At 38.1% G+C, this 57,671-nt stretch carries 50 protein-coding genes, 1 tRNA gene and 1 other annotated feature (2 of these 52 running past the window's edge); of the genes, 15 read left to right on the top strand and 36 right to left on the bottom strand.

Going from position 1 to position 57,671, the window contains the following annotated elements:
- The 10 genes from CLO1100_RS19485 to CLO1100_RS19530 all read right to left on the bottom strand — a co-directional run.
- Positions 1-439 carry the 5' portion of a methionine ABC transporter permease gene (locus CLO1100_RS19485; RefSeq protein WP_014315484.1) on the bottom strand. It extends 221 nt beyond the left edge of the window, so 439 of the gene's 660 nt are visible here — the first part of the coding sequence; its start codon is at positions 437-439; its stop codon lies off the left edge, out of view.
- Positions 424-1,461, bottom strand: coding sequence for a methionine ABC transporter ATP-binding protein (locus CLO1100_RS19490; RefSeq protein WP_014315485.1), 1,038 nt, complete (start codon positions 1,459-1,461; stop codon positions 424-426). The genes CLO1100_RS19485 and CLO1100_RS19490 overlap by 16 nt, the downstream gene beginning before the upstream one ends.
- Before the next feature lie 28 nt (positions 1,462-1,489).
- Positions 1,490-2,371, bottom strand: a complete 882-nt coding sequence (locus tag CLO1100_RS19495) for a MetQ/NlpA family ABC transporter substrate-binding protein (protein WP_014315486.1) — start codon at positions 2,369-2,371, stop codon at positions 1,490-1,492.
- 23 nt (positions 2,372-2,394) lie between these two features.
- Positions 2,395-3,273: a thiamine pyrophosphate-dependent enzyme gene (locus CLO1100_RS19500; protein WP_014315487.1), complete on the bottom strand. Its 879-nt coding sequence runs from the start codon at positions 3,271-3,273 to the stop codon at positions 2,395-2,397.
- A gap of 2 nt (positions 3,274-3,275) precedes the next feature.
- A complete protein-coding gene (locus tag CLO1100_RS19505; RefSeq protein ID WP_014315488.1) occupies positions 3,276-4,439 on the bottom strand; it encodes a transketolase C-terminal domain-containing protein in 1,164 nt (387 codons plus the stop codon).
- The gene (locus CLO1100_RS19510; protein WP_014315489.1) at positions 4,432-4,728 is read right to left on the bottom strand and encodes a 4Fe-4S binding protein; all 297 of its coding nucleotides are present in this window, start codon (positions 4,726-4,728) and stop codon (positions 4,432-4,434) included. Before CLO1100_RS19510 ends, CLO1100_RS19505 begins: the two co-directional genes overlap by 8 nt.
- Positions 4,725-5,255, bottom strand: coding sequence for a 2-oxoacid:acceptor oxidoreductase family protein (locus tag CLO1100_RS19515; RefSeq protein WP_014315490.1), 531 nt, complete (start codon positions 5,253-5,255; stop codon positions 4,725-4,727). The genes CLO1100_RS19510 and CLO1100_RS19515 overlap by 4 nt, the downstream gene beginning before the upstream one ends.
- A 33-nt stretch (positions 5,256-5,288) precedes the next feature.
- A complete protein-coding gene (locus CLO1100_RS19520; RefSeq protein ID WP_014315491.1) occupies positions 5,289-6,446 on the bottom strand; it encodes a pyridoxal phosphate-dependent aminotransferase in 1,158 nt (385 codons plus the stop codon).
- Positions 6,447-6,476: 30 nt separating this feature from the next.
- A complete protein-coding gene (locus CLO1100_RS19525; protein WP_014315492.1) occupies positions 6,477-7,793 on the bottom strand; it encodes a phenylacetate--CoA ligase in 1,317 nt (438 codons plus the stop codon).
- Between the two features lie 331 nt (positions 7,794-8,124).
- The gene (locus CLO1100_RS19530) at positions 8,125-9,450 is read right to left on the bottom strand and encodes an alpha-glucosidase/alpha-galactosidase (RefSeq protein ID WP_014315493.1); all 1,326 of its coding nucleotides are present in this window, start codon (positions 9,448-9,450) and stop codon (positions 8,125-8,127) included.
- 154 nt (positions 9,451-9,604) lie between these two features.
- Here CLO1100_RS19530 and CLO1100_RS19535 point away from each other — a divergent pair, with 154 nt between their 5' ends.
- The 3 genes from CLO1100_RS19535 (at position 9,605) to CLO1100_RS19545 (ending at position 12,526) form a co-directional block, all read left to right on the top strand.
- Positions 9,605-10,246, top strand: a complete 642-nt coding sequence (locus tag CLO1100_RS19535) for a nitroreductase family protein (protein ID WP_014315494.1) — start codon at positions 9,605-9,607, stop codon at positions 10,244-10,246.
- Positions 10,247-10,268: 22 nt separating this feature from the next.
- Entirely contained in the window at positions 10,269-11,066 is a 798-nt protein-coding gene (locus tag CLO1100_RS19540; protein WP_014315495.1) for an AraC family transcriptional regulator, read from the top strand.
- A gap of 98 nt (positions 11,067-11,164) precedes the next feature.
- Positions 11,165-12,526: an MATE family efflux transporter gene (locus tag CLO1100_RS19545; protein ID WP_014315496.1), complete on the top strand. Its 1,362-nt coding sequence runs from the start codon at positions 11,165-11,167 to the stop codon at positions 12,524-12,526.
- Positions 12,527-12,989: 463 nt separating this feature from the next.
- On the opposite strand, the gene xylA is transcribed toward CLO1100_RS19545, so the two are convergent.
- From xylA to tadA, 12 genes are all read right to left on the bottom strand, one after another.
- A complete protein-coding gene (xylA, locus tag CLO1100_RS19550; protein WP_014315497.1) occupies positions 12,990-14,309 on the bottom strand; it encodes a xylose isomerase in 1,320 nt (439 codons plus the stop codon).
- A gap of 57 nt (positions 14,310-14,366) precedes the next feature.
- Positions 14,367-15,566: an ROK family transcriptional regulator gene (locus CLO1100_RS19555; RefSeq protein ID WP_014315498.1), complete on the bottom strand. Its 1,200-nt coding sequence runs from the start codon at positions 15,564-15,566 to the stop codon at positions 14,367-14,369.
- 49 nt (positions 15,567-15,615) lie between these two features.
- Positions 15,616-17,145 (bottom strand): xylulokinase, encoded by a 1,530-nt coding sequence (gene xylB, locus CLO1100_RS19560; protein ID WP_014315499.1) that lies wholly within the window; start codon positions 17,143-17,145, stop codon positions 15,616-15,618.
- A 293-nt stretch (positions 17,146-17,438) separates the two neighbouring features.
- Positions 17,439-17,696, bottom strand: coding sequence for a hypothetical protein (locus CLO1100_RS19565; protein WP_014315500.1), 258 nt, complete (start codon positions 17,694-17,696; stop codon positions 17,439-17,441).
- Positions 17,697-17,799: 103 nt separating this feature from the next.
- Complete coding sequence (cimA, locus tag CLO1100_RS19570; RefSeq protein WP_014315501.1) at positions 17,800-19,371, bottom strand: citramalate synthase; 1,572 nt, start codon at positions 19,369-19,371, stop codon at positions 17,800-17,802.
- Positions 19,372-19,481: 110 nt separating this feature from the next.
- Positions 19,482-21,008, bottom strand: a complete 1,527-nt coding sequence (locus CLO1100_RS19575) for a 2-isopropylmalate synthase (protein ID WP_014315502.1) — start codon at positions 21,006-21,008, stop codon at positions 19,482-19,484.
- Positions 21,009-21,143: 135 nt separating this feature from the next.
- Entirely contained in the window at positions 21,144-22,139 is a 996-nt protein-coding gene (gene ilvC, locus CLO1100_RS19580; protein WP_014315503.1) for a ketol-acid reductoisomerase, read from the bottom strand.
- 63 nt (positions 22,140-22,202) lie between these two features.
- Entirely contained in the window at positions 22,203-22,715 is a 513-nt protein-coding gene (ilvN, locus tag CLO1100_RS19585; RefSeq protein WP_014315504.1) for an acetolactate synthase small subunit, read from the bottom strand.
- A gap of 18 nt (positions 22,716-22,733) precedes the next feature.
- Positions 22,734-24,356, bottom strand: a complete 1,623-nt coding sequence (ilvB, locus tag CLO1100_RS19590) for a biosynthetic-type acetolactate synthase large subunit (RefSeq protein WP_014315505.1) — start codon at positions 24,354-24,356, stop codon at positions 22,734-22,736.
- Between the two features lie 477 nt (positions 24,357-24,833).
- Positions 24,834-26,393: a glycoside hydrolase family 43 protein gene (locus CLO1100_RS19595; RefSeq protein WP_014315506.1), complete on the bottom strand. Its 1,560-nt coding sequence runs from the start codon at positions 26,391-26,393 to the stop codon at positions 24,834-24,836.
- A gap of 127 nt (positions 26,394-26,520) precedes the next feature.
- Positions 26,521-26,877, bottom strand: a complete 357-nt coding sequence (locus CLO1100_RS19600) for a hypothetical protein (RefSeq protein WP_014315507.1) — start codon at positions 26,875-26,877, stop codon at positions 26,521-26,523.
- A 33-nt stretch (positions 26,878-26,910) separates the two neighbouring features.
- Positions 26,911-27,366, bottom strand: coding sequence for a tRNA adenosine(34) deaminase TadA (gene tadA / locus CLO1100_RS19605; protein ID WP_014315508.1), 456 nt, complete (start codon positions 27,364-27,366; stop codon positions 26,911-26,913).
- 177 nt (positions 27,367-27,543) lie between these two features.
- Here tadA and gmd point away from each other — a divergent pair, with 177 nt between their 5' ends.
- The gene (gene gmd / locus CLO1100_RS19610; RefSeq protein WP_014315509.1) at positions 27,544-28,569 is read left to right on the top strand and encodes a GDP-mannose 4,6-dehydratase; all 1,026 of its coding nucleotides are present in this window, start codon (positions 27,544-27,546) and stop codon (positions 28,567-28,569) included.
- 4 nt (positions 28,570-28,573) lie between these two features.
- Positions 28,574-29,506 (top strand): GDP-L-fucose synthase, encoded by a 933-nt coding sequence (locus CLO1100_RS19615; protein ID WP_014315510.1) that lies wholly within the window; start codon positions 28,574-28,576, stop codon positions 29,504-29,506.
- A 71-nt stretch (positions 29,507-29,577) separates the two neighbouring features.
- Here CLO1100_RS19615 and CLO1100_RS19620 read toward each other — a convergent pair whose 3' ends face one another.
- The 11 genes from CLO1100_RS19620 to CLO1100_RS19670 form a co-directional block, all read right to left on the bottom strand.
- Positions 29,578-30,042 (bottom strand): DivIVA domain-containing protein, encoded by a 465-nt coding sequence (locus CLO1100_RS19620; protein WP_014315511.1) that lies wholly within the window; start codon positions 30,040-30,042, stop codon positions 29,578-29,580.
- 100 nt (positions 30,043-30,142) lie between these two features.
- The gene (locus tag CLO1100_RS19625; protein WP_014315512.1) at positions 30,143-31,045 is read right to left on the bottom strand and encodes an aminoglycoside phosphotransferase family protein; all 903 of its coding nucleotides are present in this window, start codon (positions 31,043-31,045) and stop codon (positions 30,143-30,145) included.
- A gap of 37 nt (positions 31,046-31,082) precedes the next feature.
- Positions 31,083-32,042, bottom strand: a complete 960-nt coding sequence (locus CLO1100_RS19630; protein ID WP_014315513.1) for an O-fucosyltransferase family protein — start codon at positions 32,040-32,042, stop codon at positions 31,083-31,085.
- The gene (locus tag CLO1100_RS19635; RefSeq protein ID WP_014315514.1) at positions 32,032-33,093 is read right to left on the bottom strand and encodes an O-fucosyltransferase family protein; all 1,062 of its coding nucleotides are present in this window, start codon (positions 33,091-33,093) and stop codon (positions 32,032-32,034) included. Before CLO1100_RS19635 ends, CLO1100_RS19630 begins: the two co-directional genes overlap by 11 nt.
- Complete coding sequence (locus CLO1100_RS19640) at positions 33,083-34,270, bottom strand: O-fucosyltransferase family protein (RefSeq protein ID WP_014315515.1); 1,188 nt, start codon at positions 34,268-34,270, stop codon at positions 33,083-33,085. The genes CLO1100_RS19635 and CLO1100_RS19640 overlap by 11 nt, the downstream gene beginning before the upstream one ends.
- Before the next feature lie 134 nt (positions 34,271-34,404).
- Entirely contained in the window at positions 34,405-35,592 is a 1,188-nt protein-coding gene (locus CLO1100_RS19645) for a S8 family serine peptidase (protein ID WP_014315516.1), read from the bottom strand.
- Between the two features lie 84 nt (positions 35,593-35,676).
- Positions 35,677-36,729: an NAD-dependent epimerase/dehydratase family protein gene (locus tag CLO1100_RS19650; RefSeq protein ID WP_014315517.1), complete on the bottom strand. Its 1,053-nt coding sequence runs from the start codon at positions 36,727-36,729 to the stop codon at positions 35,677-35,679.
- A gap of 17 nt (positions 36,730-36,746) precedes the next feature.
- Entirely contained in the window at positions 36,747-37,787 is a 1,041-nt protein-coding gene (locus CLO1100_RS19655; RefSeq protein ID WP_014315518.1) for a pyruvate dehydrogenase complex E1 component subunit beta, read from the bottom strand.
- 39 nt (positions 37,788-37,826) lie between these two features.
- A complete protein-coding gene (locus tag CLO1100_RS19660; protein WP_014315519.1) occupies positions 37,827-38,792 on the bottom strand; it encodes a thiamine pyrophosphate-dependent dehydrogenase E1 component subunit alpha in 966 nt (321 codons plus the stop codon).
- Between the two features lie 49 nt (positions 38,793-38,841).
- Positions 38,842-39,666 (bottom strand): O-fucosyltransferase family protein, encoded by an 825-nt coding sequence (locus CLO1100_RS19665; RefSeq protein WP_014315520.1) that lies wholly within the window; start codon positions 39,664-39,666, stop codon positions 38,842-38,844.
- A 26-nt stretch (positions 39,667-39,692) separates the two neighbouring features.
- A complete protein-coding gene (locus tag CLO1100_RS19670) occupies positions 39,693-40,766 on the bottom strand; it encodes a mannose-1-phosphate guanylyltransferase (RefSeq protein WP_014315521.1) in 1,074 nt (357 codons plus the stop codon).
- Positions 40,767-40,900: 134 nt separating this feature from the next.
- Between CLO1100_RS19670 and CLO1100_RS19675 the strand changes: the two genes are divergently transcribed.
- From CLO1100_RS19675 to CLO1100_RS19705, 7 genes are all read left to right on the top strand, one after another.
- Positions 40,901-41,242, top strand: a complete 342-nt coding sequence (locus tag CLO1100_RS19675) for an EamA family transporter (RefSeq protein ID WP_014315522.1) — start codon at positions 40,901-40,903, stop codon at positions 41,240-41,242.
- 37 nt (positions 41,243-41,279) lie between these two features.
- Positions 41,280-41,990, top strand: coding sequence for a glycosyltransferase family 2 protein (locus CLO1100_RS19680; RefSeq protein WP_014315523.1), 711 nt, complete (start codon positions 41,280-41,282; stop codon positions 41,988-41,990).
- A 23-nt stretch (positions 41,991-42,013) separates the two neighbouring features.
- Entirely contained in the window at positions 42,014-42,358 is a 345-nt protein-coding gene (locus CLO1100_RS19685; RefSeq protein WP_014315524.1) for a DUF2304 domain-containing protein, read from the top strand.
- A 54-nt stretch (positions 42,359-42,412) separates the two neighbouring features.
- Positions 42,413-42,616, top strand: a binding site (T-box leader).
- Positions 42,617-42,674: 58 nt separating this feature from the next.
- Positions 42,675-45,119, top strand: a complete 2,445-nt coding sequence (gene leuS / locus CLO1100_RS19690; protein WP_014315525.1) for a leucine--tRNA ligase — start codon at positions 42,675-42,677, stop codon at positions 45,117-45,119.
- Between the two features lie 139 nt (positions 45,120-45,258).
- Positions 45,259-45,825, top strand: coding sequence for an accessory gene regulator B family protein (locus CLO1100_RS19695; protein WP_014315526.1), 567 nt, complete (start codon positions 45,259-45,261; stop codon positions 45,823-45,825).
- 311 nt (positions 45,826-46,136) lie between these two features.
- Entirely contained in the window at positions 46,137-47,477 is a 1,341-nt protein-coding gene (locus CLO1100_RS19700) for an ATP-binding protein (RefSeq protein WP_014315528.1), read from the top strand.
- Between the two features lie 84 nt (positions 47,478-47,561).
- On the top strand, positions 47,562-50,798 hold the full coding sequence (locus CLO1100_RS19705; RefSeq protein ID WP_242836640.1) for a DEAD/DEAH box helicase: 3,237 nt from the start codon (positions 47,562-47,564) through the stop codon (positions 50,796-50,798).
- A gap of 60 nt (positions 50,799-50,858) precedes the next feature.
- Here the strand turns inward: CLO1100_RS19705 and CLO1100_RS19710 are convergent, their stop codons facing one another.
- Both CLO1100_RS19710 and pepF read right to left on the bottom strand, forming a co-directional pair.
- Complete coding sequence (locus tag CLO1100_RS19710) at positions 50,859-51,974, bottom strand: aminopeptidase (RefSeq protein ID WP_014315530.1); 1,116 nt, start codon at positions 51,972-51,974, stop codon at positions 50,859-50,861.
- Positions 51,975-52,015: 41 nt separating this feature from the next.
- Positions 52,016-53,821 (bottom strand): oligoendopeptidase F, encoded by a 1,806-nt coding sequence (gene pepF / locus CLO1100_RS19715; protein ID WP_014315531.1) that lies wholly within the window; start codon positions 53,819-53,821, stop codon positions 52,016-52,018.
- A 226-nt stretch (positions 53,822-54,047) separates the two neighbouring features.
- Here pepF and CLO1100_RS19720 point away from each other — a divergent pair.
- Together CLO1100_RS19720 and CLO1100_RS19725 are read left to right on the top strand one after the other, a co-directional pair.
- Positions 54,048-54,124, top strand: a tRNA-Arg gene (locus tag CLO1100_RS19720).
- 116 nt (positions 54,125-54,240) lie between these two features.
- Positions 54,241-55,182: a hypothetical protein gene (locus tag CLO1100_RS19725; RefSeq protein ID WP_014315532.1), complete on the top strand. Its 942-nt coding sequence runs from the start codon at positions 54,241-54,243 to the stop codon at positions 55,180-55,182.
- A gap of 508 nt (positions 55,183-55,690) precedes the next feature.
- On the opposite strand, the gene CLO1100_RS19730 is transcribed toward CLO1100_RS19725, so the two are convergent.
- Positions 55,691-56,980, bottom strand: a complete 1,290-nt coding sequence (locus CLO1100_RS19730) for an MFS transporter (protein ID WP_014315533.1) — start codon at positions 56,978-56,980, stop codon at positions 55,691-55,693.
- A gap of 408 nt (positions 56,981-57,388) precedes the next feature.
- On the opposite strand from CLO1100_RS19730, the gene CLO1100_RS19735 reads away from it, so the two are divergent.
- Positions 57,389-57,671: the 5' end (the start) of an alpha/beta hydrolase gene (locus CLO1100_RS19735; protein WP_242836641.1), read on the top strand. 1,376 nt of this gene lie beyond the right edge of the window; 283 of the gene's 1,659 nt are visible here — the first part of the coding sequence; it begins with the start codon at positions 57,389-57,391; the stop codon falls past the right edge of the window.

The raw sequence follows: 57,671 nt of genomic DNA on the forward strand, positions 1-57,671 counted from the left end.
AGGGCAGAGCCTCTACCAACAATACACCCGATACAATATGCTTTATTCCGCCTCCCATAGCCAAAGCTGCCTCTATCAATCCCTTATCAACCTCTTCAAAGGAAGCTTCGGCAAGCCTTGCAAAAAATGCTATTGAAGCAACTGTCAAGGGTACTGCTGCCGCTTTTGGCCCAATGGTAGTCCCTACTACCTTTGATGTCACAGGAACTAAAAGTACCAGTAGAATAACAAACGGTATGGATCTTATAATGTTTATGATAAAGCCCGCAAGGGTATTGACTATCCTATTTTTGTAAAGCAGGCTGCTGGAGGTTATGTAAAGAATGAGTCCCAAGAGCAACCCCAATATACAGGCAATAACTGTTGCAATAGCTACCATAATTAGTGTTTCTTTTGACGCCTTTCCCAATTGGGATAAAAACTCTAAGCTATATTCCATGCGGTCTCTCCTTTCTTCCCATTGTAGTATGTAGTTATCTCTTCTACGTTGTCAGCTATAAACTGCTTTGCCCTGCCACATTCCTCCTGAGTCCCTTCAAGGGTGACAAAAAGTATACCGATTGGCTTATCCTTTATATATTCGATTTTCCCATGAAGAATATTGAGTATGACATCAAACTTCTTATTCGCCAAAGAAATAATTGGTTCAACACTTTTTTCTCCCTTGTAAACAAGCTTTAAAATTTCACTCTCAAGGGATTCAACAATTTCAGAAGGTAGCTTTATATTGTCCTTTGTAAGGCTTCGTGTTATCTCATTTACCGGTGAAGCAAATATCTGATAAGTATCGTTTTCCTCTATAACAACCCCCTGGCTCATAACAGCTATTCTGTCAAATAAGGTTTTAGCTATCTCTAATTGGTGTGTTATAAATACTATTGTTATATCAAGTTCTCTGTTAATTTCCCTGAGCAGTTGTAAAATTTCCTCAGTTGTCTGGACATCCAAAGCTGAAGTAGCCTCATCACATAGCAGAACCTTTGGATTTACAGCTAATGCTCTTGCTATTGCGACCCTTTGTTTTTGTCCCCCGCTAAGATTGGCGGGATAGACATTTTCCTTGTCGGATAGCCCGACTATTTCGAGGAGTTCCTTTACTCTTTTACTCCTATCCTCTTTAGGGTAATTCTGAATTTTTAACGCAAATTCAATATTCTTTCCTACTGTTTTTCTGGAGATAAGGTTAAAGTGTTGAAAAATCATTCCTATTTTTCTTCTTATATTCCGCAGGCTTTTACCGCGAGCATTTGTTATATCTTCTCCATCCACAAAGACCTTGCCGTGAGTTGGTTTTTGCAGACCGTTAAGAGTCCTTATAAGACTGCTTTTCCCTGCCCCGCTTGTGCCTACTATTCCGAATATCTCACCTTTACGGATATGCAGTGATACGTCCTTTACCGCCACAATGTCTTTTTCCTTTCTCTGTCCAAACACTACACTGACGTTTTCAAGTCTTATCATATGACCCCTCCTATGACATGAAATCGAGTTATTTGTTAAACCATTCGGGGAAATCAAAATCCTTGAATACATTTTTATCATCTTTTATTACGTTTCTAAATTCCTGTGATTTAACTATTTCTTCTATATCCTTTACAAACTGTGTTTCTTTGTCCGAAGTCTTCACTGCAATAATATTTTTATAGGATTCATCCAACTTTTCCTTGGCAACAGCGTCTGAAAGCTTTAAGCCAGCTGAAATGGCAAAATTACCATTTATTATTGCTATGTCAGCACTGTCAAGGGTTCTTGGAAGCTGTGCTGCTTCTGCCGGTGTGAAAACAAGCTTTTTAGGGTTTTCCGCTATATCTCTTTCAGATGCCTTTGTTAAATCGATGTCAGGCTTCAATGTTATAAGATTTACCTGTACAAGAAATCTTAGCGCTCTTGCCAGATTTGGAACATCATTTGGTAATGTAACCGTCGCTCCATCGGGTAATTCTCCAAGCTTTTTATATTTTTTTGAGAATATTCCCATGCTTGCAGTTGGTACACTGATTACCGGGCTCAGGTCTAGATTATGTTCTTTTGCAAAGTTCTCCAAATATACTGTATGTTGAAACAGATTTACGTTTATTTCGCCGTTTCCCAGTGCAATGTTGGGTTGAACATAATCACTGAATTCCATCAATTTAACGGTATATCCCTTTTTCTCAAGTTCAGGTTGTATAGCCAGCTTTACCATATCTCCGTATGGTCCCGGTGCTACCCCAAACACTACTTCCTTTCCATTGTCTTTCCCGGATAGCGACTGCTTTGATGTGGAATCGGCTGAGTTTTGAGAAGAATTTGTACTGCCACATGCTGTGACACCCAATCCTAATGCTAATGTCAAAATAACTGCTATACCTGCTTTTATTATCTTTTTCATTTAAACACCCCTTTTCAAGGAACCTATATGTATCGTTCCTTTATAAATTTAAATTGTTCGTCTCTCTGCCTTTCAATTTCCTTAATATCCTCATCCGTTAGATGCTTGAACCGTCCTTGCTTTTTAAGATATGTCCTGATACTCGTGAATTCCTTCACATCTCTATTAAGCTTGTATTTTCCGTCTTCATATTCTGCCAGATACCAAAGTCCACATTCTATTGCCTCTCTTGCAATCGCTACTGTTTCACTGCTGTCTATCCCCCAGCCCGTAGGGCATGGTGCTGCGATGTGTATGTATGATGTGCCGTTGGTATTTTTTGCTTTTTCAACTTTTTTGATATAGTCGGGTATATTTCCTATACTTGCTGTTGCAGCATATTTTATGTGGTGTGCTGCAACTATTTCAAACATATTTTTTTTGCTGTTTATGCTTCCATGTATATGCTCACCGGGAGGTGTTGTTGTTGTTCTTGCACCGTAGGGTGTCAGGCTGCTTTGTTGAACTCCCGTATTCATATATGCTTCATTGTCGTAGCAAATATAGAGGATTTTGTCACCCCGGTCTATTGCACCGGATAATGCCTGAAGACCGATATCCGCAGTACCTCCGTCCCCTGCAAAACCTACAACATTGCAATTTTCAATTTTTAGTGATTTGGCTGCCGCCCTGATGCCTGACAGCATGGCTGCAGTACTGGCAAAAGGTGATATCAATGCATTTACTCCGAAACAAAGCTGAGGATATACAAATCCAACTGCAGACATGCAGCCGGCGGGGAGTACTACGAAAGTGTCCTTACCAAGAACCTTTAGTGCAAGCCTTACTGCAAGACTTCCTCCGCAGCCGCCGCAGCCTTTATGTCCATAAAAGTATTCTTCCTTATCCAATTTGTTCAGCACCTCTACACCTCCAGCCCTACAAAATTGACGGTATTTGTGTCTTTATCAATATTTTTCAATCTATTGAATATATCTTCAATGTCCTGCTGGCTTATATTCTTCCCACCCAGACCGCCTACGAAGTTAATAAGTTTTTTATTTGTGTTTTTGAGGGCATCAGCAACATTTGTATAAACTGTTCCGTGATATCCGAAGGAAATATCCTTTTCCAGTACACCTATGACAGCTGCATTACTGCAAAGCTTAAGTATTTCTTTTTCCGGAAAGGGTCGCATAAACCTGATTTTAACAACCCCTACTTTTTCTCCACCTGCTCTGAGGACATCAACTGCATCCCTCACCTGTCCGGTAATACTCCCTAATGTAATAAGCAGGATATCCGCATCCTCTGTTTTGTAGCCTGTGGCCAAACCTCCGTAGCTTCTGCCTGTTATTTTTCCGTATTGTTTATCCAGGATTTCAATTATTTCTCGTGAGTTCTCCATTGCCCGGTGTTGTTGCACTTTAAATCGTATATTATCCGCCGGACTTGATGAGAAAAATAAATTTCTTGGGTTTTCTAAGTCCATTTTTCCCTCAAGTTCAAAGACCGGCAGAAATTCGTCCACCTGCTCTTCTTCCGGAACCTCTATAGCTTCATATGTGTGGGTCAATACAAATCCGTCGAGGTTTACCATAACAGGAGTCAATACATCTTTGTGCTCAGCCAGAGCGTATGACTGTATTATCATATCCAGACTTTCTTGTGCATCCTCCACATAAACCTGTATCCATCCGCTGTCCAGCATTGACAAGGAATCTCTCTGGTCTCCGAATATACTCCAAGGAAGGGCCAGTGATCTGTTGGCATTCATCATTACCAACGGTACCCTACCCCCGCTGGCATAATGCATTACTTCCGCCATGTATAAAAGCCCCTGTGATGAAGTCGCTGTAAAGGTTCTGGCTCCAAGTACACTTGCGCCCATAACTGCGGATAATGCAGAATGCTCCGACTCAACATACATGTATTCCGCATTTAGCTCCTGTCTTTCAACCATTTCAGCCAATCTTTCCACTACTATGGTTTGAGGTGTTATTGGATATGCGGCTATTACGTTTGGCTTTGCAAGTTTTACACCAATGGCTACTGCTTCATTTCCTGAAACAAATACTCTGTTACTCATTTGCCGCATCCTCCTTTTGCATGGCAATCGCATTCTTTCTACATTCTCTGGCACATATACCGCAACCCTTACAAAAACCATAATCTATGTCCATTTTGTTTTCTTCATTGAAAATTACTCCCTCGGGGCATACAAGGTAACATAACCCGCAATTATTGCAAATATTATTATTAATAACAGGTTTTGAATTTCTCCAGCCTTCCAGTGTTTCTGTGAGATGCATTGCAGGCCCGTAGGTACCCTTTGGTATTTCTCCGGAAAAATCTGTTTTCACAGTTGGTCTGCTCATAATCCCACCCCTTTTGTACATGTAAAAATATATTCTGCAAGTTTTTGATTCTTTGAAGCTATCCTCCCCGGCATATCGTATTTGATTGCCGCTAAAAGGCTTTCTCTTGATATCAGATGGGTATTTGCCACCAATACTGAAAGCATAGCAGTATTGGTTATTGCCGCTCCCAAATATTCCTCGGCAACTTTAGCAGCGTTAAAACCGATAATATAAGGGTTGCTCTTTTCTTTTGATGTATTGAGAATTACCTTTCCGCCGGGTTTTAACTTATTATGTAAACTTTCTTCGTAAAGGCTTTCATCCAATACAACAATATAATCGCTCAACTCGCATTGACTTCTGTTTCTAATAGGCACTGTATCTATTTTTGTATATGCAAAAACCGGAGCACCACGCCTTTCAGGACCGAAGCTAGGGAAACTCAGGGCAAACTTGTTCTCATACAGACTTGCTGCTGCTCCCAGTATTCTGGATGTTGTAAATGCACCTTGCCCGCCTCTTCCTAAAAATGTTATCTCTATCATAAATACATCTCCTTTTGGCTTACCAACCAAGGTTTAAAAGAATTTGCGGATGCTTTGCAGACGCTCCAGAGCCTTTTCCAGAGTCTCCTTTTTCTTTGCAAAGTGAAATCTTACATAGCTGTTTACATCATCCTTGAAAAAGCTTGATCCCGGGACTGCTGCAACACCTACATTTTTTGCCAGTCTTTCAGCAAACTCCACGTCAGTTTTTATACCGAATTCACTTATATCTACCATCACATAGTAAGCTCCATCGGGCCTATGGTATTTGAGGCCAATTGAGTCCAATCCTTTCAGGAAAAGCTCCCTTTTCTGGGTGTACAGGCCGGCTAGTTCCCTGTAATAGTCATCTTCAAAGGCCAGACCTGCAAGTGCTGCCTTCTGCAACGGAGCTGCAGCACCAACTGTCAGGAAATCGTGAACCTTCTTGCAATTGTCAATTACATTTTTAGGGCCGGTTACATATCCCAACCTCCATCCGGTTATTGAATATGTTTTTGACAAGGAGCTGCAGGAGATGGTTCTTTCAAACATGCCCGGCAAAGAAGCAAAGTATATATGTTTGTTCGGTTCATAGACTATGTGCTCGTATACTTCATCAGTAATTACAAAGGCATCGTATTTTGTAACCAATTGCGAAATAAATATGAGTTCATCCTTTGTAAATACTTTCCCCACAGGGTTTGACGGGTTACACAGTATTAAAGCCTTTGCTCCCTCCTTGAATGCATTTTCCAGCTCTTCCTTATTAAATGTAAATTCGGGTGGATTTAGGGGAACATATATTGGTTTTGCACCACAAAGAACCGTGTCTGCTGCGTAGTTCTCATAAAAAGGTGAGAATATAGCTACTTTTTCACCTGCCTCACATACTGACATCATTGCAGCCATCATAGCTTCTGTGCTGCCGCATGTTACCACTATATTCTCATCCGGGTTAAGTTTTATATTCATAAAATGTTCTTGTTTTTTTGCAACCGCTTCTCTGAAAAGAGGTGAGCCCCATGTTATTTCATATTGATGAGGGCCTTCGTCTGCTGTTTTTTTAAGGGCTTCTATCAATTGCTCCGGGGGGTCAAAGTCCGGAAAGCCCTGTGAAAGATTAATTGCACCATATTGGTTAGCTATTCTTGTCATTTTTCTAATAATTGATTCTGAAAACCAGTCCAATCTTGTACTTAGTTTTGGCATTATACCCTCCATATCAAAATTAATAATGGTCTATTTTTCTGTTCTTATGTCTACAAGTCTTTTGGCTTTATGGGTCGCTCTTGGAAGTGCCCCCTCCGAAAGTAAAATAACATCCTTTGGCTTTATCCCTAAGTGGGTTTTAAGTTCGTGGGCAAGTATCCTTATAAGTTCTTCGTCCGTGGTCTTTGTCCCCAATCTTTTTTCGACCTCTACACTGAATTTCGTAATGTGGTTGTCTGTCAATACGGTAACCCTGTACTCTCCTGTTAATTCCTTTATATTTCTCACGGTGTATTCTATATCGCTTGGGAAAACATTTACGCCACCGCAAATAAACATATCATCAACCCTGCCTACTACATTTATACGCTTGTGGGTGCGGCCACATTTACATTTTTTATTTGTATATGTAACAATGTCTCCCGTTCTGAAACGGATCATGGGCCTGGCTTCTTTTCTTAGGGTTGTAAGAAGCATCTCTCCCCTTTCACCTTCTGCCACGGGCTCACCTGTGTGCTCATCAACTACCTCTACCAGCAGATGGTCCTCAGCAACATGAAGTCCCTCATGATACTCACATGCAGCAGCACACGCCCCAAATATATCTGAGATTCCATAAAAATCATATACATCTGCTCCCCACAAATCCTCAATTGCTTTTCTGGTTGCAGGTATTGAGCCTCCCGGTTCTCCTGCAACTATTATTGTTCTTATGGATAAGTCTTTTTTTATGTCTATTCCCTTCTCTCTGGCGGTTTCCCCCAGATACCAGGCATAAGACGGTGTTGTCCAGATTATGTTTGGCTGGTATTCCTGCAATATGAACAGCAATCTGTCGGTGGGAATTGTTCCGGCCCATATGCACAGTGCTCCGAGATTTTGTGCCCCTATTACATCCGGCCCTCCAACAAAAAGTGAAAAATTAAGTGCATGTATGTACCTGTCCTTTGGTCTCATCCCTGCCTGCCAGAATAATCTGCTCTCCACCTCCTGAAACTCATCAAAATCAACTTTACTGAAGGGGCTGGCAGTAGGTTTTCCCGTGGAGCCGCTGGAGGACGATATAAATACCACTTTTTCTTCATCTACCGTAATCAGGTCTCCTAAAATTGGCTTTTCGTTCTGTCTCTCTCTAATTATGTGTTTTGTCAGTATAGGAAATTTTCTTATATCGTCCAGAGTTTTTATATTATCCGGTGTGACTCCTGCTCTCTCAAAACTCTCTCTATAATATGGCGATTTTTCATATGCCAGCTTTATCTGGGACTTGACTTGCTCCAACTGGTAAGCTTCCAGCGAATCTCTGTCTATAGTTTCAATTTCTTCTATCCAATATTTCTTTTCCATTTTCTTAAACCTCCAATTTTGGCAACAGTTATTGGCACCATAAAAACTACGTGCCTCTATTTATAATAATCTCAGTGATTTATCCCTCTGCTGTATTATTCCTAGTAATATTATATGTTTGCTATTATATAATCTGAAGTATTCTGTGTCAATACAATTTATCAAAATATATATTTATATTTTTAAAATTGTTAGAAATAATATTCTGTATGCTTGTGTCAACTCAAAATTATATTTACACACAGAATAGTGCTAAATGGAAACTTTTATATATAAACAGACAAAAAAATAACTCTAAGCATAGCTTAAAGTTATTTTCATATTTTTTCTATTACTTGAATTTGGGAAGCCAACTACCATGTGCCTCTATTAGTTCATCAACCATTTTCACTATATTATCAAGAGTCATTTCAGCACCCGTGTGCGGATCCAGCATAGCTGCATGATAGATATGCTCCTTCTTTTTTGTGACTGCTGCTTCAATAGTTATGAGCTGAACGTTAATGTTGGTCATATTCATTGCTGCCAATTGTACAGGCAACCGTCCCACCCTGCACGGATTAACACCCATACCATCAACCATACAAGGTACTTCAACACATGCTTCGTGGGGAAGGTTCTCAATTAGGCCGCCTTTATTAATAACATTTCCACCGATTTTAAAAGGTTTATTTGTTACTATCGCCTCCATAATATAAGATGCGTACTCACTTGATCTGGTATGGTTTAGAGCCTGATTACTCATTAACTCATCCCTACGTTTATTCCACTCCTCAATCTGATATATGCATCTCCTTGGATATTCATCAAGAGGTATGTTGAACTTATCTATAAGTTCAGGATATGAGGATTTTATAAAATACGGATTATACTCCGCATTGTGTTCACTTGATTCAGTACAGTAGTACCCTAATTTTTCAATATACTCATATCTTACCATGTCATAATGCTTCTCGTTTTGATTCTTTTCTTTTGCACGTCTTTTAATCTCAGGGTAAAGATCATTGCCGTTCTTATCACATATTTTCAGTAACCATCCCATATGGTTTATACCAGCTATCAGTTCCTTTCTTCCTTCCAGCCGGTCTTCCATACCCAAGGATTTCAACAAATCCTGAGAACAAATCTGTACACTATGGCATAATCCCACTGTTTTTACACCCGTATACCTCTGCATATACCCGGACAACATGGCCATTGGATTTGTATAATTCAAAAACCAAGCGTTGGGACAAACTTCTTCGATATCCCTTGCAAAGTCCTCCATAACCGGAATTGTCCTAAGTGTACGCATTATTCCGCCGATTCCCAGTGTATCTGCAATTGTTTGCCTTAATCCATACTTTTTGGGAATTTCAAAATCAATAATCGTACATGGATCATATCCGCCAACTTGTATAGCATTGATAACGAAGTCTGCATCCCGAAGGGCCTCCTTTCTGTTTTCAACTCCTAAATAGGTTTTTATTTTAGCCCTTCCCTTGTTTACATTTCTATTTATTGCCTCCAGCATAATTTGAGACTCCTTGAGTCTATCGCCTGCAATGTCATACAGTCGTATTTCACCGTCTGCCAGAGCTTCCGTACACATACTGTCACCCAGTACATTTTTTGCAAATACAGTACTACCGGCTCCCATAAATGTTATTTTGACCATCGTTGATACCCTCCATACCATTTAAACTCTATCTATAGAATACCAGAAATACATAATCCGAAAATTGAATAATGTAACTTATATTTGTTATAATGTAACCATTAGGTTTAGTTTAATATATAAAAAAGAGCAGTATTTGAAAGGATGATTTTATTTGGAAAATAATTTATATAATCTTGCAGTAAAAAGAAGAAGCATACGTAAATTTAAAGAAACACCTGTTTCCCATAAAGATATTGAATATTTTATTTCTTGTGCGGTAAACGCACCAAGCGGATGTAACAGCCAGTGCTGGCACTTTGTTGCCGTGGAAGACAAAGCTTTGATTGAGAGGCTTGCAGAGGAAACTGCAAGAAGTGCCAGAGAATTCTATGGGACAGGTTTCACGGAAGCAAATGAAGAATTCCTGATTTCCAGAGAAAAGGCAACGAGTTTTTTCAAAAATGCTCCTCTGGTTATATTCGTATTTCTTGACAGGATGGATTACTATGACGAAAGAGTTTCCAAGGCTTTCTCTGAAAAAGGTTTCTCAAAAAGGGAAATGCTCGACGCCCTTGCTTACCCTGATATTCTGTCAATTGGCGCCGCTGTCCAAAATATGCTTCTTGCCATAACTGAAAAAGGCTATGGAGCCTGTTGGATGAACGACCCCGTAATTGGAGAACCCCAAATTAAAAACCTTTTACACGTAAGAGATGATTTAAGACTTATAAGCGTTGTTCCCATAGGAATTCCCAATTATGCTCCTCGAGGGAAAAACCTAAGAAATATGAATGAAGTTATTGAATACAGGTGAATATACCAAGGGGTCTTTTTTAATGTACAATATTCCTCTACTGAATAAATGCTTTAATGATATCAACCCGTTGATATGCGGGTGGGAGTCATGTGATAAGGGACATTTTTTTGGACCTGCTTCACGTGAATATTATCTGATTCACTATATTGTTTCAGGAAGTGGTGTTTTTGAGAGAGCCGGGAAACGCTATCCTTTATCTAAGGACTGTCTGTTTCTGATACGGCCTTACGAATTGACCTTTTATAAGGCTGATAATGAAAATCCGTGGGAATATATATGGATTGGGTTTAATGGAAGTTTAGCTCCCGATTTACTGAAAAACAGTGGATTTTCAGATGGTACTTGTACAATGCATATACCGTCTCTCAGAAACACCTTTCTCAGTATGAAGGATGCTGAAAACATGCAGCACTCTTCAGAATTGTACTTATGTGGCAAAATCTTTGAGTTGTTTTCATACGTGTCAGAAGAATTCAGTCAAACACCGAAAGGGTCTGCAACGAGTGTTTACTGTAAACGTGCCAAGGATTATATAATGGCCAATTATGCAAGCCAAATATCTGTAGAAAGTATAGCAAATATGCTTGGTATTGACAGAAGATATCTGTGTAGGATTTTCCATAAGCACATTGGGAATACACCCCAGAACTTTATTGTCAATTACAGGCTTGAAAAGGCTGCACTTCTTCTTTCCAAACATGGCTATACAGTAGCAGAGGCAGGAAGAAGTACCGGCTATGACGACATCTACAATTTCTCAAAAATGTTCAAGAAAAAATATGGGATGCCTCCGTCACTTTACAAGAGTAACTTATAACCAATTTTACCGACTTTTTTAATATGATTTTCTTGGTGACATGCCAAAATTATAGGTCTATAATAATAGTTTAAATACTATTATACGGGGTCATATTCATGAAAAAGTTTAAACTAAACAAAGAGATTGACAAAGAAATTATCGGTCTTGCCTGGCCTTCCATAACTGAGCAGATTCTTGAAATGCTAGTAGGTATCATTTCTACGGTATTCATGAGCTGGATTGGTACAGCAGCCTTGGCAGGGGTCGGTATGGTCAACATGCTCATCAACTTCCTGCAGACTGTCTTTTCAGGACTATCAATAGGAACCACAGTGGTTATAGCAAGGGTAACCGGAGAAGGAAATCATATAGAGGCCAAAAGAACTTTGATTCAGTCCGGATACATGGCTCTTGTTGTGGGAATATTTCTAATGGTAACAGGAAAAATATTCTCTAGTCCCATTCTTAATTTATTTTTGGGTAGAGCAGAAGTACAGGTTTTCAACCATGGTCTGACTTATTTTAATATTATTTTGTTCAGTCTTCCTTTTTTTGTTCTTGACATAATTGTATCAGGAGCAATGAGAGGTGCCGGAGATACAAAGACTCCTATGTATATTACAGGAGGAGTAAATATAGTAAATATTATCCTTAACACTATTTTAATTTTCGGTGTACCTTTTCTGAATATACCGGGCATGGGTGTGGCAGGTTCTGCCATTGCCGTAACTGCTTCAAGAATAATCGGTGTAACCGCAAGAGTTCTTGTTCTGTATAATAGAAAAGGACTTAAACTTAATCTCAGTCTTAAAGATAATTACCGTTTGAAACCGCAGCTAATGAAAAGAATTATAAATATTGGTGTGCCGGGGTTTATTGAGCAGGCAGTTATGCAGGGAGGGTTTCTCATTCTTCAGCTTATTATTGTGACCATGGGTACGGTTGCAATGGCTGCTTACCAGATTGGAATCAATATTAATGCGATTGCGTTTTTCCCGATATTCGGTTTTGCCATAGCAAATACAACTCTTGTGGGACAAAGCCTTGGTGAAAAGAATTATGACAAGGCAAATAATTATTCTTATGAGGGCTTAAAAATAACCATGATTTTTGGGTTTGTTCTTGGTATTTTTATGTTTGCATTTGCTCCTTTATTGGCCAGAATATATTCCGATGATCCCGAAGTAATAAAGGAATCTGTTATGATTGTAAGGACTTTTGGTGTCCTTGAACCCCTGCTTGCTGTTCTCAACATTTGTTCTGCAACCCTGAAAGCCGCCGGTGATATTAAGTATGTTATGATTACGTCTTTGGTAGGTTTATGGGCCCTGAGAGTATTGCCTTCATATGCTCTTGACAGTGTTCTTGGTATGGGGCTCATTGCTGTAATGATTGGTATCTTTTTGGATTTCTGTGCACGCTCCGTTATGTACCTTTTGCGAATGAATAAAGGCGATTGGAAGTATCTAAAAGTATAACTTCTCAAAAAAACCCCCTACGCATGGATTACTTCATGCGTAGGGACTTTAGAAGGAAATATATCTATTTTTTAGTTAGTTTCAAGGTATTATTTTTACACGTTATAATCTTATATTTAACGTGTATTGGGGCAGACTTACTGCCTTTTATTTAGTCCTTTATAAACTATCGGGATTATTATAATTTTATAGCCATGTTGAATATAAGGAATGTATACGAAGGGTAATTTCAAAACTTTCTGAATAGGGTGTACGAAGAATTTAAAAGAAAATATAGAAATTTAGTAATCTATGTAACAAAATATATATTATACCATTTAATGTAATTATGCAAGACTTTTTTTCTGTCTTTTATAATACACTTTTAGTAATTGTAATTAATTACCATTTACCTAGCTTATATAAAGTTAAAGAACCCCTTGAACAATAACGTCCAAGGGGTTTTTTACTTTAAAGTTTAAGCTTATTTTGCTTCGAGTATATATTGGTTTAACAAAGCTTCCAGCATTTCCTGACGTCCGGACTTGTTCTGGATCTTTGCATTAAGTGCGTGTTGTTCTAATTCCTTAAAGCCAACTTTTCCTTCAACAATATCTTTACCGATACCAGTTGTGTAGCTTGAATATCTGTCAGCAACAAATGCATCAAACTTACCGTCTACCATGATCTTGTTAGCTATGATAAGACCCTTTGCAAAAGTATCCATACCTGCAATATGTCCATAGAACAAGTCAGCTGGTTCAAATGATCCTCTTCTAACTTTTGAGTCGAAGTTCAGACCACCCTTTGTCAATCCGCCAGCCTTTAATACTTCCAACATTGCTAGAGTTGAATCATACAGGTTTGTTGGGAATTGGTCTGTATCCCATCCGAGCATTACGTCACCCTGGTTTGCATCGATACTTCCAAGCATATTGTTGATTCTGCACATAGCAAGTTCATGTTGGAATGTGTGTCCTGCCAATGTAGCATGGTTAGCTTCAATATTCATCTTGAAGTATGGGTCCAATCCGTATGTCTTTAAGAAGCCGATAACTGTAGCTGTATCAAAGTCATATTGGTGCTTAGTTGGTTCCTTTGGCTTTGGTTCGATTAGGAACTGTCCGTCAAAACCAATTTCCTTAGCATAGTCAACAGCCATCTTTAAGAATCTTGCTAAATTGTCAAGTTCCAGCTTCATGTCTGTATTCAATAGAGTTTCATAACCTTCTCTACCACCCCAAAATACATAGTTTTCTCCGCCTAATTCCTTTGTGATTTCCATTGCCTTCTTAACCTGAGCTGCTGCATACGCAAATATGTCAGCGTTTGGTGAAGTTGATGCACCATGCATAAATCTTGGGTTTCCGAAAGCATTTGTAGTTCCCCATAATAGTTTTACAGGGCTTGATTTCATTCTATCTTTAATTACTGAAACAATTACATCAAGATTTTTATTTGTTTCAGCAAGTGTGTCACCTTCTGGAGCAATATCTCTGTCATGGAAAGCGAAGAAAGGAGCTCCAAGCTTTTCAATGAATTCAAAGTTTGCTTCAACCTTATATTTTGCAATTTCCAGAGGATCGGACATTGTGTTCCAAGGTCTTACATATGATCCTGCACCGAACATATCAGCACCTGGTGCTGCAAAAGTATGCCAATACGCTACTGCAAATCTCAGATGTTCTTCCATTGTTTTTCCGCCGATAACTGCCTTAGGGTTGTAGTACTTAAAAGCTAATGGATTATCTGACCCACTTCCTTCAAATTTGATGTTTGAAATACCGCTAAATACTTCTGACATATTAAAATCCCTCCGTTTTTTGTTTTTTTGATTCCTAACAATTCATATATATTAAGCCTATAGCCTGTAGCCAAATAGCTTTTTTAATGGTATTATCGCCGCACCCAAAGCCGATGAATCTTCTCCGATTTTTGATGCAACTACTTCTACTCTGGAGGCAGGATACTTGAGTGCCTTTGCTGATGCAATACTTTTTAAGTGATCCATTATATCTTCAGAAAATTTGACCAATTCTTTGCCAAGAACTATTTTAGAAGGATTTACAGTATTTATAAGGTTTGCTATTGCTAGTCCCAAATACCCTGCTGACTCTACCAGAATAATTCTGGCTGACTCGTTTCCTTCACCTGCCAGTCTGAAAATATCATCGACAGTTATCGCTTCAATGTTCTCAAAGTCCGTGATTAAACCTTGCCTCACCAACTTTTGTGCCTTCTCTACCATAGTTTTTGCCGAGACCAACGCTTCAAGACATCCATAGTTTCCGCAGGCACATCTTGGCCCATTCTGGTCAACGGTTATATGACCTATTTCCCCTGCACTTCCACAACATCCTCTGTACAGATTTCCGGCTGCAAATATACTGGAGCCAATACCTGACTTCATATTTATACATACAAAATCACTTTCATCCATACAGCATCCTATCCAGTTTTCACATAATGCAGAACACATCGCTTCATTATCAACATATATAGGAAAGTCTCCAATTCCATCCATCATGTGTTCCAAATCTACCTGTTCCCAACCAAGATTCGGAGCGAATATTATCTCATGTGTAAGGTTGTCAACCATTCCCGGAACGGATACTCCCACTCCGAGTAATCTTTCGTGTCCAATGTTGTGGTTTTTTATAATTTCAGCTATCTTTTCTTCCATAAGCCGTATTGACTCTGAAGCGGCCCGGGCAAAATCACAAGATATCTTATCCCTGAATTCAACTTGCCCGGTAATATCCATTAAAATAAAACGAATATAGTCAATATCAATGTCCACGCCTATGGAAAAATAGCTTCCCGGGGTTAATTCATACAGTATTGGCCTCCTGCCGCCCTTGGATGTTCCTATTCCTGCTTCACGAATGTACCCTTTGTCAAGCAGGTTTGTAACTATTGTCCCACATGCAGTAGGTGAAAGTCCGGTTATTTGTGCAAGCTCAGCTTTTGAAACCTGCTTGTTTATTCTTATTAATTCGAGTAATGATGTCTCATTAATCTCTTTTAATAGCTTATTATTTCCGGCTTTACCCAACCTCATAAATCAACCCCCATATACTGTAATTTACACAGAACTAACTGTATAAAGCTTATTTCAATATTGTGCTAAGCTGGGTAAAATCATCTTTTAATGATTTATAAAGCTTTGTATACAGCTTGTAGAAATCATCATATTTATTTATTCTATCTTCAATAGGAGCAAGAGTATCTTTAACCTTTATAACATCTTCACAAGCTTGAGGAACACTGTCATATATACCTGCACCAACTCCTGCAAGGATTGCTACACCTAAAGCAGGTCCTTCATCAGAACGGATACGGTTTATATTGGTACCGAATACGTCAGCCTGCATTTGTCTCCAGATTCCACTTTTTCCGCCTCCGCCTGAAGCTCTTACCTCTGATATATCTACGCCCATTTCCTTAATAATTTCAAGACAATCCCTCAAGCTGAAGGTTACGCCTTCCATTATTGAACGGATAAAATGAGGTTTTGTGTGCTTTGCAGTAAGACCGAAAAATACACCCTTTGCGTTCGGATCAAGGTGAGGAGTTCTTTCTCCCATCAAATATGGAAGGTAAATAAGTCCGTCGCTGCAAGGTTTTATAGTTTCAGCTTCTGCATCAAGGAGCTTGTATACATCAATGTCTGAAAGCTCAGAAGTCATCATTTCTTCCATACAGAAAGTATCTCTGAACCATTTCAGTGAAAGTCCAGCACCTTGTGTAACACCCATTACATGGTAGGTATTAGGTACAGCGTGGCAGAATGTATGCACTCTTCCAAGAGGATCTATTGTAAGCTTGTCTGTATATGCAAAAACAACACCTGATGTTCCGATAGTAGATGATACTATACCTGACTTAACAATACCGTTTCCGACTGCACCTGCAGCTTGGTCACCAGCACCCCCGACTACAATTGTTCCAGCGTTTAGTCCTGTCTGATCTGCTGCTGATGAAGTAACTTTTCCGGTAACTTCCTGAGATTCATACATTTTACCAAGCATTGAAGTGGATAGTCCTAATTTATCAAGAACTTCCGTACTCCACTCTCTTTTTGCTATATTCATCAACTGCATACCGCTGGCATCAGAAACCTCAGTAGCGTACTCTCCTGTTAATCTAAATCTGATATAGTCTTTTGGTAACAGTATTTTTGCTACTTTTTCAAATATCTGAGGTTCATTATTTTTAACCCACATGATTTTTGAAGCAGTAAACCCTGTAAGTGCCGGGTTTGCAGTAATTTCTATCAATCTTTCCCTACCGATGAGGTCAGTAATCTGAACACATTCATCAGCACTTCTCTGATCACACCAAATTATCGCATTTCTTAATACTTTGTCGTCCTTATCCAGTAAAACGGCTCCATGCATCTGTCCGGACAATCCAACACCCTTAACCTCTCGTTTATCAACGCCACTTTTTAACATGACATTATTTATACTTTCGCATGTGCCCTTCCACCATTCTTCAGGATCCTGTTCAGCCCAGCCAAGGTTAGGCTGATAAAGAGGATACTCAACTGTAGAGCTTGCAACAGGCTTTCCGGCCTCGTCAAATAATACTGTTTTTACACCTGATGTTCCTAGATCAATACCAATAAGAAAAGACAATATATAGTCCCCCTCTCCAAAGTATACTTTATAATATTATATTATAAAGTATACCAAGCTATGATAGTTTTGTCAAAATATATTTCGGTTTTGCAACTTAGTTTTTGTACAAACTTTATAAAGAATCATAATCAAGGTATTCATATTTATGGTTTGCAAATTTTTTATTTAAATACATAAATCATAATTTCCTTTTTTTGTGATATTTGTATTTTTTATTTTATACCTTATAAAAAATAAAAAGGGCGGAACAATAAGTTCCACCCATACTAATATTCAAAAATGTATTTTGTCTAATATAATGTTATTTCGAACCTGTCAAATTTAATTTCCTCACCGAAGTGATCACCATTGAAACTGGTTTTTCTATATAATCCGAACTCTGTGGTATTCTTTTTAAGCCAAATCGGAACTTCTATATCAAGTTTCTTGCAAACCTGAATAAGGCATTCCTCAAGTTGGTCCCTGAAATCCCCGGATGATCCCTGCGGTTCGGCCCACGCTTCATTTATGAGTTTTCCCTGCTTTATTATTCTGCCATAGAGCTTCAATTGATTTGATCCCCTTATATAATTAGTTTTTCTTTAATACTATTATACAGTAAATCAAAAAAAATACAGCCGACATTTATATATATTTGTAAAAATTGTTATTCTAAATATCTGATTTCATTAGTTTGTGCTCTACCGAATCAACCAAAGCCCGCCAGCTGGCTTCAATTATGTCGGAAGATACTCCGACAGTCGTCCAAACTTCCTGTCCGTCAGTAGTTTCTATCAGAACTCTAACCTTTGATGCAGTCGCAAAATTAGAATCTAGCACCCTAACCTTGTAATCAGTAAGCTTCATTTCCCCTATTTTAGGATAAAACCTCTCCAGAGCTTTTCTTAAAGCTTTATCAAGTGCGTTTACAGGTCCGTCTCCTTCTGCTACAGTTATCTCTGTCTGCTCACCAACAACTATTTTTATCATAGCAGAAGAATTTACACTATTTATGGTTGGCTCATTTACTATAACTTTAAATTCTTTCAATTCAAAGAAAGATTTGTACTTACCAAGCATTTTCCTGATAACAAGTTCAAATGAGCTTTCTGCACCTTCATATTGGTAGCCCTCATACTCAAGCTCTTTCAATCTTTCAATTATCTTTTTGGTTTCAGGGGAATCCTTGGTTATAGAACTGTCTATCTTGTTTATGATGTTCATAACCGCACTTCTGCCTGCCACTTCAGACATAAGAATCACACGCTGATTCCCCACAACCTCCGGATTTATCATTTCGTAGGCAGAAGTGTTCTTATTTACCGCATCAGCATGCATTCCGGCTTTGTGTGCAAATGCGCAGTTTCCAACGAAAGGTGCCCTTTCGTCATGTATTATGTTCGCAACCTCACTTACAAACCTTGCCGTAGGCGTAAGATAAGACATATTATCACTGGGTATACACTGATATCCCATTCTAAGCTGAAGGTTGGGGATAATTGTGCAAAGATTGGCATTTCCGCATCTTTCGCCAAAGCCGTTAATTGTTCCCTGTATCTGTACCGCTCCTGCCTCTACTGCAGAAATAGACCCTGCAACGGCCATTCCGTTATCGTTGTGGCAGTGAATTCCAATTGCACAATCAACCGCTTCCCTTACTATCTTTGTGATTCTGGCTATGTGAGAAGGCAGACCTGCCCCCTTTGTATCACAGAGACATATTGTATCTGCCCCTGCATTACATGCCTTCTTCAAGGTTTCAATAGCATATTCGGGATTTGCATCATAACCGTCAAAAAAATGTTCCGCATCGTAAACAACAGTTTTTCCTTTTTCTTTTAAAAATCTGACGGTATCATATATCATATTAAGATTTTCGTCCAGAGTAGTTTTTAATATATCAGTAACCTGGAAATCCCAAGACTTACCAAAAACGGCTATCGCTTCGGTACCTGCATGTAGAAGAGATTGTATGTTCACATCGTCTTCGGCCTTTATATTCGCCCTTCTGGTTGACCCAAAAGCAATTATTTTGGACGTCCTCAATTCTAATTTTAATACTCTTTCAAAGAACTCAAGATCTTTTGGATTAGAACCGGGATTACCCGCTTCGATGTAGTCAATGCCCAGTTCATCAAGCTTTGAAACAATTTTCAGTTTATCCTCAACTGTAAATGATATTCCCAGCGCCTGAGCCCCATCTCTCAAAGTTGAATCATACATGATTATTTTGTTATTCTCCATATAATTTCTCCTTTCTTATAAAATAATTTAACCTGTCTTCCTCGGGAATATCAGGTATTCAAAGCTAAAAAAGCAGCCCTCAAAGGGGCTGCTTTTTTAGCAAGCTCCCCTTACTGGTTAATTATGCTTTCTCCAATTTCGCTTATAGACCTGTTTATTGCATTCAGGTATGCCTTAACACTGGCCTCAATGATGTCAGTACTGACACCCTTGCCCATAAATACGCTGTTATTGTTCGATATTTTTACGGTTACCTCACCAAGAGCATCCTTTCCTTCCGTTACCGCCTTTATACTATAATGAACCAACTCTGCATTAACCCCCGTAGCACGCTCAATTGCGTTAAATGCTGCATCTACAGGGCCATCTCCCGTTGCAGCTTCGGTTATGATGTCCTCATCTTTTTTAATACTGACCGTTGAGGTTGATATCATTTTATTTCCGCTGTTTATCTGAAAACTATCTATTACGAAGATTTCAGGAACCGCAATGTTTTCATCTACCAGTGCTTCAATATCCTTGTCAGTGACTACCTTTTTCTTGTCAGCCAAATCTTTAAATTTTGTAAAGGCAGTCTTTACTTCTTCATCAGACAGGGAGTAACCCATCTCTCTCAATCTTTCTTCAAAAGCGTGATGTCCTGACAGCTTGCCCAGAACCATTCTGTTCTGACCCATTCCTACTGATTCGGGAGTCATAATCTCATAAGTGGTCTTTTCAGAAAGTACACCATGTTGATGTATTCCTGACTCGTGTGCAAAAGCATTTGCTCCCACGATTGCCTTATTGGGTTGTACATTCACACCGGTAAGGCTTGAGACAAGCCTGCTTGCCCGGTATATCTGTGTTGTATCAATCTTATGTGTTATATCATAGTAATCTTTTCTTGTATTTATACCCATTATTATTTCTTCTATCGCAGCATTTCCGGCTCTTTCACCAAGACCGTTAATTGTACATTCAACCTGTACAGCTCCATTTGCAACAGCTGCAAGTGAATTAGCAACAGCAAGGCCCAAATCGTTATGACAGTGAACGCTTATATCCGCCTTGTCAATATTAGGTACATTATTTCTTATATTCCTTATAAGTCTTCCAAACTCCTGCGGAGTTGAATATCCCACCGTATCCGGAATATTTACTGTTGTAGCTCCGGCATTGATAACAGCTTCTACTATACGATACAGGAACTCCTCCCGGGTTCTGCTGGCATCTTCTGCTGAAAATTCAACATTGGAACAGTAGGCTTTGGCATGTTTGACCATGGCTACAGCCCTTTCCAGCACCTCTTCTTCTGTCATTTTCAACTTGTATTTCATATGGATATCCGAAGTAGCAATAAAGGTGTGTATTCTTGGGCTTTCCGCATACTGAACTGCCTCCCAAGCTCTATCTATATCTTTTTCTACGGCACGGCACAGGCTTGCTATTGTAACCCCTTTCAGGTTCCTGGAAAGTGTCATTATTGATTCAAAGTCGCCGGGGGATGCAATGGCAAATCCGCCCTCAATAACGTCTACACCTAGCCTTACCAGTTGCTTTGCTATTTCCATCTTTTCCTGGAGATTAAGGTTAACACCGGGTGTTTGCTCTCCATCCCTTAATGTGGTATCAAATATCTTAATCGTTCTGGCCATATTAATTCCCCCTTACATTCTCATATTCATAAATGTCTAAAATAAATAAATTACTCTTTGAGAATATTTGTTTTGGTGGATTAGTAGTGCCTTATAGTTAAACTAACCCACCAAACATATTCTTTATATATTATTTTATTTCTTTAACCAGCTCATCATTTTTCTAAGCTCAGCTCCTACTGTCTCCAACTGGTGTTCAGATTCATTTCTTCTCATTGATATAAAGTTTGCTCTTCCAGCTGCTTTGTTTTCCATTATCCAGTTGGCAGCGAACTTACCATCCTGAATTTCTTTAAGTACTTTTTTCATTTCCTTTCTGGTTTCGTCTGTGATTATTCTCTTTCCTGTAACATAATCACCGTATTCTGCGGTGTCGCTAATGGAATATCTCATTTCACCGAAGCCGCCCTGATTGATAAGGTCTACAATCAGCTTCATTTCGTGTATACACTCAAAATAAGCTATTTCAGGCTGATAGCCTGCTGCAACCAATGTTTCAAAACCGGCCTTCATTAATTCTGTTACACCTCCGCAAAGCACAGCCTGTTCACCGAACAAGTCTGTTTCTGTTTCTTCTCTAAAGGTTGTTTCAAGTATCCCGGCTCTGCCTGCTCCAATGCCGGAGGCATATGCCAAAGCGTATTCCTTTGCTTTTCCGGAAGCATCTTTTTCAACTGCAATCAGTGCAGGAACACCTCTTCCTTCCTTGTACTGACTTCTTACAGTGTGGCCGGGGCCCTTTGGTGCAACCATGATTACATCAACATCAGCCGGAGCAACTATCTGTTTGAAGTTTATATTGAAGCCGTGTGCAAACATAAGAATGTTGCCTGCTTCAAGGTTAGGTGCTATACACTCTTCATACATTGCCGCCTGTTTTTCGTCAGGAATGAGTATCATAATGATTTCAGCCATTTTCGCTGCCTCTGCGGTATCATAAACCTTCAGGCCGTCAGCCTCAACCTGCTTTCTTCTTACAGATGTCGGAGTAAGTCCTACTATTACATTAACTCCGCTGTCCTTTAGGTTTTGTGCATGTGCATGCCCCTGACTTCCGTATCCTATAACCGCTACTGTTTTTCCCTCCAGTAGTTTCAAATTGCAGTCACTGTCATAATACATTTTTGCCATATTTTTAAGCCTCCCATATTTTAATCATTGCAATTGTATATAATTGCAATGTTTTTATGTTAACTATATTTCTTCCGTACTTCCTGCCTTAATATACTTATTGCCTCTTTCAATAGCAATTGTACCTGTTCTTACGATTTCCTTTATACCAAACTGCCTGAGCATATCCTCAAGAGCCCTGACTTTATCACCGGAACCTGATATTTCAACTGTTAATGTATTTTTTGATACATCTACAATTTTTGCTCTGAATATCTCAACTATCTGGACTATTTCAGACCTTGTAGAGGATGTTGCATTAACCTTTATCAGGGCAAGTTCACGACTGACGGATTCAGAATTTTCCAAAGCCCTTATCTTGATAATATCAATTAACTTATTAAGCTGCTTGCTTACCTGCTCAACGGTGTATTCGTCTCCGTCAACCACGATAGTCATTCGTGATACTTCAGGATTCTCTGTTACCCCTACTGCAAGGCTATCAATATTGAACCCCCTCCTGCTGAATAAACCTGCTACTCTGGACAATACTCCGGAGCGGTTTTCAACCAGTACAGAAAGTGTATGCTTCGCCATTTTTTATTCCCCCTCTGCCTAAACCGTTTCTTCTTCAGGATCAATACTACATTCCAGCAGATATACATTATCATCAGCAAGGAATCTGTCCAATGCACTGTCTATCTGCGAATTACAGGATATTCTTTCAGATTTGAATCCATAAGCTTCCGCTATTTTAACGAAATCAGGGTTATCATCAAGAAATACCTGTGAATATCTCTTTTTATATTTGTTCTTCTGCATTTCACGAACCATACCAAGCCTGTTATTATTGAGTATAAGGATTTTTACTCCCAGCCTGTTTTGCTTTATGGTACCCATCTCCGGCATTGACATCTGAAAACTTCCGTCACCACCTATAACAACTACCGTACTGCCAGGTCTGCCTGTCTTGGCTCCGATGCCTGCCGGAAGACCATAACCCATAGTTCCCAATCCCCCTGAGGTAATAAAAGATCCCGGTTTTCTTGCAATAAAATTGTTTGCAGCCCATATCTGATTTTGTCCGACTTCCGTAACTACTATTGCGTCATCATCAAGCCTTTTTGAAAGTTCAGCTATAAGCTTCTTGGGATTGACATAACTACTTTGCTCCGTTAATTCAACTTTGTTCTTTTTAACAGCCTGTCGCATACTATCGAGCCATTGTGAAGTATTACAGTTTTGAATAGCCTTATACAAGTCCTCAAGAATCAATCCGGCATCTCCTACCACAGGTATCGTAGTACTTACATTTTTCCCTATCTCGGCAGGATCAATGTCAATATGAATTATTCTAGCCTTTTCAGCTATCTTGCCTGCTGTTCCCAAAGCACGATCTCCCACTCTTGCCCCGATTATTATAAGGAGGTCAGTGTTATGTACTGCATAGTTGGCTGCATATACTCCATGGGAACCCAACATTCCGAAATTCAAAGGATGGCCTACCTGTATTGAACCAATTCCCATTAACGTTGTCACTACAGGTATTTGATACTTCTCTGCAAGCCTTGTCATTATTTCCGAAGCCTTTGCAGTGATAACTCCCCCTCCTGCACATATAACCGGCCTTTGTGAGCCGGAAACCGCCTCAGCAATCTTTTTTATCTGCTGTGGATGACCTTTATAATTTGGCTTATATCCCTTAATATCTACTTCATCGGGATATCTGAAATCTAGTGTATCTGTCTGTATGTCCACAGGTACATCTATCAGTACCGGCCCAGGCCTGCCGGTAGAAGCAATATGGAAAGCTTCTTTTACTATTCTGGGTAAATCTTTGACGTTCTTCACCAAGTAGTTATGCTTGCAGAAGGGTTCTGTAGCTCCTGTAATGTCTGCCTCCTGAAACACATCCCTGCCTATCAGATCAAGAGATACCTGCCCTGTAATAGCTACCATTGGAATCGAATCCGAATATGCAGTTGCAATCCCTGTTATAAGGTTTGTCGCACCGGGCCCCGAGGTAGCCACACACACGCCTGTTTTTCCGGTAACTCTTGAATATCCGCTGGCAGCATGTGCTGCTCCCTGCTCGTTTCTTGTAAGTATGTGATTGATATCTGAATCCAGCAGTGCATCATAAAATGGACAGATTGCCGCACCGGGATATCCGAAAATTGTAGTTATGTTTTCCAACTCAAGTGCCTTTACCAATGCTTGAGCTCCTGTTATTTTCAATGGCAATCCCCCTTTTTTACTATAGGTTATACTCAGATTAGTTATAAAAAACCCCTCATCTCTGCTGTTACGCAGGGACGAGGGGATAATTCCGCCGTGGTACCACCCTGATTTAATGCAGTTAATCAACTGCATCCTCAGTGAGCAACCGGACGCGTGTCCGTGCTCCATAGCTATATCGTTGCCAACGCCGATACTTAATCAAGTTGAATGTTTGGGTATCGGGCCTCCGGAATGAGTTATACATGTATTTATTGTACCGTCTTCCACCAAGCGCCGGCTCTCTTTAACAAATCAATACATCTTGTTTTCCATCATAAGCTATATTATAATAATTAATTCTTACAAAAGTTGTAAGTCTTGGTTTAGAAATAATTATAGCATCATATTCATAGAGCGTCAATAAAAGGCATTTAACGTTTTCTGACCAGTTTAGCTTGAGTTTTTAATGTTTTATGTTGTTGGATAAATCGTGGCTCATAATCCTGAATATTCAAATAAATCAAAATCTGCAGTATTTCTGCTGGCATAACCATTGCTGCTGGCAAACATCCCTACATATGTCCCAATAAATCCCCCTGCTACATCAGTACTCAGTATTCTTCCGTCTACATTGACAGACAGCTCTATGAGCTGATTTTCATCTCCAAAGTAAAAGCTGTAATCCTGCCCACATGCCTGAACTACCATATGAATACGTTTGTGCGTAATTTCCTTTTGAGCAATGATGCTTTCCTTTCCGTCATCACATACAACCAGCCTTATTATATTTTTCTCTCCAGAGCGAGTACATTCTAACCTCATATGATAATTGTTATTTTGTATTACTAATATGCCTGCCGCTTCATTATTGTTCTCAGGGGAAAACTCCATTATTGTTTTTGCCCGGAAATTAATATGCTGTTGGCGCCTGCCTACATAGCTGGGGTTCTTCTGCTCGGTGATTTTTGCAGGTCTGAGCTTTAACCTTAAATATCCCTGTCGGTCGGTGAGGTTGTAAAAGTTTTCTCTTGGAGTTCGCACAAAATTCCATGTAAAGCCAAGCGTTTCAGTGTCAAAGTGGTCACAAGCCATTGCTTCAACTGGGTTATCCGGAGGAAGCTTAGGTCTTTCATACGTAAACTCGACTTTTCCGCTTAAAGGACTTACTACCGGCCAACCATCTTCCCATGTAACAGGAATAAGAAATGTTTCACGGCCAAGGTTTCTATAGTATCCTCCATACGGCCTTGATGCTAGTGCCACCATCCACCACTCGCCGTTTTGGGTTTCAACAAGGTCGGCGTGGCCTACATTTGCAATAGGGTATTTTCTTCCCAAATGCCTATGGGTAAGAATAGGATTTCCTTTGCAACCCTCATACGGGCCTGTTATACTTTTGCTTCTGGCAATTGTAACTGAATGGTGATAATCTGTTCCACCCTCTGCTATCATTAAATAGTAGTATCCGTTAATTTTATAGATATGTGGTCCTTCAGGCCACACGGCATTTTTCATTGCACCTCTCCACAAACCGTGTCTTGGGCCTGTCAGTTGCATCTTCACGGTGTCCAGTTCCCGCATCCAGATTTCGTTGTCGCCATAGTAGGTTCCATCGGGGGCTTCATTTGTTCCAATAAAATATACCTTTCCGTCATCATCAAAGAAAAGTGACGGGTCTATGCCGGGTGCATCGTCCAGCCAGTATGGTTCTGACCACGGGCCCTCCGGTTTTTCCGCTGTTATTATGAAATTGCCCTTTTTTCCTACATTGGTACACGCAATATAAAATAAGCCGTTATTGTATCTGATTGTTGGAGCATATATTCCCTGGGATTGTTCAAGTTCATCTAAGTCAAGCTGAGTTGTCCTGTCCAGGGCATGTCCTATCTGTTTCCAATTGACTAAATCCTTGCTATGGAAAATAGGTAGTCCCGGAAAATATGTAAAGCTTGATGTAACAAGGAAATAGTCATCGTTTACACGACATATTGATGGATCTGGATAAAACCCCGGCAATATGGGATTACTGAAATAATTACAATCTTTTTTTGTCAAATATAACGCCTCCCTATAGAAATATTTATTTTAAGTATCTAAAATCTGGGAATGTATCATCCCCTGAACGAGGATGATACATTTCAATAAGGATAGTTTAGCACAGTTTATAAGTATTTTTCATTTATTATCCTATAATTTCCATAAACCTATCCTTGGATATATAATTTGTTTCCTCTATCAAGGTTCCGTTCTTGTAGAACCTTAAATAAGGTATCTCTGAATTTCCCAGCTGTTCTTCCTTAAAGGTTTTGAATTCTTCAAAAAAGTCGGTGGTATTATACTCTAACTCATATACATCAATATCCATTTTCACATCAGTACTATCATATAACCAGGTTTTCAGCGCCTGCCACTGAGGACACCAATCCTGTGTTAATATTATTAGTACTATTTCCTTTGAACCTATTATACTTTTGTCAAAATCCCCGTTCTGTATAGCATTTAAAGCCTGTTCCTTTTGTATTTCTACTTTATTTATCATAAGTTCCCGTCCTTTAATGTAAGTTCTTATTTATTATTTTCTTAGCTGCTTAAAAAATTCTGTTAATATGTTTCCACATTCCTCGAACATTAATCCATATACTACGTCAACGCTATGATTAAATTGCGGAACTCTGAATAAATCTACTACTGACCCTGCGGCACCCGCCTTTTTGTCCATTGCTCCTATATAAAGTGTTTTTATTCTTGATTGAATAATAGCTCCTGCACACATTGAGCACGGTTCCAGAGTAACGTACATGTCACAGTCCTTCAGTTTCCATGTTCCAAGCTCCTTTGCCGCTTTTTTTAAAGCTTCTATTTCGGCATGGGATGTTACATCCAGCTTTTCTTCCTTTTGATTACGACCGCAGGCGATAATCTCTCCATCCTTTACTATAATTGCTCCTACCGGGGATTCACCCTTTTCATATGCCTCTTTTGCTTGTTTGATTGCTGCAAGCATAAATTGCTCGTTTCTGGTGTACATTTCGGGTACCTCCATTAGTAGTATTTGATATTTACTACTATATATTATAACTCCGGGGGTACGGAATTAAATATTTTTATAAGTCAGTACCATAATCAAATTACAAACATATTATGTTATCAGAATGTCAGCTTTTTATAAGCTGCGTTAGTATTTGTACAAAAAGGAGATATATACATGAAAAAAGCTTTAATTACAGGAATAACAGGTCAGGATGGGTCATATCTGTCTGAGTTTTTATTAGATAAAGGGTACGAAGTTCACGGAATCGCCAGAAGAAGCAGCAGCTTGAATACTCAAAGGATATCCCATCTTCTTGAGGATAAAACCGGAGAGAATTCACAAATTTCTCTCCATTTCGGAGATTTATCCGACTCCGGAAGTCTCAGTAAACTAATCTATAAGATAGAACCCGATGAAGTTTACAATCTGGGTGCCCAAAGTCATGTCAAAGTCTCATTTGACGTTCCCGAATACACTGGAGATGTTGATGCGTTGGGAACTGTAAGACTTTTGGAGAGTATCAGAGAAATTAACCCTCGCATCAAGTTTTATCAGGCTTCCTCAAGCGAATTATTCGGTAAGGTAAGAGAAACTCCTCAAAGTGAGACTACTCCCTTCTATCCGAGAAGTCCATATGGCGTATCCAAAATGTATGCGTACTGGATTACAGTAAATTATCGTGAAGCATATGACCTTTTTGCCTGTAATGGAATACTTTTCAACCATGAGTCCCCCAGACGCGGAGAAACTTTCGTAACCCGTAAGATAACTAAAGGTATATCCGACATAGTAAATGGGAAAGTAGATAAACTTTATCTTGGCAACATTGACGCAAAAAGGGATTGGGGATTTGCGGGGGATTATGTAGAAGCAATGTGGCTCATACTTCAGCAGAATAAACCCGACGATTATGTTATAGCAACAGGGGAAACTCACACTGTAAGGGAATTCTGTAATCTTGCATTTAAACATGTAGGAATAACTTTGGAGTGGCACGGCTCTGGAGAGCAAGAAAAGGCTGTAGACAGTGCTACCGGGAAAGAGCTTATTAATATCAGCAGTAAATTTTTCCGACCCACAGAGGTAGATTTGCTTTTGGGTGATCCGTCTAAAGCCAAAAGCCAACTAAATTGGAAACAGAAAGTTTCTTTTGAGGAACTTGTTAAAATGATGGTTGAAAGTGATTTAATGGGGAGATGAAATAATGAATAAGGAAAGTAAAATCTATGTAGCCGGGCACAATGGTATGGTTGGTTCTGCAATAGTAAGGAGACTTCAAAAGAACGGGTATGAAAATATTTTATGTAAAAGTCACAAAGAGCTTGACCTTACAGACCAGTCTTTAACGGACCGCTTTTTTATGGATGAAAAACCAGATTATGTTTTTATTGCAGCTGCTAAGGTTGGCGGAATACATGCTAACAACTCCTTTCCTGCGGATTTTATAATGGAGAACATGCTTATAGAGTGCAATTTAATAAAAAGTGCTTTTAAATATGGAGTAAAAAAACTACTGTTTTTAGGCAGTTCATGTATATACCCTAAATTATGTCCTCAACCCATAAAGGAAGAATATCTTCTGACCGGTGAACTTGAGCCTACCAACGAAGCATACGCTCTTGCAAAAATATCAGGTATAAAAATGTGCCAATCCTACAATAGGCAGTATGGTACACGGTTTATTTCTGCAATGCCTGCAAGCCTCTATGGCGTCAATGACAGGTTTGATATTAACAATTCTCATGTTATACCTTCAATGATTATTAAGTTCCATGAGGCTAAAATTAATAACAAGCCATATGTTGAATTATGGGGCACCGGGAGCCCCCTAAGGGAATTTCTGTATGTTGATGACATGGCAGATGCATGCTTGTATCTTATGCAAAATTATGAAGGAAACGAGTTTGTTAATATCGGCTCAGGCAAGGAGATCAGCATACGTGAGCTTGCCGAAACATTAAAACGAGTAACGGAATACACCGGAGAACTTGTTTTTGATACAACCAAACCCGATGGTACCCCCAGGCGTGTACTGGATAACACTAAGATACATAAGACAGGGTGGGTACCTCTGATAGATATGGAAGAAGGTCTTAGAAGAGAATATGAATATTACCTGAAATATGTCGTTATATAAAAATTATTCTTGTCCGCATTCTCGATAAAAAATGAGGCAGTTTTAAATTAGAACTGCCTCATTTTTTTATTCTACTCATTATTTTGTTCACTGAATAATTGCTTTAATACATCAAGTTGTGCACTTATCAACGCCTCAGATTTTGTTTTAAATGAGTACAATTGACCCTTAATTTCATCCAGCTTTCCTTTTGCTTTAATTACCTCAAGGTTGGCAATTTCAATTATTTTCTGGGCACTTACCTCTGCCTCATCAGTTATATTTTTTGCTTTCTCACATGCATTTGTTTTTATTTGTTCACTTGTATGCTGTGCAACTATTATGGAATGCTGTAATGATTCCTCAAGTATTTTATAGTGTTGAATGGTTTCATTAAGTAAATCTATTTTGCTTTTCATTTCCTCGTTTTCTTTAGCCATACTTATGTAGTCCTCACCCACTTGGGCAAGGATCGCATCAACCTGTTTTCTGCAATATCCGTTAACCAGGGACTTTTTTATGCAAAGACATTTAAAATCTTCGGGAGTATAATACATATCGCTCATCTCCTAAAATTACTCTCTCATCATAATATATTCCCATAACGGCAATATATTCTCTATTTGAGTAACCATAGGGACGAAGAATATATATCTTTTACCACCTACAGCCTATGGGCATTATATCCCTTTCCCTGATATTGAACCTGAAGTTTGTAAAGTCTCTGGTTATAATCATATCTGCAATGTCCTTAACCCACAGGATATCATTCAAAGTAACATAAAATCTTGCCCTGTCAACTAAGCTCTCCATGTTAGGATAATACCTTGCCACACGTTTTAAAAAAGCTTCACCAAGATTATCAAGAAGTATTCCAACATCATAAGCAGGGTCGCCCAATCCCGAAAGTCCAAAACCTATTACACCGGTTAATTTTTTTAATCTACTGTCTATAAGCAGGTGACAAGCAGAAAGGTCTCCGTGTATAAGAGTAGGTTCGTAGGACAAAAAATCATCATCATTCTCAACAGGTTTAAATACTTGCTTTATATACTCCTTTGTATAATCGGAACAGTATGGAAATACCTTTCTGTATATTTCTTCAATAAGTTCCTTCCTTCCATTTTGTGCTATAGCGTTTTGGAATTCACCGATTCCCATATTTTCCGCATCTTCCACTGGTATGGTATGGAGTGTTTTAAGAAAACTGCCTATCTGCTGTGCCAAAGCCTCCTGATATTTACCATTCATTTGCAGTAGTAGGTTCCTGAATATCGGTTTTCCCTTTATTATATTGTATTTCACCATTTCTCTCCCAAGAGGTTCGTGAGCAGGAACAAGGGGTTCTATACGATTACGAATGAAATTAGTAACCTTGGCCTCGTTTTCCAGAAAAGCAACACTCCAGTCGTATCTGGCAAATTTGAAAATGTAAGTATCATTTATGATAATTACATCGTTATGTCTACCCTCATTCATCAGGTATTCCACTTTTGTTATATTAATCTGAGGGCATCTGCTTCTTATAAGCCCCATATACATATTCTCTTTTTCATCCATACAGAATTTCACCACCCATTAGCTTTAAACCCTTTTATCAATATAAAAGCTTTATATTCGATTCAGGCCAATCCCTTAACCTTAATACGGTATTTGAGAGACTTGAATATCCATTTCCAATAAAGAAATCACATTTTGAAGCTATATAAGTATCTTTAATTATTTCAATGGTGTCCTTTACAAGTTCAACTCCCTTGTGCCTTTTGTTTGGATAATTGAGCAGGGCAGTAGGAATACGTTCTTTGAGTGGCACCTTCTTACTGTCAGTATATATCAACATATCATTTTTGTTATATAACTTCTTGTATTGCTTAAATAAAGTATTAGAATCAGTTATTAAAAACAAGTGCCTTGTGTTGTACTTTACAATAAACTGCCATATATTGGGCTTGTAAAACTCATTCAGGTCATATAATTGAGCTACCTCGTTCACTATTGCCTTCTCTCTTACATGCACCCCTAAAATAGGCCTTTCATCTCTGAAATCCGGATTTGTATTTACAAATTTTTGAATTTCTCTTTGTATTGGTGGCTGTAGCTTAATATAAGTGTCAAACATGTACCTGTATATCTGATGCGGGGTTTTTCCGTATGACCAATGACCACTACTTACATATGGCAAAAGTGCTCTCAATGGATAATAGGTATCGCTTACAACCACGTTGGCTTCACTCCTCATCATACCGCTTAGTTCCCTATTTTCCATTTTAAATCTATCTGTATCTTCAGCCAGAACGTTTTCAAACTTCCATACCTTGGGATAATAAGAATACTCCGGGCGTACTACATCGTGGAAGGTATATTGGGTTATAGGCTCAAAAAATGATTCAAACGAATTTGTATTAACGGATTCACTGTAGAGGCTTTCCATTCCCCAGTATACTACCGGAATCCGGTTTGTCAGTTCGGCGGCAAACATCTGACATATCACATGGTCCACATCATTCCATATGCTGCCTCCCAGTGACTTTATCAGAAGAAATCTACTATTCGACATATGTGTTAACACCTCCATAAAATTCCGGGTACTCCAACCTGTGATTTTTGCTTTCCAGCAGCCTTCTGTTACCCTCTTCCTTTACTCTCCTTTTAGCAAGTTTTTTTTCATTTTTTAAATCTCTGTAAAAAAGAATAATGTTTGGTTCCGGCCAGTCCTTGAGCCTTTTTATTGTATATGAAACATTGGAATAACCGTTTCCAATAAAGAAATCGCATTTCGCTCCAAGATAGGTGTCTTTTATAATTTCAATGCCCTTACGCCTTTTTGCTGAATAGTCCTGCAGGTGTGGTGCATCCTCAGTTGCACTTAATGCTCCCCTTCTGCATTCTGTGTAAACTACTTTGTCTCCATAAAGTCTTAAAAATTCTTTCAAAATGTCTTCACAATCCGTGAGAAGTAGTATTTTCTCTATATCATATCTGGCACTGAAGTTTTCTATTTCCTTGTAGTATCGCTTGTTCAAGCGGCCAAGATTTTCAACTTCTCTCACTTTATCACCGCCCCTAATGTGGACAGACAGGGTTAGCCCCTTATCCTTCAGCTTTTCATCATAAAATTCTTGAATCTCCTGTTCAATATCAGGCTTAAGCTTCAGATATTTATCAAACAAGGTTCGGTAAATCTGGTGCGCAGTCATACCGTAAGCCCAATGGTCCTTTGTTATAAAATTAATTAACGGCCTTATAAAATAGTGGACATCACTGATCAGTACATTTGCATCACTAGTCATCATTTCACCCAGGTTCCGGTATGTCCATGTTACTTTATCCAAATCTTCAATCATTACATTGTCATAATTCCACACAGGAGGGAAATAAGTATAATTATATTTTATTACATCGTCTATATTATAGTTGGAGACCGGTTCAAAGTAGAGATCGAAGGCGTTTGTTTTGAAAGATTCTGCATATAAGCTATTTGGCCCCCAATATATAACAGGAATTCTGTCAGTAAGTTCAGCGGCCAGTAGCTGACCCATTACATGATCCACATCCGACCAGAAGCCGCATCCCCATGACTTTATTAGCAAAAACCTGTCATTTGGCATTTAACTCACCTCTGTTCTCCTTATTCTTTTTGAACTTACTAAAAAACTTCTTAACCCTCTGTGCTGTACGAGTAAAAATATTGGGTTTATCGCTTTTTACCACAAGCATTACATTTACAGGGTACTTTCTCTTTTTAAACATCCAGTACATCATTTTTATGTTTTTATCTGCCCAATCCTTTATACGGGTAATGCCGTGGGATACATTTGAAAAGTCATTTCCTATGAAAAAGTCACATTTAGCAGCAATATATGCATCTTTTATAATTTCCATACCTCTGCGCCTTACCACCATTGGATTTTCCATATGATACACGGGTTCATCGTTTTTAATCCTTTTACAATTTGTATAGACAAGCATAGAGCCGTATATGTTCTTATACTCCTTCAGAGTATCTTCGCAATCCGTAAGTAGGAATATCTTCTTTATATTGTATTTATCTATATATTTTTTTATTTCCTTATGGTAGCCTCTGTTAGGCTCCTTAAACTTACCCTTTGCAAACAGCTTATATAACTTCTTTCCCTTTTTTTCAGGTTTCTGTTTATATTTTCTATAAATTTTATTCCAATACTGGTTTCCGTTTTTCTTAGAATCTCTGGTATCAAACACCATATCTTTTTCAACCCTTCGGACGTGAACTGCAAGGATAGGATGGTTGTCTTTAAGCCATGAATTATAAAAACCCTGAACTTCCGTATTTATGTCTGATTTCAGCTTTATATATTTATTAAATAAATATCGGTATATTTGTTGAGAACTCATTCCGTACGCCGGGTTATTCTTTTTTATAAATGGAATTAACTCATGTATGTTATAATAAACATCTGCTACTACGACATTTTCTTGGCTGCTAAGTAAATCCCCGATATTTCGGTAAATCCAAGTATCTTTATTCTGATCTTCAATAAATAAGTTTTCATAATCCCAGATTGGCGGGTAATATGTGTACTCGGGCTTTGCTACGTCAAAAATAGAGTAGTTGGAAACAGGTTCAAAGTACAATTCAAAGCCGTTGGTCAGGATATACCCATTGTGCAGACAATGTGTAGGCCAGTATACAACCGGAATCCTGTTGGTGAGTTCAGCTACAAGAAGTTGACCAAGCACATGATCTACATCCCCCCAAAGAATATAGCTCCAGCCTTTTATAAGCAGGAATCTGTCATTTGACATTTTTATTATCACCTCAATATAAATGCATTTCATGTTATTTTATGTAAGCCTATACCGATATGTGATTATAAAAAATAAAAAGGGGTTGTCGCCAAAACAGAAATTTTTTGTTTTGCAACAATTGTTTACAGACATTACTTCTCTTCTTTTTCAAACAACTCCAGTATGTAAGAATACAAATTTTCTAATTGATTATCATCGAAATGGTTGAAAACACGAATCCCATAGGAACTCTTTACTTCTACATCTAAAATATTATATACACATATTTCAATGTCAGAGTCCAACTCCATTATTCCTTTCATTAACATAATGTCACTTTTCTGATTGTCATATGAAAGAAGCAATATATCAGGGACAAGTATATTGAATATGTTATAGAAGCTCTTTTTTAAGGAGGGCAACTGTTGATTGGAGAATTGTCTGATATTTATGTAACCGTTACAAATATCGGGCTCTTTTATATTCTCATATACACATAAAGCATTAAAACCGTCACTCCTGAATTTGCCGGTGAGCCCTTTTTCAAAATTATCGAGACTATTATTGTTAACTAAAATAACAGGTATATCCGGCTCTTTACAATTTCCAAAGGAATGAATACACTCTGTGTAGTTCTTTCTGTTAGCCTCCTGTTGTAATTTATCTATAATTTCACCAAAACCTATATTGGGGTTTTTCCTCAAAAGATTAAATACATGAGCGGTAACCATTGGTGCCGCATAGCTGTTACATTCATTTGTCACTATATCCGTTCCATCATACTTTTTCAGGGTGTGTTTTGCACATGCAGATATATTTATCCCGTCCATGGAATCAAAATTATATGTATACTCGCCCTCATTTAATACTTCTATAAAGTCATATCTTACGCCAATTACCCTTTCAAAAGATGCCGGACATGTAAAAATATTACGATTGTTGCATGCCGCAACTACAATTACATTTTTCTCAAACGCATAATCTACGGCTTCCTTTACTTCATTAAAATCTCTGTAATCTATTGTACCCAGACTCAAATTTACAATACGTATACTGTTATCGGCACACCATTTCAATGCACGGATAAGCTGTGCTTTCATTCCTGTTCTTGAGCTTGAATCCAATATTTTTATACTGCTTAAAACAGCTTCCGGAGAGTACTTTTTTATTATTGCAGCACAGGTTGTACCATGAGACGGCAAAAAAGGGTCATAGTCCACCCTTTCACAAACAGTTAAATCATGAGTTATTTCCAGATTGTACGAAAGTCTGTCCGTTTGATAGTGCTTCTCGTTAACCCCGTCATCTATGACTGCTATATTAATAGGTAATGTATTCATCTTTAGTCTGGTACCCTCCTGCCCTGATAGCCTGTATATTAATTACCAGTTATTCAAATAAATTACATATAATATATCATTCAATTATTTCATTTGCAAATTCCACTTATCTTTATTCCATTCAACAGTTCTTACAAGCCCTTCCCTTAATGGCTTAAAGCATGTTAGCCCAAATTCGGAACAAATCTTACTTATATCAAGTTGAACCTTGTCAGGAGAAACCTTTATTTCTTCAATAGCCTGTTTTTTCTGTCGATTGTCAATGGTGAGAGTACTTCCGGTAACAGAACAAACTTCTTGGGCAAGTGTCTTTATACTGATACTGTCCCGGCCTCCCACGTTATACACAAAATCCTTTCCATACGCCATTATGTTCATGAGCATCAAGGCACAATCTGCTATATAGCAGAAAGTCCTTATTTTGCTTCCGTCATCCAGCATGGTAATATTCTTTTGTTCCAACGCCCGTCTTATAAACTGCCCAAGAACACGTTCATCGTCTCCCTTTACTCCCGGCCCGTAAGTCATAGATATTCTTGCCACTTTCGCTTCTACCCCTTCATAATGCCTGTAAGCAAAACACAGAGTTTCTCCCATCCTTTTTGACTCTGAATATACAGCTCTTACATTTACCGGAGAACAAAAACCTGGATAGCTCTCCGGTGTAGGTATATTATCAATATCCGGCTCGCCGTAAATCTCAGAGGAGCTCAGGAATAATAAAACCGCGCTGTCCTTTTTAGCCTTCTGAAGCAGCTTTTCAGTAACAACAGTGTTTAAGTGAATGGTATCCAGGTAGTTTCTAAGGAATTTGCCGGGCTGTGCGTAAGTTGCACCATGTATGATATAGTCAGCCTTCAATTTGAGCTTGTCAAAATCCATATTGTTAAGGTCTTCGGAATAGAAACTGTAATTTTGCTCAAATATATCAGCCAATGCCTTACAAGGCTTACTTCTGCTTACAGCATGAATTTTAATTTCACCGTCCTTTAAAAGGTTGGCAAGATGAAGCATATATATGATATAAGTTCCTATTAATCCGTTAGCACCTGTAATCAGTACAGTTTTGTTATAAAGAGGAGACAAGTCTATTTTTTCTAAATATTCCATGCAATCTTCTTTTATATATTTATCCAAAAGGAGGCCCCCTTTCATTATTTCATTAATTCAACGGCCTTTGTGCATATAGTTTCAAAGTCAGGATAAAAGGCTTTCTCCTGCAAATCTCCGGCCGGGGTTGGTATATCCGGACAGCAAACTCTTACAACAGGCTTTTTCAGCAGATGAACAGCTTTTTCAGCAACGAGGGCTGCAATTTCTGCGGCAACACCGCCTGTCTTCCACCCTGTATCTGTTATTATAAGTTTGCCTGTCTTTGCAAGGGATTCAAATATAATGTCTTCGTCTATTGGTTTTATTGTCCTTAAATCTATAACCTCAGCCGATATATTCTGGGCTTGAAGCTTCTCTGCTGCCTTTAAGGCTTCAACCAGCATATAGGATACTGCAACAATAGTAACATCCTTTCCCTTTCTTCTTACAATACCCTTCCCAAACGGTATGGAATACAGTGTGTCCGGGACATTCCCCATTGTTTTGTAAAGCCATCTGTGTTCAACAAATAGTACAGGATTATTATCAATTATGCTTGAAATCAGCAATCCCTTGGCATCATAAGGCGTGGCAGGAGCAGCTATTTTCAGTCCGGGAGCATTCATAAGCATCCCCTGCAAACATTGTGAATGTTGGGCTCCCGATCCCCATCCTCTTGCACTCACTGTTCTCACTACTAAAGGTACACTAACCTTTCCTCCGGTCATATAGCTCCATTTTGCAGCGTGGTTTACCAGTTGATCCAATGAAAGCAGCAAAAAATCCATTCTGCTATGAACAAAAACAGGTCTTAATCCTGCCATTGCGGCTCCTGCTGCTATTCCTGTCAGGGAATTTTCTGCGATTGGCGTGTCAAAAACCCTGTCACGGCCATACTTTTCGTGCAATCCTTTCGTAGTTCCAAAAACCCCGCCGGGGTCATCTACACCCTCTCCCATAACAAAGACTCTTGGGTCTCTTGCAAGGGATTGGTCCATTGCTTCGTACAAAGCATCCTTATATGAAATCATTCTGCCATTTTGGGAATCATCCGTTATTATAAATTTATCCTGTTTCTCAACTTCAATTGTAGTCCAGGGCATATAAACTACCTCCTATCAGTATACATAAATGAAACTGCATTAATCTGCATAAACAAAATCAAGTAATTCTTCAGGCTGCGGTTTAGGTGAATTAACTGCGAATTCAAAAGCATCCTTTACCACCTTATCTATTTCTTCATGGATGGATTTCTCTAGCGTCTCGGTAAGAATATTTCTGCTTTTAAGATAGTCTTTATACCATTTTATCGGGCACTTTGAAACCCAGTAATCGTACTCCTCCTGGGGCCTGTATCCAACACCCAGGTCATCAACAGTGCCGATATGGCCCTTCCATCTATAGCTAATACACTCCAGTAAAACAGGCCCCTCTCCTTTTCTGCACCTTTCAACGGCTTTTTCTGCGTACTCGGAAACTTTAAGCACATCATTCCCTTCTATCTGATATGCGGGAATTCCATACCCCTGAGCAATTTTATAAATATTGTCTCCTGACTGCCGTTCCTTTTGTTGTGAGTTTATAGCATAGAAATTATTTTCGCATACATATATAACCGGGAGTTTTTTAAGGGATGCAAAATTCAGGCTTTCATGAAAAGTTCCTTCATCTGCCGCTCCATCCCCGAAAAAAACAGCAGTAACCCTGTCATTTTTTTGAATCTTGGATGCCAGAGCGGTTCCCGTTCCAAGGGGCAAGCTTCCTCCCACTATGGCAGTGGAGCCGAATATTCCTATATCCGGAGCCATCAGATGCATGGAGCCCCCTCTACCGGAAGTACACCCTGTTTTACGAAGATATAATTCAGCTATCATTTGCTTAATATCTCCACCTTTTGCAATATACTGTGCGTGACTCCTATGGGTTCCAAAAAGGTAATCCTCCTTACGGAGATGTATACAAACCCCTGCCGCAATTGCCTCCTGCCCTATGGAAAGATGAATAGGGGTTTTCATTTCGTCATTTTTATATTCATCCTCGATTTTGCGTTCCACACTGCGTATGGTCTGCATAATTTTGTACAGCTCAATAAGTCTCTCATTTTCCATATATATCAGCCTCCGAAATTCCCAATAATACACGTTTTCAATAACCAGCTCAAAAAAGCAGTGTTACATTCTGGTTCTGCCAGTCTTTTAGTTCGCATACTGCTCTGGATACGTTTGAGAATCCATTTCCTATAAAATAGTCGCATTTTGCTGCAAGCCATGTGTCTTTTATAATCTCAATTCCTTTCAGCTTGTTGTTAACATATTCCTGGAAGTGAACTCCCCCTCCATTTTTCAAAACCCTTTTACAGTTGGTGTAAATTAACCTTTCGCCGTAAATGTTTTTATAATCCGACAATATGTCTTTACAATCGGTCATAAGAAAAATGAAGGCATCCGGCCTTTCTTTCAAATAAATGCTTATTTTCGCCGGATAAAGTTTATTCAGTTCATGCAGATGACTAACTTCCAATATCTTGTCACTTCCTCTTATATGTACTGCAATAATATCTTTACCTGCCATATTTACGTCGTAGAAATTATTTATCTCTTTTTCAACTTCCGGCCGCAGCTGTATATATTTTTCAAGCATAATCCTATAAATTTCTACGGAATTTAATCCAAAATACGGACATCTCTCATCCATACGGCATATAATACCATCCATATCCGTATATCTGTTCGCTATCTCTATGTCCCCATTATGACTAATATTTTCTATTAATTCATCCATGCCATATTTTGATACAGGGAAAAAATATTGTTCAAAAGCGTTTGAAGCTTCATCTGTGCTGTACATACTCTTGCTTCCCCAATAAATAACAGGAATCCTTTGTGTAATCTCTGCAAGCAAAAGATGAGAAAGCGTATGATGCATGTCATACCAAAATCCATCTCCTGTTGTATTGATAAGTAAGAATTTATCCTGCTTCAATTTAAAACCCTCCACATACCAGGCTGTTACAAAAAATTATCGTATCCATTCTTTTTAATTATTTCAACCAGGCCTTTGACTTCCTGCGCTCTTCCTCTGGGACAAACAATAACGGCCTCATTTGTGCCCGCAACTATCATATTGTCCAGGCCTATTACTGCAATAAGTATTCCATCAGCATAAATTACTGAATCGGTAGTTTCCAGAGCTATATAGTCGCCCTTCCAAGAGTTACTGTCCTTATCTTTTTGCAGAGTTCCCGACAATGTATCAATACTCCCTATATCATCCCAGTCGAAGGAAGCCCTTATTACACAAATATCTTTGCTTTTTTCAAGTACAGCATTGTCAAATGAAATATCCTGTATTTCATTATATGCATTATCAATATATGTGTTAAAATTTTCACTCCCTTCATGTATAATTGCATTTGTGATTGATATAAAGTATTGGGGAATATTTTGTTTAATTTGATTAATTATTGTCTTTGATTTTCCTGCCAAAATACCTCCGTTCCACAAGTAATCACCTGATTCAAGCATTGTTCGGGCTGTCTCTTCGTTTGGTTTTTCAGTAAATCTGATAACTTTAAGAATTTGTTCTTCTGAGCCTGCCTCCTTATCTATTTTTATATATCCATAGGCAGTAGAGGGATATGAGGGGTTAATTCCTATTACAACAAGACTATCCTTTTCCTCCGCCGCCCTAAACGCAAGATTTATTGTTTCAGTATAACCCTGCTGATCTTTAACATATCCGTCAGCCGGTACAAAACACAGTACTGCTTCTCCCAGTTTTTTATCAAGAAGCATTGCTGTATATGCAATACATGCAGCAGTGTTCTTCTTCTGGGGCTCTGAAATTATATTTGAATGTGGAATTATGTCCTTGACAACTTCTTTGGTCAATTCTACAAGACTTTGATTTGTTACAATAAAGCAATTGGATGGTGGAATGCTCCGGCATACACGGTTAATTGTCTGAACCAGCATACATTCGCCGTCATCAACAGATATAAACTGCTTAGGCTTTTTTTCTTTTGACAGCGGCCATAGTCTTGTTCCTGAGCCTCCTGCCATAATAACGACAAATTTTTCCATCTTTATATCTCCAAAAATGTTATTATAATCTATTTTATGTAAATTACCTTGGATATGTTCATACGTATTTCTATATAAGCTTCAGGACATAATACAATTTACATAGAAAATTCTATATATATGGGACGGCATACATGCAGGGTAAATATATATTATTAGCAATTTTAAATTCAGGACTTACTGTGTTCGGACAGACACTGTGGAAAATTGGGCTTGAAAGAATGGAGGGCTACAGTTTAAGGCTTCTGCTGAACCCACTAATACTTGCTGGGGTTTTTGTCTACGGTGTCTCTACGGTTTTGTGGTTATATGTACTTTCCAAGCTACCGTTTTCAACTGCATACCCCCTCAATAGCGTAGCTTATGCACTAAGCCTCTTCGTTGGATTTTTTATTTTTAAGGAGAATATCGACCTCCGTAAAATTTTTGGTACTATACTCATTCTGGCAGGAGTATTTTATATAGCCAGAGGGTAAAATAAATTTGGCATGAATACCGGCTTCGGAGGAATAAATGAAAAGTATAATAATAATACCTGCTTACAATGAACAGGATAATATTCTTGATGTCATAAATGATATAGAGCAAAATGCCTCAGGGTATCATTACATGGTTATAAATGACGGGTCAGCGGACAAAACAGGTTTAATATTGCGTGAAAATCACATTCCACATATTAATCTTCCTTTTAACATAGGTATAGGCGGAGCTGTACAAACCGGCTATAAATACGCATTTGAAAAAGGCTACGATATAGTTGTACAGTTTGACGGCGACGGCCAGCACAAGGCATCTTTTATCCCTGAAATGATTAATATTCTGGAAGAAGGAAACTCAGACATGGTTATTGGCTCCAGATTTTTGGATAAAAGGGGCTACCAGTCTACCTTTATCAGAAGGTTGGGTATAAAGTACTTTCGTTTTTTGATATGGCTATTATCAGGGTCGGGAGTGACGGACTCAACTTCCGGCTTCAGAGCCTGCAACAGAAAAATTATTGAACTGTTTTCAAAAAACTACCCTCAGGACTATCCCGAGCCTGAATCTATAATGATTTTAAAACAAAAAAAATTAAAAATAACTGAAGTACCTGTAGAAATGAAGAAAAGGGCCCGGGGAAATTCTTCAATAAACAGGTCTCTCTCCGTTTACTATATGGTCAAGGTTACATTGGCTATAATTTTAAGCCGCATGAGACCTCGTATAAGACGGTTTTCCAATTAAATTTTCTTACGGAAGGTAAAAATATGAACTTACGGTTACAGATAAGTATTCTTCTTATAGGTTTTATTTTACTTACATCAATACTCAAAATGGTTCAGAAAACAAAGTTGGAACTCAAGTACAGTATTCTTTGGATTGTATCCTCTATAATGTTTATAATTATTGCTGCTTTCCCTGTCATCCCTGATTGGTTTGCAAACCTTATAGGTATAATCGAACCTGCAAATGCAGTATTTCTGGTACTTATTCTATTTGAGCTGGGTATAAATCTTAACCTTACCATAACCATTTCCAAACAGACCAACAAGGTTAAAAATATGGCACAGTACATTGCCCTAATGGAGAACCAAAACCGTGAAAAAAGTTGAAATAATCAAACTATTATGATAATCTAATATAGATTGTAAATTGATTAATTACTTATTAAAGTTATGAAGCGGAGTAGTAAAAGAAAATTTGGTCACTAAAGAGAGCTGCATACTTGGTGGAATTGTAGCTGACTACGTTCTTTGAACTCGCCGTGGAGCCGCTGATATAAAATTCAGCCGTAGGTCTTTCGTTACAGGACTTTTGAGTGAGCCTTCAGGGCTAACAAGAGTGGTACCGCGGATTAACCCGTCTCTTTTACTAAGAGACGGGTTTTTATAAGTTATTGATATTAAATAAAATAAAGGAGTTGATTAAATGCCATACTCAGCAGATATAGATAGAAAGTGGCAAAAAAAGTGGGAAGAAACAGATATCTACAAGTTCGATTCCGAAAACACAGATAAGAAACTATACTGTCTGGAGATGTTTTCATATCCATCAGGTGCTAACCTTCATGTAGGACATTGGTACAATTACGGTTTAACTGATTCCTGGGCCAGAATGAAAAGAATGCAGGGATATAATGTTTTCCACCCAATGGGATTTGACGCTTTCGGACTTCCCGCAGAAAATTATGCAATAAAAACGGGTATTCACCCTCAGGACTCTACTCTGAAAAATATAGAGACAATGGAAGGCCAGCTCAAGGAAATGGGTGCTACCTTTGATTGGGATTATGAAATAAAAACCTGTATGCCCGACTATTACAAATGGACACAGTGGCTGTTCCTACAATTATATAAGTCCGGTCTTGCTTATAGAAAAAATGCACCTGTTAACTGGTGCCCGAAATGCAATACCGTTCTTGCAAACGAGCAGGTTGTTGACGGGTGCTGCGAAAGGTGTGATTCAGAAGTAACAAAGCGTGATCTTACTCAGTGGTTCTTTAAGATAACCTCTTACGCTCAGGAACTTCTAGACAAGCTGGATACCATTGACTGGCCTGAAAAAACAAAAAAGATACAGACAAACTGGATAGGACGTTCAGAAGGTGCTGAAATATCCTTTAAAGTTGATGACACAGATATTGAGTTTCAGGTATTTACCACCAGAGCCGATACCCTTTACGGTGTAACATATGTTGTTCTGGCTCCTGAAAATCCAATAGTTGAAAAAATAACAAAACCTGAATACGCTGAAGCTGTTGAAAAGTATAAAAACGATACCAAAAAGCAGACTGAAATAGAAAGGCTTTCAACAACAAAGGAAAAAACCGGTGTATTTACGGGAAGCTACGCTATTCACCCGATAACAGGAGAAAAAGTACCTGTATGGATTGCTGACTATGTTCTTGCAAGCTATGGTACCGGGTGTGTAATGGCTGTTCCGTCACATGATGAACGTGACTTCGAATTTGCAAAGAAATATAGCCTGACTATTAAGAGGGTTATAAAGAGTGCTGACGGTTCAAATGACGAGCTTCCCTACTGTGATTACGGTGTTCTGGTCAATAGTGCAGAATTTGACGGTGTTCCTTCTGCTGAGGCAAGAACGGCTATAATAAAGAAGCTGGAAGTTGATGGTAAAGGCAGTCTGAAGATAAACTACAGGTTGAGGGACTGGCTTGTTTCAAGACAAAGGTACTGGGGTGCTCCTATTCCTATAGTTTATTGTGAACATTGCGGCGAAGTAGCGGTACCCGAAGAAAGTCTTCCGGTTTCTCTTCCTTACAATGTGGAGTTTAAGCCTGACGGGGAATCGCCTCTAAAAAAGAGTGAGGAATTTATGAATACCGTTTGTCCTAAATGTGGTGCTCCGGCTAAGAGAGACCCTGATACACTGGATACATTTGTTTGCTCGTCATGGTACTATCTCAGATACCCTGATAGCCAGAATAATGATAAGCCGTTTGACACCGAATGGATAAACAAGATGCTTCCCGTTGACAAGTATGTAGGCGGTGCAGAACATGCCGCAATGCATCTGCTCTATGCGAGATTTATAACTAAAGCACTGAGAGATTTGGGCTTCCTCAATTTTGACGAACCATTCCTGTCACTTGTACATCAGGGTACAATACTTGGCCCGGATGGGAATAGAATGAGTAAATCCAGAGGAAATACCATTTCTCCTGATGATTATGTGAGAAAGTACGGTTCCGATATATTCAGAATGTACCTTGGCTTTGGATTCAATTATGTTGATGGCGGGCCATGGAGCGATGACGGCATAAAAGCTATTTCAAGATTTGCGAGCAGAATAGAAAGGCTTGTTGAAAGCCTTGCAGAGCAAAAGGCAAAGGCTTCCAGGACTGATATGGACAAGGATGACAAGGAGCTGAACTATGTCCGTCATACTGCTATAAAGGGCGCTACACAGGATACCGACAGATTCCAGTTCAACACTGCAATGTCGCGTTGTATGGAACTGGTAAATGCTCTTTACAAGTATGATGCAGAGGTTAAAGTTAAGAATATACAGCTATTTGAGGATACCATTAAAGACTTAGTAAAACTTGTCTCTCCTTTTGCCCCACACTTTGCCGAGGAAATGTGGGAACAACTGGGCTATGAGTATTCTATATTCAATCAGAATTGGCCTGAATTTGACGAAAATGCATTAGTTAAAGACACTATAGAACTGGCAGTCCAGATTAACGGTACAGTCAGGGGTAAAATAGAAGTTGCTGCCGACGCTGATAACAGTGAAGCGGAAGCTGTTGCTTTGGCTGATGAAAAAATAAAGCCGTTCTTGGATGGTAAAGAAATAAAGAAAGTAATAGTAGTAAAAGGACGGCTTGTTAATATAGTTGCAAAATAAACTTATAGTATTATAGAAAAATATAAAAAGGGACAATCTTACAGGGATTGTCTCTTTTTGTATATTTTTCACAATTATTGTAATTTCATATCGCAATATGCTAATATTAAATTGCACAAACGTCAATGGAGACATTTTTATGAATATAACTTTTTATAGAAAGCTTGCATACAAATTGGCTGATGCTATCACAAGGAATCAACAGTACTCGGAAGTAGAGATTAAAAACATTCGTTACGGGCTGGTGTGTATTTTCTCGGATTTGTATAAAACTATTCTATATTTGCTTATTTTTACCGTGCTTTCATTAACAAAAGAATTTCTATGTGCTTTTCTTGCTTTCCTGCTGCTTCGTCCCTTTCTTGGTGGCTACCATTTTAAAAATGAAATTGTATGTATTATAATGTCATTTATAACAATGGTCATAGCTATATTTGCAGGTAAAACAGTTATAATTCCCTACTATTTACAATTAACACTTACTGTATTTCTTCCAATCCTTGGTTTTTTAATTGCACCCGTCAATGAAAGTCAAAGGCAAGAGGGCCGAAAGAAAACAAGGACTGCTGCAGTAGTAATTAGTATTTTACTTCTACTTTCAGACTTTTTCTTTATGCCATCTAATATAATCAGTTGGTCTGTCATAGAAGTTTATTCATTATCTGTATATCAACTACTAATTATCAAATATAAGTATAAATTGTAATATTTTTTGTAAAATATATTGACTTTTTCTGTAGAATGTTAGAATATTAAGTTGAGAATTAAATTTTTTTAAGGAGTGATTCTGATGAAAAAAAATTTATTAAGATCAATTGGGAAAGTTTCATTAATAGTAACAGGCTTGATTACCGGTGCAGCTTCTAAAATATTTTGGTTGTATCAACCTGAAAATTAACTTAAAATAATCTTAACCTGTAAAAAATTTACTCTAATAGTTAGAGTTACACTCCAATTATTAGAGTTCTGTTTTTGTTTAAGGTTTTTTGTTGTGTCGGAATGTTCCTCCGGAAGGGTGTGTTAATCTCAGTGTATCTTGCAAATGAATTATTTTTAACTGTTATCGAGGGCTTTATTTTCATAATAGCCTTTTATCTCCTGTCGGGACAGCGGCAATTAATAAAAAAGAATTATACTAGGATTGCCTGGTTTGTAACGATTTATACAATATATACATACTGGATTACCAAGTTTTTGCCATCAGGGTTGCATTCAGTTTTAATAGCATCCCTTACATGTTTTATACTTAATTATATGCTTAACGGAACTCTTTTTAAAAGTGTAGTCAAAGTTCTTATTATTTCTTTAGTAATGGCTATTATAGAGAGTCTCATTGGTTTGACATGTATGAGTGTGATAGGCAAACCAATGTCTGTACTTATTGACAATAAATTATTACTGGCGGTTTTAGGTATTATAACAAAGCTGATTGAAAGTACTATTGTATTTATATTATATAAGTCCTATAACGGGCTTTCCTGGTTAAAAGACGGAAATCCCTATCAGTCCAGATACAAGCAGACTCTTATCATGATTTTTGCTGTTCTATTCTTTCTGGTAGGAACAAATATTTATATTTCCAAAGACCCTCAAAACTTCCTTCTTTACAATATTTTTACCTTTGTTATATATATCGTTTTGATTATTGCAATGCTTTCTGCCTTTCGAGAAGGTTCAAAGCTTGAGATTCTACAATATGCAAATGAACTGAAAAAAGATAATGTTTATCAGTTGATTTCCTTTAACGAAATGGTGGCTAAAGAAAGACACGAATATAAGAACCATTTAAATACTATATACGGCCTTTGTACCCTAAACAGACCTGATTTAAGCGATAAGGTCAAGCAATATATAAACAATTATGCTAATAACAGCGAGACCATGAATATAAATGTATGTTCAGGTAACGACTTTGTTGACGCTATTATCAGTGTAAAATATAATAACGCTCTAAAGAAAGATATAGAAGTTCTTGTTGACTTTGAAGAACCCTTATCAAGTGCAGTAATAGACGAGGATACCGCTGTTACTGTTATATCTAATATAATAGACAATGCCTATGAATCTATCTTAGGGATAGATAGGGAAAAAAAGTTTATACGTCTTGAGACATATATAGAGAATAATATTTACTATATGTCTATTTCCAACAACGGCCCTATGATTCCCGAAGCAAATATTAAGAAAATTTTTAGTGCAGGTTATTCTACCAAAGACAATGCATCCAAAAAACGGGGATTCGGACTTAGTATCGTACAAGCGCAGATAGATAAATGCGGGGGCAGTATCCATATTAACAGCGACGAAGAAATCACAGAATTTCTGATAACTCTTAAAGTAAATAGCCAGGTAAGTTAGCGAGTTATTTATGCAAAAACTACACATTCTTCTTCAAATTGGTTATAATAATATGATAGCTTATTTTATTATACTTTGGAGAAAATGATGTTTAAAATTTCTAAAGACACTATTTATTATTTGTCTACGCCAATGAGATACAAGAAGGGCATGGACTATTTCAGGGATAAGCGTATCAAATCCTTGTCCTTTAATCAAGAAATGCTGTTGTTTGACGCAACAGTTTTGGGAACTCACCCGTACAATGTACAGGTGCGGTTTGCCAAGTCCGGTGAACTCACTGATTTTTCATGTACCTGTTCGGATTGTGAAAAGACAGGAAAAGGGTGCAAGCACATTGCCGCAGTTCTTTTCTTAATTAAGGAAAAGGATGAACAGGGTTTTTTTAATTCTACTGTTCAAAAGAAAGCAGCAAAAGATATTTTTCAATTTTTTTCAGATAAAGGTTCAGGTGTAAAGCTTACAATTAACGTCGAATTTAATCTTGAATTTATTAGCAGAAGGTTCTCAATTCCTAAAAAAGGGCCTATTGCCTCTCTATCTCTTCGCATAGGTACTGACAGACTTTATGTGGTCAGAAATATACGACAGATGTTGGAAAGCCTTAAAACCGGTAATGAGATTGTCTTTGGGAAAGGCTTTACCTTTGACCCTGTTATATACGACTTTAAGGAAAATGACAAGCCTGTTATTTCATATCTTCAAGAAATATGGCAAAATGAGAATTTATTACATTATTTTACGGGTGAGTCGAGTAAGTACAGTACCTTTATAGATAAAGATATTTTCCTCTCCGAAGCAGCTCTTAAAAGGCTTCTACAGATTTTGCGCGATACTCCTTTTAATGTAATACACAATAACATTAAAGTTCAGAATGTTATAATACAAAATGAGGATATCCCCTTGGAATTTACATTGACCGGAAACGCCTCATCCATAGATTTGAATATAGATACCAAATTGCCTCTTTACCAGATAACCTCTGATTCTGAATATTTTTTATACGGTGAAGCTATATACAGGGTATCAGCAGCCCAACGTGACTACTTTAAACCCTTTTTTACCTATATGCAGCAGGAGAATATTAATCGAATAACCTTCATAGAAAAGGATAAGGAACGTTTCTTTTCAGAGGTACTTCCTTATGTTGAAAAAACAGGGCGGGTATACATAGATGAAAATGTTCAGGAAATGGTACAGCGAGTGGACTTTGAGCCTGAAATTTATCTGGACAAATTTGAAGATATAATAACTGCTGATGTTAAATTCAAATATGGTGATCGTATAATCAATCCTTTCTCTGCCTTTGGAGATCAGGTCCCTATGGGTAAAATTCTCGTTCGGGACATGGAAAAAGAGGGTATCATTGTGGACATACTGGGCGAAAGCGATTTTAAGGTTAACGGTAATAGAATATATCTTGATGAGGAAGAAAAGATATTTGATTTTGTAAATACAATTGTTCCTAAACTACAGGAATATACGCAGATTTTCTATTCAGATAGCTTTAAAGCAATGACCATAAAAAGGCTACCTTCATTTTCTGGTTTTTTGAGACTGAATACAATGAACAATTTTCTGGAATTCAGCTTTGATATGGAAGGTGTAGGCCGTGATGAGCTATCGTCTATATTTCAGAACGTAAGAGAAAAAAAGAAATATTTCCGCTTGAAAAACGGAGCTTTTCTGCCCCTTGATTCAGAGGGACTTTTAACTATGTCTGAAATAATCGATCAGCTTGAGCTTACAATGGAGGATTTAGATAGTGAGCTGGTTCAACTTCCCATGTACAGAGCTTTTTTTATAGATGGTATGCTCAAGGAAACCGGAATGAAGTTCTTTGAACGTAATAAGGCCTTTAAAGATTTAGTTCATGATATTCATGAACCTTCCGAGACTGAATTTCAAATTCCCGAAACCCTTAAAGGAACTCTAAGAAATTATCAGAAGCTTGGATTTAAATGGCTTAAAACTCTGTCGATATACGGGCTCGGAGGAATTCTTGCTGATGATATGGGTTTGGGAAAAACCTTGCAGGTTATTACCCTGCTCCAGTATGATAAAAATGTTTCAGGCCCCGGAACATCTATAGTAATTGTTCCTACCTCTCTTATCTACAACTGGTGTTCGGAAGTTGACAAATTTGCACCGGATTTGAAAATAACTGCTGTTGTCGGAAACAAAGCAGAACGTGAGGAACTAATAAAAACTGCTGTGAACTCGGATATAATAGTCACATCTTATGCCCTTATCAGACGTGATGTTGACAACTACAAAGATTATTTGTTCAGATATTGCATACTGGACGAAGCTCAGCATATTAAAAACCCCGGATCGCAGGCAGCTAAAGCCGTAAAACAGCTTGTATCCAAGCACAGGTTCGCACTTACAGGAACACCTATGGAAAATAATCTTACGGAGCTGTGGTCGGTTTTTGATTTTATTTTACCCGGATATTTACGGTCACACGGAAAATTTGTTGAAAAATTTGAATCGCCGATTTCAAAAGGAGACAGTGCAGCTCTAACCTCCTTGAGCAAACAATTAAAACCTTTTATACTTAGAAGGCTTAAGCAGGACGTTCTCAAGGAACTACCAGAAAAAATCGAGCATATCATTAAAGCAGACCTTACAGAGGAACAGAAAAAGCTTTATGTTGCTTATCTGGAGCAAGCTAAAGGAGATATTTTAAAGGAAATAAACCAAAATGGCTACGAACGCAGTCAAATAAAGATTTTGTCGGTAATTACACGATTAAGACAGCTTTGCTGCCACCCCTCGCTGTTTGTAGACAACTACGAAGGTGATAGCGGTAAGCTGCTGCTGCTCAAAGAAATAGTAGGAGACTCTCTTACCTCCGGGCACAGAATACTTCTGTTCTCGCAGTTTACATCAATGTTGGCAATTATAAGGCAGTGGCTGCAAGAGGAAGAAATAGATTATTTATACCTAGATGGGTCGACTCCTGCTGACGAAAGAATGAAAATGGTTAAAAACTTTAATAACGGGCAGGGTCGGATTTTTCTTCTGTCCCTTAAATCGGGAGGAACCGGCTTGAATCTGACGGGTGCTGATACAGTTATTCACTATGACCCTTGGTGGAACCCGGCTGTAGAAGATCAGGCAACCGACCGTGCATACCGTATTGGTCAGCTAAAAACCGTCCATGTAATGAAGCTGGTTACACACGGCACAATAGAGGAAAAAATATTACGCCTTAAGGATAGAAAAAAACAGTTGGTTGATGCAGTTATTCAATCCGGGGAAACCCTTATTACAAAGATGACCAAAGAAGAATTGACGGAACTTTTTGAATTGTAATAATAAAACCAGAGGCAAATTAAAACCTCTGGTTTTTCTATATTTTAAAATTTACTTTTTCTATTTTAAATTGTCAGGATTTAATGCTTGTAGCTCGGCCGGTACAAAAAGTCCATCTTTTCTTATGAGCTTATCATCAAACCATATTTCTCCTCCGCCATATTCAGGCCTTTGGATAAACACAAGATCCCAGTGGATTGAGGACTTATTCCCATTTGGACACTCGTCATAACAGCTTCCGGGTGTAAAGTGAATACTTCCTCTTATCTTTTCGTCAAAGAGTGTATCCTTCATTGGAGTTTCAATGAAAGGATTAACTCCTATTGCAAACTCCCCTACGTATCTTGCTGCTTCATCGGTATCAAATATTTCGTTAATACGCTCGGTATCGTTTGCCGTAGCATTAATAATCTTACCATCCTTAAACTCAAGGCGGATATTCTCAAAAGTTACCCCCTGATATACCGCAGGACAATTGTAGGATATTACACCATTTACCGAATCTTTAACCGGTGCAGTAAATACCTCTCCGTCAGGAATGTTCATTTTACCATCACACTTTATTGCAGGCAGCCCTTTTATTGAGAATGTTAAGTCTGTCCCCCTTCCTGTAATTCTTACCTTGTCGGTAGCTTCCATTAACTTTACAAGTGGGTCCATAGCTTTTGACATTTTTGCATAATCAAGATTGCAAACATTAAAGTAAAAATCTTCAAAATATTCAGTTGGAGTGTTTGCAAGCTGTGCCATTGAGTGGGTAGGATATCTCATTACACACCATCTTGTGTGTTCTACACGCTGCTCTGAATGTACAGGCTTTGAAAACAGTGACATGTATATCTTCATCTTATCAGACGGAACAGAAGCCTTTTCGCTTACATTATCCCCTGACCTGATACCAATGTACGCATCCATGTCCTTCATTCTCGCCAGTTCATAGCGTGCCATATCTTTTATTTGTTCTTCTGTACACTGTTCAAGAAGTACTCTTTCCAATTCCGGATTCTTTATTGTAAGGAATGGAATTGCTCCCACCTTGTATGCCTCACGGATTAAGGCTCTTGACAATGGAACCTCGTTACCGATATTCTCAATAAGGATTTTCTCTCCCTGTTTTAGTTCACACGAGTAGTTAATCAAATTGTGTGCCAGTTTTTCTATACGTGGATCGTTCATTACTATAACCTCCATTTGTTTGTTATGTTAACTAGTGTATATTATACTAAAAGTCCTTCCAATTCTTCCAGAGTTTTTTCAAATACGTTTAATGCATCTTGAATAGGCTGTGGGGATGAAAGGTCTACACCTGCTATTTTTAAAAGCTCTATTGGATAGTTTGAACCTCCACCTTTAAGGAACTCTAAATATTTATCAACTGCCGGCTTGCCTTCTTTATATATTTTTTCAGCAATAGCAGTAGCAGCTGAGAAGCCTGTAGCATACTTGTATACATAAAAACTGCTGTAGAAATGAGGAATTCTTGACCATTCCATTGCAATTTCTTCGTCAACGTTAACTGCTTCTCCGAAATACTTTTTGTTCAGGTCATAGTAAATATCGCAAAGCTCCTGTGCATTCAGTGCCTCTCCCTGTTCTGTCTTTTGGTGTATAAGCTTTTCAAATTCTGCGAACATTGTCTGTCTGAATACTGTTCCCCTGAACTCCTCAAGATAGTGATTCAGCAAATATGCCTTCTCCTTCTTGCTTTCAGATTTTGATAACATATATCTCATAAGGAGTGACTCATTTACCGTTGATGCAACCTCTGCAACAAATATCCTGTATTGGGAATACACATAAGGTTGAGTCATATTGGTATAGAATGAGTGCAGTGCATGGCCCATTTCATGTGCAAGAGTATACACATCATTTATGTTGTCCTGGTAATTAAGCAGTACATAAGGGTGAGTTTTGAAAGCTCCCCATGAATATGCTCCGCTGGTTTTGCCTTCATTTTCATAAATATCAACCCAGCCTGAGTCAAAGCCCTTTTTAAGATATCCGATATATTCATCTCCAAGCGGCTTTAGTCCCTCTTCTACAAGCTTCTTACCTTCCTCATAGGTAACTTTCTTGTCGTATTCTTCAACCATGGGAACATACAAATCATACATATGAAGCTCATCCAGCTTTAGTACCTTTTTTCTCAGCTTCAAATATCTATCCAGCAGATGCAGGTTTTTATTTACTGTTTCAATAAGGTTGTCATATACCTTTACGGGTACGTTGTCGTTATCCAAAGATGCTTCTAATGCTGAAGGATATTTTCTTACAACGGAGTAAAACCTGTTTTTCTTTACATTGCCCGTAAGGGATGCACCAAGTGTGTTTTTCATTTTGTCGTAAGTACTGTACACAGCTTCAAAAGCGTCTTTGCGGACTCTCCTGTCCCTACTCTCCAACATTGTGGAATATCTGCCCTTTGTAACTTCTATTTCCTCACCTTTTTCATCCCGAATATGGGGAAATTTTATGTCCGCATTGTTGTACATGGTGAAGATATCACCTGCTGTGTCAGATATTTCAGTTGAGAGTGCAAGTATCTGTTCTTCCTGCTCAGATAAAATATGCTCCTTTTGTCTCAAATTTTCCTGTACCATAAACATGTACATGGAAAGTTCTTTATTCGAATTCATAAAAGACATCAGCTTGTCTTCGGGTATTGCCAGCATTTCGGGGACAATAAATGAAATTGCGGTATAAACCTCTGTACCAAGGGTAGAAGCTCTTTCAGTCAATGCCTGATAGGTTGAATTTCCGTTATCCTCATCCCTTTTCATTCTTGCATAAACAAAAATTTTGTCATTAAGGGACAGTAATTCATCACTTTTCTTAAAGCAGTCAAGAAGTGTATCAGCACTATTTCCAAGCTTGCCCTTGAAGTTTCCCATTTGTGCAGCCAATTCCTTAACTGTCTTGAAGTCCTTTTCCCACGAATCCTTGTCCTTATATATATCCTCAAGTTTCCATTTAAACCTATCCTCTATGTCTTTTCTCTTTGGAAGTGTCTTTCCTGAAGCCATTTTTTTACCTCCGCTTTTCCTAATATAATTTTGGTTACTGGTTATTCTATTCGCTATATTACTTAATATCTCACTATATCTAATAATTATAAAACAACCTAATACTCTTTTCCATGCATTTCCTATATAAAGTTATTTATAGGTATGATTTTAAAATAAAAATAGCCTTGAAATGTTCAAATTTTTTTAGTATACTATGATAGTTGTTAAAAGGAAATTTATTTATGCGCCCGTAGCTCAGCAGGATAGAGCGTCGGTTTCCTAAACCGCAGGTCGCACGTTCGAATCGTGTCGGGCGTACCAAAGTAAGCTTGTAGCCACTGGGCTATAAGCTTTTTTGTTTTCACACCTTTTTCTTGCATATATATACATTATATTATAAAATACCTTAGTCTAACACTTATTTAGGAGGATAATATATGAATTCGAGGAAATGTTTTTCTGTATTAATTGTAATAATGGTTATAATCAGCTTATCAATCAGTACTTTTGCTGTCGCAACCAAATATTCATCAGTAATTGGCGGTGGTAATGAAGTTTACTTTACCACAAGCGACGGTAAATTGTATGTTACTCAGCCTAATAGCAATAATCTGGTTCAAATTAAAAAAGTATCTAATGTAAAAATGGCTGCAGATGATGTTTACTTTGGTCTGTGGGTTATGGATAAATCAGGATATGTGTACTATTATCAGGATGATCCCGATCACGTTGGTACTTACCCTACCAAAAAGAAGCTTGATAAATTGGGTACGGTAAAATCTATTAGTATAGGCTCGGAGGGAATGTATGCCTTAAAAACTGACGGATCAGTCTGGGGTGTTAACAACAAGCTTCAAGTCTTTAAAGTAGAAGGTCTTTCCGGTGTAACCAGTATATCAATAAAAGATTTTGATGTTATAGCTCTGAAAAGTAATGGAACGGTATGGCAGTGGCGTGATGAGGCTGTTATAGCAGATTTTGCTAAAAAGAGGCCATTAACTCAAATAACTGAGTTGAAAAATGTCAAACAAATCTCAGCTGGAGCTAGTAATGGCTTAGCTCTAAAAAAGGACAATACAGTTTGGCAATGGAGTTTTGATAGTGAAGGAGTTCCGAAGCCAGTGCAAATAAAAGGCTTCACAGGTGCAAAATCAATTGAAGCTGGAAGAATGGAAGGGTATGTAATTGATGGTACCGGAAATGTGTGGACTTGGAAACAATGGGGGGATAAGAAGAATTCACCTTCTAAAATTAAAGGGTTCACACAAATTATCAGTATGGCTGCCAGTGGTAAAGACTCTTATGATGGATTTTCAAACGGTCGTTTAGTGGCTTTTGATAAAAACAATAAATTTAAAATATATAATGTTGGTTATTAATTTCTAATTGTAAAAACGGCTTAGAATCCTTTTGTTCTTGGAAAACGTTAACAATCATTTTGATAAATTAATGTGGTTTGACTGAGTTATTTAGTGGTACCCTTGTTATTGACGGTAAAATACAAGGGTCGAGAGAATCATTGGATATAGCCACAAATATGCTTAAAGAAATTTTCATTTAAATTAAAATAGACCTTGGGGGCTTAAAGTAGCTCCCAAGGTTTTTTCATAGCAAATTAGCCTTCTCTTTCATCAGCTTTACTACTTTATACTTAATACTTTAATATCATTATTTAGAATAAGCAAATGAAGAGATTGTATTATCTCTTTTTCAAACCAAGATTAGAACATATGGAAAAAGAGTAACTAAGAATACTTTGTCATAAAAAATGCACCTCCGAACGTTAGATTGTGTCTAAAGTTTGGGGTGCACTGTAAAACATAGAAAAATTCCCGTATGTACTGTCGTAAATAAAGCCGTTGGATGCAAGTCACAAATTTTCCCCCACTACTCCACCTCCTGCCCCGCTTCAAATACACTATATTTTGTTTTCCTCTGATAAACATTGAAAACTACCATTGAAACCAGCAAAAGCACAGAACATGCCAAAAACATTACAGTGTAATTAAAATATTGAGAAATTCCTCCACCAATAATTGGCCCCAATCCCTGGCCAATGTCTGCGCCAATATAAAATGTACTGGTTGCTACCCCAACCCTGCTTGGGTTTACCCTCTTGATACTCTCTGCCTGAAGTGATAACTGGCCGCCACCTTGTCCAATGGACTTCAATACAGATGCAACTATCAGCAGTCCGAGTGTCGGTGCAAATCCTATCAAAGCCATGGAAATAGCAGAAACTATCAGTGAAATATTCACTGTAATAGTCAAGCCTTTTTTATCAACTATCCGCCCCACAAACAGGCGTAAAAGAAAAACTACAACCGCCCCTACGGAAAAGAATATTCCGATATTTGAAATATTTCTTTCTTTCCCCAAAAGAATTAAGAACGAGCTTACTAACCCGTTTCCAAAGGAGAACATACCACCCATTATCGCATAAAGAATACCCTCTTTAGCAATTAAGGAGTCAATTGTGAGTGAACTTTTTACGCTCACATTTTCTGCTTTTCTTTCTTCAATGGGATACCTTAAACATAGCAGCAATGCCGCTCCTATAAAGGACAACAAAGCAATGACAATAAACAATGATTGAAACCCATACTTATCAGCAACGTATATCCCTATATTCGGACCAATGATCGAAGCCACTACCTGCCCAATTCCATAGTAGCCTATCCCTTCCCCCAAGCGGTCCTTGGGAATAAATCTGGTAGCAAGGGCAATATTTACGGTACTGCTGACACCAAATGCAATCCCGTGAAGCAACCTGAAAGAAAAAAGTACCGGGATACTTGAAGATAAAGAATATCCTACAACTGATAGTCCGATAACTACGTTTGCCAAAATGCACAGGTACTTTTTGTTAAATATGTCTGACATCATTCCCGCAAATGGACGCATGACTAGTGCTGCAACAGAAAAAATTCCCGATATCACACCGGCTATTCCCAGTGAATTTTGAATGCCCATTGAATATTTGGAAATAACGGTATAAACCATATTGAATCCCGTAGCCGTTATAACGCTGACAGCTATCAAAAAAATAAAAGATCTGCTCCACAATATACTTTTATTTTTTTGACCGTCATTATTATCTATATTATTAGAAAAAGACATCTGCGTCGGAGCTACCTCCTCAGTATAGGAGATATTATTTTTTAAATGCTTTAACATTTTAATATACCCACCCTTATATGTAATGTCGGTATCAGAGGAAATTATCTACCGGAAGTATTATGTAAACGTTGGTGCGAATACACGATTCGGGAGAAACAATCCCATAAGATTTGTTAAATTAAGAAATGTATTCACATAAAGCATTCTACTAATAACAGGTTGCTATTTCGTTTTACCAACAAAATTATTATATTTGTACTTCTATATTCTGTCAATCATAAGAAAAAAAGTCACATATCTACGGCTTAAACATTACAAATACTTCTACATATTGACATTGACAAAGGGATGAGATACAATTGCATTATGGTTGCTAAAACGATAATGCAATAATTTGCTTAACTACATGCATCCAATTCTATTTTCAGTTTTAGAACGACAGGAATCTAATCTAATTTGGGATGAGTGATAAAATTGAGTTTAGTCTTAAAACAATTTGAAATACAAGGTAAAAAAAGAGATTCATATATCCTTACTCCCAATAAAAAATGGGATAATTTAACCAAACCATCTTCTATAATGATTCTACGTCCTTCATCAGACGAAGCCTCGGTTTACGAACTTATTACCGCGGGTTTGTACGAGTTGGGTGAAAAATATAATATTCTTTTTATTTTCCCTAATCCCAGTGAATATGATAACGATATAGCTTTTTTAGAAGCCTTAAATAGAGAAATCTCATGTGGGA

Origin of the sequence: Clostridium sp. BNL1100, assembly GCF_000244875.1 — a bacterium.
GTDB lineage: Bacteria > Bacillota > Clostridia > Acetivibrionales > DSM-1351 > Ruminiclostridium.

Coding starts and splice junctions, on each gene's coding strand:
- CLO1100_RS19655 (WP_014315518.1), bottom strand. CDS start 37,787: ATGCCCTGGACTACAATTGAAGTTGAGAAACAGGATAAATTTATAATA.
- CLO1100_RS19525 (WP_014315492.1), bottom strand. CDS start 7,793: ATGGAAAAGAAATATTGGATAGAAGAAATTGAAACTATAGACAGAGAT.
- CLO1100_RS19675 (WP_014315522.1), top strand. CDS start 40,901: ATGCAGGGTAAATATATATTATTAGCAATTTTAAATTCAGGACTTACT.
- CLO1100_RS19490 (WP_014315485.1), bottom strand. CDS start 1,461: ATGATAAGACTTGAAAACGTCAGTGTAGTGTTTGGACAGAGAAAGGAA.
- CLO1100_RS19725 (WP_014315532.1), top strand. CDS start 54,241: ATGAATTCGAGGAAATGTTTTTCTGTATTAATTGTAATAATGGTTATA.
- xylA (WP_014315497.1), bottom strand. CDS start 14,309: ATGTCAGAAGTATTTAGCGGTATTTCAAACATCAAATTTGAAGGAAGT.
- CLO1100_RS19540 (WP_014315495.1), top strand. CDS start 10,269: ATGTACAATATTCCTCTACTGAATAAATGCTTTAATGATATCAACCCG.
- CLO1100_RS19530 (WP_014315493.1), bottom strand. CDS start 9,450: ATGGTCAAAATAACATTTATGGGAGCCGGTAGTACTGTATTTGCAAAA.
- CLO1100_RS19575 (WP_014315502.1), bottom strand. CDS start 21,008: ATGGCCAGAACGATTAAGATATTTGATACCACATTAAGGGATGGAGAG.
- CLO1100_RS19520 (WP_014315491.1), bottom strand. CDS start 6,446: ATGCCAAAACTAAGTACAAGATTGGACTGGTTTTCAGAATCAATTATT.
- CLO1100_RS19620 (WP_014315511.1), bottom strand. CDS start 30,042: ATGTATTATACTCCCGAAGATTTTAAATGTCTTTGCATAAAAAAGTCC.
- CLO1100_RS19710 (WP_014315530.1), bottom strand. CDS start 51,974: ATGAACGATCCACGTATAGAAAAACTGGCACACAATTTGATTAACTAC.
- CLO1100_RS19670 (WP_014315521.1), bottom strand. CDS start 40,766: ATGGAAAAATTTGTCGTTATTATGGCAGGAGGCTCAGGAACAAGACTA.
- CLO1100_RS19640 (WP_014315515.1), bottom strand. CDS start 34,270: ATGTCAAATGACAGATTCCTGCTTATAAAAGGCTGGAGCTATATTCTT.
- CLO1100_RS19615 (WP_014315510.1), top strand. CDS start 28,574: ATGAATAAGGAAAGTAAAATCTATGTAGCCGGGCACAATGGTATGGTT.
- ilvC (WP_014315503.1), bottom strand. CDS start 22,139: ATGGCAAAAATGTATTATGACAGTGACTGCAATTTGAAACTACTGGAG.
- CLO1100_RS19695 (WP_014315526.1), top strand. CDS start 45,259: ATGAATATAACTTTTTATAGAAAGCTTGCATACAAATTGGCTGATGCT.
- CLO1100_RS19660 (WP_014315519.1), bottom strand. CDS start 38,792: ATGGAAAATGAGAGACTTATTGAGCTGTACAAAATTATGCAGACCATA.
- CLO1100_RS19600 (WP_014315507.1), bottom strand. CDS start 26,877: ATGATAAATAAAGTAGAAATACAAAAGGAACAGGCTTTAAATGCTATA.
- tadA (WP_014315508.1), bottom strand. CDS start 27,366: ATGTACACCAGAAACGAGCAATTTATGCTTGCAGCAATCAAACAAGCA.
- CLO1100_RS19625 (WP_014315512.1), bottom strand. CDS start 31,045: ATGGATGAAAAAGAGAATATGTATATGGGGCTTATAAGAAGCAGATGC.
- pepF (WP_014315531.1), bottom strand. CDS start 53,821: ATGGCTTCAGGAAAGACACTTCCAAAGAGAAAAGACATAGAGGATAGG.
- ilvN (WP_014315504.1), bottom strand. CDS start 22,715: ATGGCGAAGCATACACTTTCTGTACTGGTTGAAAACCGCTCCGGAGTA.
- CLO1100_RS19685 (WP_014315524.1), top strand. CDS start 42,014: ATGAACTTACGGTTACAGATAAGTATTCTTCTTATAGGTTTTATTTTA.
- CLO1100_RS19645 (WP_014315516.1), bottom strand. CDS start 35,592: ATGAATACATTACCTATTAATATAGCAGTCATAGATGACGGGGTTAAC.
- CLO1100_RS19635 (WP_014315514.1), bottom strand. CDS start 33,093: ATGCCAAATGACAGGTTTTTGCTAATAAAGTCATGGGGATGCGGCTTC.
- CLO1100_RS19545 (WP_014315496.1), top strand. CDS start 11,165: ATGAAAAAGTTTAAACTAAACAAAGAGATTGACAAAGAAATTATCGGT.
- CLO1100_RS19730 (WP_014315533.1), bottom strand. CDS start 56,980: ATGTTAAAGCATTTAAAAAATAATATCTCCTATACTGAGGAGGTAGCT.
- gmd (WP_014315509.1), top strand. CDS start 27,544: ATGAAAAAAGCTTTAATTACAGGAATAACAGGTCAGGATGGGTCATAT.
- CLO1100_RS19705 (WP_242836640.1), top strand. CDS start 47,562: ATGATGTTTAAAATTTCTAAAGACACTATTTATTATTTGTCTACGCCA.
- CLO1100_RS19680 (WP_014315523.1), top strand. CDS start 41,280: ATGAAAAGTATAATAATAATACCTGCTTACAATGAACAGGATAATATT.
- CLO1100_RS19495 (WP_014315486.1), bottom strand. CDS start 2,371: ATGAAAAAGATAATAAAAGCAGGTATAGCAGTTATTTTGACATTAGCA.
- cimA (WP_014315501.1), bottom strand. CDS start 19,371: ATGGAGAATAACAAAATAATCATGTATGATTCAACTTTGAGAGATGGG.
- CLO1100_RS19510 (WP_014315489.1), bottom strand. CDS start 4,728: ATGAGCAGACCAACTGTGAAAACAGATTTTTCCGGAGAAATACCAAAG.
- CLO1100_RS19515 (WP_014315490.1), bottom strand. CDS start 5,255: ATGATAGAGATAACATTTTTAGGAAGAGGCGGGCAAGGTGCATTTACA.
- CLO1100_RS19505 (WP_014315488.1), bottom strand. CDS start 4,439: ATGAGTAACAGAGTATTTGTTTCAGGAAATGAAGCAGTAGCCATTGGT.
- leuS (WP_014315525.1), top strand. CDS start 42,675: ATGCCATACTCAGCAGATATAGATAGAAAGTGGCAAAAAAAGTGGGAA.
- CLO1100_RS19630 (WP_014315513.1), bottom strand. CDS start 32,042: ATGTCGAATAGTAGATTTCTTCTGATAAAGTCACTGGGAGGCAGCATA.
- CLO1100_RS19555 (WP_014315498.1), bottom strand. CDS start 15,566: ATGAGGTTGGGTAAAGCCGGAAATAATAAGCTATTAAAAGAGATTAAT.